The organism is Acidovorax sp. MR-S7, from assembly GCF_000400995.2.
Lineage (GTDB): Bacteria > Pseudomonadota > Gammaproteobacteria > Burkholderiales > Burkholderiaceae_C > MR-S7.
In genome coordinates this window covers 1-46,875 of the sequence record NZ_DF238931.1, presented here as the reverse complement: position 1 = coordinate 46,875, position 46,875 = coordinate 1, and the positions used below count along the sequence as shown (strand labels likewise).

At 68.2% G+C, this 46,875-nt stretch carries 43 protein-coding genes; 23 read left to right on the top strand and 20 right to left on the bottom strand.

Annotated features, from left to right (window positions below):
* Window positions 1-79: 79 nt before the first annotated feature.
* The 4 genes from AVS7_RS13240 (at window position 80) to AVS7_RS13225 (ending at window position 3,921) form a co-directional block, all read left to right on the top strand.
* The gene (locus AVS7_RS13240; protein WP_020228885.1) at window positions 80-1,717 is read left to right on the top strand and encodes a 7TM diverse intracellular signaling domain-containing protein; all 1,638 of its coding nucleotides are present in this window, start codon (window positions 80-82) and stop codon (window positions 1,715-1,717) included.
* A gap of 127 nt (window positions 1,718-1,844) precedes the next feature.
* Window positions 1,845-2,135 (top strand): hypothetical protein, encoded by a 291-nt coding sequence (locus AVS7_RS13235; RefSeq protein WP_024001535.1) that lies wholly within the window; start codon window positions 1,845-1,847, stop codon window positions 2,133-2,135.
* Window positions 2,136-2,212: 77 nt separating this feature from the next.
* Entirely contained in the window at window positions 2,213-2,887 is a 675-nt protein-coding gene (locus tag AVS7_RS13230; RefSeq protein WP_020228883.1) for a hypothetical protein, read from the top strand.
* Window positions 2,884-3,921, top strand: a complete 1,038-nt coding sequence (locus AVS7_RS13225; RefSeq protein ID WP_020228882.1) for a serine/threonine protein kinase — start codon at window positions 2,884-2,886, stop codon at window positions 3,919-3,921. The genes AVS7_RS13230 and AVS7_RS13225 overlap by 4 nt, the downstream gene beginning before the upstream one ends.
* A gap of 29 nt (window positions 3,922-3,950) precedes the next feature.
* Here AVS7_RS13225 and AVS7_RS13220 read toward each other — a convergent pair whose 3' ends face one another.
* The 10 genes from AVS7_RS13220 to AVS7_RS13175 all read right to left on the bottom strand — a co-directional run bounded on the left by AVS7_RS13220 (window position 3,951) and on the right by AVS7_RS13175 (window position 15,387).
* Window positions 3,951-4,646, bottom strand: a complete 696-nt coding sequence (locus AVS7_RS13220) for an ankyrin repeat domain-containing protein (RefSeq protein ID WP_234450018.1) — start codon at window positions 4,644-4,646, stop codon at window positions 3,951-3,953.
* Window positions 4,639-5,337 (bottom strand): exosortase H-associated membrane protein, encoded by a 699-nt coding sequence (locus tag AVS7_RS13215; RefSeq protein ID WP_020228880.1) that lies wholly within the window; start codon window positions 5,335-5,337, stop codon window positions 4,639-4,641. Before AVS7_RS13215 ends, AVS7_RS13220 begins: the two co-directional genes overlap by 8 nt.
* Window positions 5,334-5,879: an exosortase H gene (gene xrtH / locus AVS7_RS13210; RefSeq protein WP_020228879.1), complete on the bottom strand. Its 546-nt coding sequence runs from the start codon at window positions 5,877-5,879 to the stop codon at window positions 5,334-5,336. The genes AVS7_RS13215 and xrtH overlap by 4 nt, the downstream gene beginning before the upstream one ends.
* 42 nt (window positions 5,880-5,921) lie before the next feature.
* On the bottom strand, window positions 5,922-7,886 hold the full coding sequence (gene htpG, locus AVS7_RS13205; protein ID WP_020228878.1) for a molecular chaperone HtpG: 1,965 nt from the start codon (window positions 7,884-7,886) through the stop codon (window positions 5,922-5,924).
* 153 nt (window positions 7,887-8,039) lie between these two features.
* The gene (locus tag AVS7_RS13200; protein WP_020228877.1) at window positions 8,040-9,563 is read right to left on the bottom strand and encodes an AMP-binding protein; all 1,524 of its coding nucleotides are present in this window, start codon (window positions 9,561-9,563) and stop codon (window positions 8,040-8,042) included.
* Window positions 9,563-11,311, bottom strand: a complete 1,749-nt coding sequence (locus tag AVS7_RS13195) for an ABC transporter permease subunit (protein ID WP_024001533.1) — start codon at window positions 11,309-11,311, stop codon at window positions 9,563-9,565. Before AVS7_RS13195 ends, AVS7_RS13200 begins: the two co-directional genes overlap by 1 nt.
* 20 nt (window positions 11,312-11,331) lie before the next feature.
* The gene (locus AVS7_RS13190) at window positions 11,332-12,387 is read right to left on the bottom strand and encodes an ABC transporter ATP-binding protein (RefSeq protein WP_020228875.1); all 1,056 of its coding nucleotides are present in this window, start codon (window positions 12,385-12,387) and stop codon (window positions 11,332-11,334) included.
* A gap of 15 nt (window positions 12,388-12,402) precedes the next feature.
* Entirely contained in the window at window positions 12,403-13,464 is a 1,062-nt protein-coding gene (locus AVS7_RS13185) for an ABC transporter substrate-binding protein (RefSeq protein WP_024001532.1), read from the bottom strand.
* A gap of 49 nt (window positions 13,465-13,513) precedes the next feature.
* Window positions 13,514-14,287: an enoyl-CoA hydratase/isomerase family protein gene (locus AVS7_RS13180; protein WP_020228873.1), complete on the bottom strand. Its 774-nt coding sequence runs from the start codon at window positions 14,285-14,287 to the stop codon at window positions 13,514-13,516.
* A 287-nt stretch (window positions 14,288-14,574) separates the two neighbouring features.
* Complete coding sequence (locus AVS7_RS13175) at window positions 14,575-15,387, bottom strand: IclR family transcriptional regulator (RefSeq protein WP_020228872.1); 813 nt, start codon at window positions 15,385-15,387, stop codon at window positions 14,575-14,577.
* A gap of 165 nt (window positions 15,388-15,552) precedes the next feature.
* Between AVS7_RS13175 and AVS7_RS13170 the strand changes: the two genes are divergently transcribed.
* From AVS7_RS13170 to AVS7_RS13155, 4 genes are all read left to right on the top strand, one after another.
* Window positions 15,553-16,860 carry an amidase gene (locus tag AVS7_RS13170; RefSeq protein ID WP_020228871.1) on the top strand — a complete coding sequence of 436 codons (1,308 nt, stop codon included), beginning with the start codon at window positions 15,553-15,555 and terminating at the stop codon, window positions 16,858-16,860.
* 211 nt (window positions 16,861-17,071) lie between these two features.
* Complete coding sequence (locus AVS7_RS13165; protein ID WP_024001530.1) at window positions 17,072-19,333, top strand: TonB-dependent siderophore receptor; 2,262 nt, start codon at window positions 17,072-17,074, stop codon at window positions 19,331-19,333.
* Between the two features lie 100 nt (window positions 19,334-19,433).
* Window positions 19,434-20,114 carry a Fe2+-dependent dioxygenase gene (locus AVS7_RS13160; RefSeq protein ID WP_020228869.1) on the top strand — a complete coding sequence of 227 codons (681 nt, stop codon included), beginning with the start codon at window positions 19,434-19,436 and terminating at the stop codon, window positions 20,112-20,114.
* 172 nt (window positions 20,115-20,286) lie between these two features.
* On the top strand, window positions 20,287-21,444 hold the full coding sequence (locus AVS7_RS13155) for an alpha-hydroxy acid oxidase (protein WP_034690908.1): 1,158 nt from the start codon (window positions 20,287-20,289) through the stop codon (window positions 21,442-21,444).
* An 88-nt stretch (window positions 21,445-21,532) separates the two neighbouring features.
* On the opposite strand, the gene AVS7_RS13150 is transcribed toward AVS7_RS13155, so the two are convergent.
* On the bottom strand, window positions 21,533-22,288 hold the full coding sequence (locus tag AVS7_RS13150) for a hypothetical protein (RefSeq protein ID WP_020228867.1): 756 nt from the start codon (window positions 22,286-22,288) through the stop codon (window positions 21,533-21,535).
* A 138-nt stretch (window positions 22,289-22,426) separates the two neighbouring features.
* On the opposite strand from AVS7_RS13150, the gene AVS7_RS13145 reads away from it, so the two are divergent.
* Both AVS7_RS13145 and AVS7_RS13140 read left to right on the top strand, forming a co-directional pair.
* Window positions 22,427-22,762 carry a hypothetical protein gene (locus tag AVS7_RS13145; protein ID WP_020228866.1) on the top strand — a complete coding sequence of 112 codons (336 nt, stop codon included), beginning with the start codon at window positions 22,427-22,429 and terminating at the stop codon, window positions 22,760-22,762.
* Window positions 22,763-22,843: 81 nt separating this feature from the next.
* Window positions 22,844-23,320 (top strand): transcriptional repressor, encoded by a 477-nt coding sequence (locus AVS7_RS13140; protein ID WP_144425104.1) that lies wholly within the window; start codon window positions 22,844-22,846, stop codon window positions 23,318-23,320.
* 4 nt (window positions 23,321-23,324) lie between these two features.
* Here AVS7_RS13140 and AVS7_RS13135 read toward each other — a convergent pair whose 3' ends face one another.
* The 6 genes from AVS7_RS13135 to AVS7_RS13110 all read right to left on the bottom strand — a co-directional run bounded on the left by AVS7_RS13135 (window position 23,325) and on the right by AVS7_RS13110 (window position 29,141).
* Window positions 23,325-24,065 carry a pseudouridine synthase gene (locus AVS7_RS13135; RefSeq protein ID WP_020228864.1) on the bottom strand — a complete coding sequence of 247 codons (741 nt, stop codon included), beginning with the start codon at window positions 24,063-24,065 and terminating at the stop codon, window positions 23,325-23,327.
* 143 nt (window positions 24,066-24,208) lie between these two features.
* Window positions 24,209-24,937, bottom strand: coding sequence for a Crp/Fnr family transcriptional regulator (locus AVS7_RS13130; RefSeq protein ID WP_020228863.1), 729 nt, complete (start codon window positions 24,935-24,937; stop codon window positions 24,209-24,211).
* Between the two features lie 78 nt (window positions 24,938-25,015).
* Window positions 25,016-25,693, bottom strand: a complete 678-nt coding sequence (locus AVS7_RS13125) for a general secretion pathway protein GspB (protein WP_020228862.1) — start codon at window positions 25,691-25,693, stop codon at window positions 25,016-25,018.
* Between the two features lie 14 nt (window positions 25,694-25,707).
* On the bottom strand, window positions 25,708-27,333 hold the full coding sequence (locus AVS7_RS13120; RefSeq protein WP_020228861.1) for an ExeA family protein: 1,626 nt from the start codon (window positions 27,331-27,333) through the stop codon (window positions 25,708-25,710).
* 68 nt (window positions 27,334-27,401) lie between these two features.
* Window positions 27,402-28,148, bottom strand: a complete 747-nt coding sequence (locus AVS7_RS13115; RefSeq protein ID WP_024001529.1) for a glycosyltransferase family A protein — start codon at window positions 28,146-28,148, stop codon at window positions 27,402-27,404.
* Window positions 28,149-28,187: 39 nt separating this feature from the next.
* Window positions 28,188-29,141 (bottom strand): UDP-glucuronic acid decarboxylase family protein, encoded by a 954-nt coding sequence (locus AVS7_RS13110; RefSeq protein ID WP_020228859.1) that lies wholly within the window; start codon window positions 29,139-29,141, stop codon window positions 28,188-28,190.
* A 283-nt stretch (window positions 29,142-29,424) separates the two neighbouring features.
* On the opposite strand from AVS7_RS13110, the gene AVS7_RS13105 reads away from it, so the two are divergent.
* The 9 genes from AVS7_RS13105 to AVS7_RS13065 all read left to right on the top strand — a co-directional run bounded on the left by AVS7_RS13105 (window position 29,425) and on the right by AVS7_RS13065 (window position 40,188).
* Window positions 29,425-31,350, top strand: a complete 1,926-nt coding sequence (locus AVS7_RS13105) for a long-chain fatty acid--CoA ligase (protein ID WP_020228858.1) — start codon at window positions 29,425-29,427, stop codon at window positions 31,348-31,350.
* 25 nt (window positions 31,351-31,375) lie between these two features.
* The gene (locus tag AVS7_RS13100; protein ID WP_020228857.1) at window positions 31,376-32,161 is read left to right on the top strand and encodes an ABC transporter ATP-binding protein; all 786 of its coding nucleotides are present in this window, start codon (window positions 31,376-31,378) and stop codon (window positions 32,159-32,161) included.
* 15 nt (window positions 32,162-32,176) lie between these two features.
* Entirely contained in the window at window positions 32,177-33,106 is a 930-nt protein-coding gene (locus AVS7_RS13095; protein WP_020228856.1) for a branched-chain amino acid ABC transporter permease, read from the top strand.
* A gap of 14 nt (window positions 33,107-33,120) precedes the next feature.
* Complete coding sequence (locus tag AVS7_RS13090; protein WP_020228855.1) at window positions 33,121-34,197, top strand: branched-chain amino acid ABC transporter permease; 1,077 nt, start codon at window positions 33,121-33,123, stop codon at window positions 34,195-34,197.
* A 55-nt stretch (window positions 34,198-34,252) separates the two neighbouring features.
* On the top strand, window positions 34,253-35,581 hold the full coding sequence (locus AVS7_RS13085) for an ABC transporter substrate-binding protein (protein WP_024001528.1): 1,329 nt from the start codon (window positions 34,253-34,255) through the stop codon (window positions 35,579-35,581).
* A gap of 201 nt (window positions 35,582-35,782) precedes the next feature.
* Window positions 35,783-36,592: an ABC transporter ATP-binding protein gene (locus AVS7_RS13080; protein WP_020228853.1), complete on the top strand. Its 810-nt coding sequence runs from the start codon at window positions 35,783-35,785 to the stop codon at window positions 36,590-36,592.
* A gap of 77 nt (window positions 36,593-36,669) precedes the next feature.
* Entirely contained in the window at window positions 36,670-37,917 is a 1,248-nt protein-coding gene (locus AVS7_RS13075; protein ID WP_020228852.1) for a phenylacetate--CoA ligase family protein, read from the top strand.
* Window positions 37,918-38,040: 123 nt separating this feature from the next.
* Complete coding sequence (locus AVS7_RS13070) at window positions 38,041-39,027, top strand: tripartite tricarboxylate transporter substrate-binding protein (protein ID WP_020228851.1); 987 nt, start codon at window positions 38,041-38,043, stop codon at window positions 39,025-39,027.
* Between the two features lie 153 nt (window positions 39,028-39,180).
* Window positions 39,181-40,188 carry a tripartite tricarboxylate transporter substrate binding protein gene (locus AVS7_RS13065; protein WP_020228850.1) on the top strand — a complete coding sequence of 336 codons (1,008 nt, stop codon included), beginning with the start codon at window positions 39,181-39,183 and terminating at the stop codon, window positions 40,186-40,188.
* A gap of 3 nt (window positions 40,189-40,191) precedes the next feature.
* On the opposite strand, the gene AVS7_RS13060 is transcribed toward AVS7_RS13065, so the two are convergent.
* On the bottom strand, window positions 40,192-40,515 hold the full coding sequence (locus tag AVS7_RS13060) for a DUF1840 domain-containing protein (RefSeq protein ID WP_020228849.1): 324 nt from the start codon (window positions 40,513-40,515) through the stop codon (window positions 40,192-40,194).
* Between the two features lie 20 nt (window positions 40,516-40,535).
* Window positions 40,536-41,828 carry a class I SAM-dependent methyltransferase gene (locus AVS7_RS13055; protein WP_020228848.1) on the bottom strand — a complete coding sequence of 431 codons (1,293 nt, stop codon included), beginning with the start codon at window positions 41,826-41,828 and terminating at the stop codon, window positions 40,536-40,538.
* A gap of 185 nt (window positions 41,829-42,013) precedes the next feature.
* Here AVS7_RS13055 and AVS7_RS24905 point away from each other — a divergent pair, with 185 nt between their 5' ends.
* Window positions 42,014-42,175, top strand: a complete 162-nt coding sequence (locus AVS7_RS24905) for a hypothetical protein (RefSeq protein WP_020228847.1) — start codon at window positions 42,014-42,016, stop codon at window positions 42,173-42,175.
* A gap of 48 nt (window positions 42,176-42,223) precedes the next feature.
* Here AVS7_RS24905 and AVS7_RS13050 read toward each other — a convergent pair whose 3' ends face one another.
* Entirely contained in the window at window positions 42,224-43,267 is a 1,044-nt protein-coding gene (locus AVS7_RS13050) for a LacI family DNA-binding transcriptional regulator (protein WP_020228846.1), read from the bottom strand.
* Window positions 43,268-43,417: 150 nt separating this feature from the next.
* Here AVS7_RS13050 and AVS7_RS13045 point away from each other — a divergent pair, with 150 nt between their 5' ends.
* The 3 genes from AVS7_RS13045 to AVS7_RS13035 are packed head-to-tail and all read left to right on the top strand — an operon-like array spanning window position 43,418 to window position 46,660.
* Window positions 43,418-44,398, top strand: a complete 981-nt coding sequence (locus AVS7_RS13045; protein ID WP_020228845.1) for a tripartite tricarboxylate transporter substrate binding protein — start codon at window positions 43,418-43,420, stop codon at window positions 44,396-44,398.
* Window positions 44,395-45,225, top strand: coding sequence for an HpcH/HpaI aldolase/citrate lyase family protein (locus AVS7_RS13040; protein WP_020228844.1), 831 nt, complete (start codon window positions 44,395-44,397; stop codon window positions 45,223-45,225). Before AVS7_RS13045 ends, AVS7_RS13040 begins: the two co-directional genes overlap by 4 nt.
* A gap of 10 nt (window positions 45,226-45,235) precedes the next feature.
* On the top strand, window positions 45,236-46,660 hold the full coding sequence (locus AVS7_RS13035) for an FAD-binding oxidoreductase (protein WP_020228843.1): 1,425 nt from the start codon (window positions 45,236-45,238) through the stop codon (window positions 46,658-46,660).
* The last annotated feature ends 215 nt before the right edge of the window (window positions 46,661-46,875 follow it).

Below are 46,875 nucleotides of genomic sequence, written 5' to 3'. Positions count from 1 at the left end.
CTTCGTGATCCTCATGTTGCCCAAGGCTGCGCCTGTCCTGGGCTCCGGAATAAGTTCATAACACGCTCTAGGCAATGCGGTGCTGGACGACGTGCGCATATACGTGCAAGTGCCCGGTGCCAGCGGCTGGAAGCCCCTCGGCGCCAGCGGCGAGGAGGTTCCCCGCCACCAGTGGCCCGTGGACTTCCGCAGCCCCGCCATGCAGTTCGACCCGGCCCAGGCAGGCGACTACACCGTGCTGGTGCGCCTGACCACGCGCAACGCGCTCAAGACCCGCATCGACGTCTGGCAACGCCTGGCCTTCGACAACCACACCCGCCGCGAGGGCCTGTTCTTCGGCCTGTACTTCGGCTTCTATCTGCTGCTGATCTGCCTGCACGGCCTGTTCTGGCGCGCCACGCGCGCGCCCATGAGCGGGCTGCTCCTGGCCTACATCGGCACCTGCGTGCTCAACGAGGTGCTGTCGCTCGGGCTGGTGCAGCAGATTACCGGCCTGCCCGCCGCATGGAGCGACCGGCTGCTGGGCGTCGGCATCGCCAGCGCCCTGCCCATCGCCGTGCGCATGTCCTGCGGCCAGTTGAAGCTGGCGCAGCGGTTGCCGCGCACGGCGCGCGTACTCACGCACGCCAGCACGGCCCTCGGCGCGCTGTGCGTGCTGGCCGTCCTGCTGGGCCGCTACAGCATGGGCGTCGTGCCCGTGCAGGTCGCGTCGCTGCTGCTCATCGCCGTCTTCACCAGCCTGGCGCTGTGGCTGCTGCGGCGCGGCCACCGGCCCGCGCGCTTCTTCCTGCCCGCCTTCGGCATCTTCTACGCCAGCGTGCTCATCGCCTTCGTGCGCAACCTGGGCTGGCTGCCCGTCAATGCATTCACCGAGAACATCTCGGCCCTGGGCACCATGGTGCACATGGTGCTGCTGAGCCTGTGGATCGTGGGCAGCCACGAACGCCAGCGCCGCGCGCGCGAGCGCCAACAGATGCAGCTCGAAGCCGAACTCGCCCAACGCCAGCGCCGCGAGAGCGAGCTGCTGCAATCGCTGGAACTGGAGCGGCGCGTGCGCCAGGAGCAGCGCGACTTCGTCGCCATGGTGTCGCACGAATTCCGCACGCCGCTGGCCATCATAACCACCAGCGCGCAGCAGCTCGGACGCAACCTTCAGGCCCCGCCCAAGAAGACCCTGGCGCGCAGCCACAACATCCGCACCGCGGCCCAGCGCCTGCTGGCCCTGGTGGACGACTGCCTGGCCGACGACCGCATGGCCGAACCCCACGGCGCGCCGCAGCTTTCCCCTTGCGATCTGCACGCCCTCATCGACAAACTGCGCCAGGACTTCACCCCCGGCCGCATCGCCTGCGCGCACGGTGAAGGCACGCGCCACCTCGCCACCGACGCCGCGCTGCTGCGCATCGCCCTGCGCAACCTGCTGGCCAACGCCGACCGCCACGCACCCGAGGGCGCCGTTGTGCAGGTGCGCACCCGCCGCAACGGCGAGCGCCTGCGCATCGAGGTCAGCCACCCTGCCTCCGCCATACCGCCCGACGAGCAAGCCCGCCTGTTCGAGCGCTACTGGCGCGGCCAGGGCGCGCAGCATCGTCCCGGCGCCGGGCTGGGGCTGTACCTAGTGCGGCGCATCGCCGAAAAACTGGGCGGCAGCGTGGCCCTGGCCGCAGCGGGCGGCACCGAACCGGTGTGCTTCACGCTGGAGCTTTCGCTCCTATAAAGATAGCTGGCAGCGCTTATCCATAAAGCGCTGGAAGCCATTTTTGCCAAAAATCACCCAGAGGTGCTGCGCTCAGACTTGCTCAGATTCACGCCAGGTACAGCCACTAGATTTCCGTTACGGCCCTTTGCATCGGCACGCCAGCCAACAGCACGGCCCGATCGCCACCTTCACGGAAATCACAATGCCCGCCTATTCCTCATTCTTCCCACATGCAGCCGAGCTTCTGGCGCTCGCATCCGCTGCCAGCCACGCCGGCATGACGCACGGCGGCAACGCATACACGCTGGACTGTTCCGACGGCCAGCCATCCTCGAAGTCCCTCATAGCGACGCAGACCAAAAGCGATGGGGGCTTGGCACTCCTGTCGCTGCTGGCGGCGGCCTGCGGCCTGCGCGCGGCGCGGCGAAGGGCGTGAAGCCTTTTAGCCCTCTAACGCTTTCCACACAAGCGCTGGAAGCTATCAAAACCATTGCACTCCCAAAGAAGGACACCATGAAAATGCATCTTCCGATCGCCAGCCTGCTGGCGCTGGGCGCGCTGTCGCTGCCCGCGTCGGCGCAGGTCACCACGTACCAGTTGGCGTCGCAGGCGGCCTACTCCAGCTTCATCCCCTGCATGCCGGCGGGCAGTACCGCTTGCGAGGCCTACACCAGCGCCATGACCGTGGCCGGGCAGTTCACCCTGAGTGCGCCGCTGGCGGCCAGCCTGTCGGCTACCACGCTGGCGCCCACGGCGTTTTCGTTTTCTGACGGGGTCAACACCTACACCGAAGCTGGGGCCTGGGTGCACCGGCTCATGGTATGGACAGATGCTTCGGGCGCGCTCACGCAGTTCAACCTCGAAGTCCGCAAGTGGCTGACCGGAACGCCGCCGCACGCGGTGGGGGACCGCCTGTCCACCCTCTATATCGACCAGTCGCTGTTTTCGGCCACCCACAATGCCGAATGCTTCTTCATCCCCGTCGGCCAGTCGGCCGACAACTGCACGCTGCTGACCGACTGGCAATTCACCCACAATGCGAGCGGTGCTCTCTCAGGCACTTTTGCCGCGGCGTCCGCGCCCATGGGGCCTCAGCCCATCCCTTCCCTGTCGGTCCACGGGCTGGCTGCTGGCGGCGGCGGCGGGCCTGCGGCGGCGCCACAGGCGCGGGCGACAATGCGGGCATGACGCCGCACGCCCCTGACGACACCCTCCACTCCTACGCCACACTCACTCCCGACCTGGTGCTGGATGCCCTCTCCAGCATCGGCCTGCACGGCGATGGGCGGCTGATGGCCCTGGGCTCGTACGAGAACCGCGTCTATCAGGCGGTGCTGGAGGACGGCGGGCGCGTGGTCGCCAAGTTCTACCGCCCCGGCCGCTGGAGCAAGGCGCAGATCCTAGAGGAACACGCCTTCGCCCTGGAGCTGGCCGAGGCCGAGGTGCCCATGATCGCCCCCTTGCTGCTGGACGGCCGCACCATGCATCACCACGCAGGCTTCGCGTTCTCGGTCAGTCCATGGCGCGGCGGGCGGGCGCCGGAGCTGGATGATGGCGAGGTGCTGGAGTGGGTCGGCCGCTTCCTGGCCCGCCTGCACAACGTGGGCGCGGCGCGGCCGTTCGCGCACCGGCCCGCGCTCGATGCGCGCGCATTCGGGCAGGAGCCGCGCGACTGGCTGCTGGCGCAGCAGATCATCCCCCTGGACCAGCAATCCGCCTGGCGCGCGGCCTGCGATGAAGCTCTCGATTTAATAGCTGCCAGCGCTTTCCAGACAAGCACTGGAGGCACTTTTGGCTTGAAAGACGCCACCACGCTGCGCCTGCACGGCGACTGCCATCCCGGCAACGTGCTGTGGACGCCCGTGGATAAGCACGGCGGCGGCCCGCACTTCGTGGACCTGGACGACGCACGCACGGGCCCGGCGGTGCAGGATCTGTGGATGCTGCTCTCGGGCGAGCGCCGCCAGCGCACGCAGCAGCTCCGCGCACTGCTGGACGGCTACGAACAGCTGCGCCCCTTCGACCGACGCGAACTGGCGCTGATCGAGCCGCTGCGTACGCTGCGCCTGATCCACTACAGCGCATGGCTGGCGCGGCGCTGGAACGATCCGATCTTCCCGATCAACTTCCCGTGGTTCGGCAGCAGCGACTACTGGCGCGGACAAGTGGACATGCTGCACGAACAGATCGAGGCGATGCAGGAGGAGCCCTTGTACGCTTGAGCCCGTGTCATGCCGTGGCTTGCGCCTGATCAGCGTCCGCCAGCGGCAGTCAGGATACGTTCCATCTCCGTCTGTCCGCGCCGGCGCGCGTGCGCCAACGGGGTGACGCCATCGCGGTCGGCAAGGTTCACGTCGGCGCCTGCGGCCAGCACCTGGCGCACGATGTCCTGGTGCGGGGGGCCGCCGTCGCTCAGCACGATGGCTTCCAGCAGGCAGGTCCAGCCCAGGCGGTTGACATGGTCCACGGCCACGCCGGCCGCGATCAGCGTGCGCACCGTTTCCGCGTGTCCGCGCTCGCAGGCGGGGATGAGGGCGGTGCCGCCGTAGCGGTTGGTGCTCTTCAGGTCGGCGCCGTAGGACAGCGTCATGCGCAGGATTTCCAGGCGGCCCCGCGCTCCGGCGAGCAGGTAGGGACTGTCACGCTGGTCGTTCTGCCGATTCACGTCGGCGCCCGCCAGTACCAGCGAACGCGCCACTTCCACATGGTTGCCCGCCGTGGCCAGCAGCAGCGGCGTGCTGCCATGCGCATCGAGCGCATCCACGGGTGCGCCTTGCGCCAGCAGGCGGCGCACGGCGGCCGCGTCGCCCTCCCGGGCTGCATGCAGCAGCGCAGTGCCGGCATCGGTAGCTGGCAGCTGCGCATGCGGCGCTGCCGTGCAGGCCAAAGCCAGACCGGCGGCAAAGGCGATGCGCCACGCGACATGGCACATTTGCCTGTCAGCCATTCGCACCTTCGCGGGCGCCAGACTGCTTCTTGGCTTCGAGCGACTGCTTCCAACCATGCACAATCACGTCGTTGAAGAACTTGCGGTCGAGCCACAGCCAAATCAGCACGGGCATGAGAGCGGGCAGGACCAGCGTGGCGACCTGGGAGCCGAAAACGATGGCTTCGATCTGCCAAGGGTCCACTCGCAGTGCGCGGGTGTCGTATTGCGCGCCCGCAGCCAGATTCATGAGGACGAACATCACCAGGCTGAAAGTTTGGGTCGGCAACAGCAACACGTACCCAACCAGTGCCCGCTGGACAAGGCCCGGTCTGCGCATGATGGCCCAGGACGCCAGTAGCAGCGCCAGCAGAATGGGAAACCCGTAGGCTAGGCGACCAGGGTCCGCCGGAAGGATGGCTGCGGCCTTGCGCCCGCCGCTATTGGGAATAACCACTTCTACGGCCGTCTTCACCAGCATCTGGCCCGGCTGCACCTCCACCGACCGCACCCACATGGGCGCCGTCTGGTTGAGAACGATGTCGGAGAGTACCGCCACGGGATAGCTCAGCCATGGAGACACCTGTGTCCACAGCGCCATCAGCGCGATGGTGGTGGCCACGGAAAACACCATGAAGCGCGTCAGCACGGCCCGGCCGTGGCTCGACGCGCCCTTGGAAGCGGGCTGCGCCTGAACCGGCCCCGTGCTCATGCAACCGCCCCTTGCAGCGAGGGCGGCGGTGGCTCGTCAGGCGGGGTGCCACTGTCTTGCGGCGAACCTTTGGCAACCGCGCGCACCCAGAGCAGCCAGACGATGAGCACATCCAGCATGATCAAGCCCTGCCAGAGGTATTCGTGCGCGAAGTCGAAGAGCGGCTTGCTCCACTGCCCGATATAGAACAGGCTGATCACACGCACCACGTTGAGCGCCTGCACGGCGGCGAATCCAGCGACCAGCCCCACCAGCTTATGGCGCCATCCCGCGGGGAATGCCATCACAGCGGCAAAAAGCACGATACATGCCTCAATGCCGTTGCAGCCTGCCTCGATGGAGACTCCGAAGCCCGTCACCGTGTTCCAAAGCACCTTGCCCTGCGCGGCGGCGGTGCTGTCGAACCACATCACCAGGGTGGCACACACCTTTGCGAGCAGAGTCGTCCACGGCACCACGAAGTGCTGCTGCACCCAGTTCAGCATATTGAGGCCGAACAGGGTGAACTGGAGGGTGAGGAAAAGCAGAAAGAAGCGCAGCATGGCCAGAATTATCTACAAACACGCCTGCTGCGCCTTCTCTAGTTACACCAGCAGCGCGTTCACGCGCTTCACGTAGGCCGCCGGATCGTCGGGCAGGCCGCCTTCGGCCAGCAGTGCCTGGTCGAACAGGATGTGCGCCAGGTCGTGGAAATGCATGCTGCCATCGAGCTGCTTGACCAGCGGATGCTCGGGGTTCACTTCGAGCACGGGCTTGGAATCCGGCGCGCTCTGGCCTGCCTGCTTCAGGAGGCGGGCGAGCTGCGTGCTCATGCCGCCGTCCTGCACCACCAGGCATGCGGGCGAATCGACCAGGCGCGTGGTCACGCGCACGTCCTCGGCCTTGTCCTTGAGGGCCTCTTTCAGCTTGGCGAGCACGGGCTTGAAGGTTTCTGCGGCTTCCTCGGCCGCCTTCTTCTCAGCCTCGTCCTGCAGCTTGCCCAGGTCCACCGCACCCTTGGCGACGGACTGCAGCGGCGTGCCGTCGAAGTCCTGCAGGTAGCCCAGCGCCCACTCGTCCACGCGATCGGCCATGAGCAGCACCTCGATGCCCTTCTTCTTGAAGACTTCGAGCTGCGGGCTGTTCCTGGCCGCCGCCAGCGTATCGGCGGTGATGTAGTAGATGGCGTCCTGGCCTTCCTTCATGCGGGCCTTGTAGTCGGCCAGGCCGACACTCGGCGTATCGCTCTGCGTGGAGGCGAAGCGCAGCAGCTTGGCGATGCGCTCGCGGTTGGCGAAGTCCTCGCCCAGGCCCTCTTTCAACACGGCGCCGAACTCGTTGTAGAACTGCGTGTACTTGCCTTCCTTGGCCTTGTCTTCCTCGCTCACCACGTCGGTCACGCCGTCGGCATCGGTGGCCGATTCATGCTTGTCGTGCTTGGCCAGGTCTTCCAGCATGCCGAGCACGCGCTTGACCGAGCCATCGCGGATCAGCCGCACGTCGCGGCTTTCCTGCAGCAGCTCGCGACTCACGTTGAGCGGCAGGTCGTTGGAGTCGATCACGCCCTTGACGAAGCGCAGGTAGCTGGGCATCAGCGCCTCGGCGTCGTCCATGATGAAAACGCGCTTCACGTAGAGCTTCACACCCGCCTTCTTGTCGCGGTTCCACAGGTCGAACGGCGCCTTGGCGGGGATGTACAGGAGCTGCGTGTACTCGGTGTTGCCCTCGACGCGGTTGTGGCTCCAGCTCAAAGGGTTCTCGAAGTCGTGGCTGATCGACTTGTAGAAGTCCTGGTACTGCTCGGGCGTGATGTCCTTCTTGGGGCGCGTCCACAGGGCGCTGGCCTTGTTGACGGTCTCCCACTCGCCGGTCTTGGCCATCTCGCCGGGCTCGCCTTCCTTCTCGCCCTCTTTCCATTCCTCTTTTTCCATGAGGATGGGCAGGCTGATGTGGTCGGAGTACTTGCCGATGATCTGCTTGAGCTTCCAGGCGTTCAGGTACTCCTCGGCGTCCTCGCGCAGGTGCAGGATCACGCTGGTGCCACGCGCCGCGCGCTCGATCTGCTCCACGTCGAAGTCGCCCGCGCCGCCGCTCGTCCAGCGCACGCCCTCAGCAGCCGGCAGGCCCGCGCGGCGGCTCTCCACGGTGATCTTGTCGGCCACGATGAAGCCCGAATAGAAGCCCACGCCGAACTGGCCGATGAGTTGCCCCTGCTCGCTGGCCGTGGCCTTCTGGTCGCCCGTCAGGCGGCTCATGAAGTCCTTGGTGCCGCTCTTGGCGATGGTGCCCAGGTGGTCGATGGCCTCCTGCTGGCTCATGCCGATGCCGTTGTCGGTGATGGTCAGGGTGCGCGCCGCCTTGTCGAAGGCGATGCGCACTTCGAGGTTGGGCTGGTCTTCGTAGAGGGCGCTGTCGTTCAGCGCCTCGAAGCGCAGCTTGTCGCAGGCGTCGGAGGCGTTGGAGACCAGCTCGCGCAGGAAGATCTCCTTGTTGGAATACAGCGAGTGCGTGACGAGGTGCAGCAGCTGCGCGACCTCGGCCTGGAAGGAATGGTGTTGCTTGTTGCTCATGCGTGTGCGGGCAAAAACGGAGGGTTGAAACGGATGGCCGGCCGCCTGCGGCCGGTTCGCCGCTGCACTTGGGGGCGCAGCGGCGCGATTCAAGAGCCTGCGATTATTGCCTGCACGGGGCGCCCGCAGGAGGCACCTGCAGGGGGACGGCGGTCAGGCCCTGGCCCACGCCTGCCCGACATCCGGGCTCAGCTTGTGCTTCTGGATGCGTTGGCTGGGCGTGAGGTCGAAGCGCTCGATGGCCGCGTAGTAGCGCGGCAGCTGGAACGCGGCCAGCCTGGGCCTGGCCCACTGCACGAGTTCGCTCCAGTCCACCGCCTGGCCCGCGTTGAACTTGACGTACAGGAAGATCTCCTGCTCGCCCACCGCGCCTTTGACGCCCATGGCGGCCGAGGCCTCGATGCACGGGTGTTCGGCGAACACGCGCTCCACCTCCCAGGCCGAGACGTTCTCGCCGCGCACGCGCATGCTGTCCGAGGAGCGGCCGATGAAGTACAGGTCACCGTCGGCATCCTGGCGCGCCATGTCGCCGGTGTACAGGCGCCCATGGCGTAGCGCCTTGGCCGTGGCCTCGGGGTTGTCCAGGTAGCCGGGCAGGAAGGCGCCCTCCAGGTCGCTCTCCAGCACGATCTGGCCCGCGGCGCCCACGGACACGGGTTGGTCGTTCTCGTCCAGCAATTGCAGGCGGATCCACGGCAGCGCCTTGCCGATGGAGCCAGGCTTGCCGCTGCCGTTGAGCGTGGCGAAGCTGGAGCATTCGGTCATGCCGTAGCACTCGCGCAGCTCGCAGCCCAGGCGCTCGCGGATGGGCTGCCAGTTGCTCGCGGCCACGCCCGCGCCCCAGGCGACGGAAATGCGGGCGCCCAGCGGGTTGCTGCCTTCGGGCATCTGCATGAGGATGTCGAGCACGCCGCCCAGGTAGTGCAGGTGCGTGGCGCGGTTGTCCTGCCACTGCTGCCAGAACTGGCTGGCCGAGAACCGGTCGACCACCAGCAGCGTGGCCTTGGCGAGGAAAGGCACCAGCAGCATCTGCGCGCCGCCGATATGGCACAGCGGCTCCCAGAGAAAGGCGCGGTCGCCGTCGCGGATGTTGGCCACGAGCAGCGCTGCCTCGGTGGCGATGCGCATCATGCGGTGCGTGAAGACCACGCCCTTGGGGGCGCCCGTGGTGCCCGAGGTGTAGATCAGGCACAGCATGTCACCGCCCTGGCTGGGCACGTGCTCCAGCGGGCCGGCTGCCGAGAGGTCGATCTGCGCCAGGTTGGCGATGGCGACGCCGGGCAGCGGCTGCTCGCGCACCAGCGGCTCGAATTCGTCGTCTACCACCGCCAGCCGGGGCTTGGCGTGTTCGAAGATATAGCGCAGGCCCGCGCCGCGCAGCCGCGTGTTGATGGGCACCCAGGTCAGGCCCGAAAGCACGAGGGCGTAGATCAGCGCGATGTGCTGCACGGAGTTGTTCAGCATGACCGCCACGCGGTCGCCCTGCACCAGCCCCTGGGCACGCAGCCACTGCTGGAAGGCCGCCACGTCGGCACGCAGCTGCGCGCGCGAAAGCGGCTGACCCTCGTATTCGATGGGCGCATGCGGGTCGTTCCCCACCAGGCCGGCGTACAGCAGCGGCGCCACGTCGAGCTGGTCGTTCTCGACGCGCTGGGGAAGGTATGGAGAGCGGGACATTAGCGGCTACCTTTGGTCTTGAGGTACGAAGAGGCGAAGATGATCACGGTGATGAGCAGCACCAGGAAGGTGGAGACTGCCGCCAGCGTGGGCGTGACCGCGAGCTGGATGCTGTCCCACATCTGCTTGGGCAGGGTGGTGTTCACGCCGCCGCTCACGAAGATGGCGATGGACAGGTCGTCGAACGACACGATGAACGCGAACAGCAGCGCCGAGGTGATGCTGCCGGCCAGCAGCGGCAGCAGCACCGTGCGCAGGCGGCCGAACATCGACGCGCCCAGGATGCGCGCCGCATCGTCCAGCCGCCAGTCGAACTGGCGGAAGCCCGCCGACAGCGTGACCACTACGTAGGGAATGGCGAGGATGGTGTGGCCGATGACCAGGCCCAGGTCGCTGCCCGTCATACCGAAGCTGGCGAACAGATACAGCAGGCCGATGGCCACCACGATGCGCGGCACGATCAGCGGCGCGACGAACAGCGCGAACAGCGGCTTGACCCAGCGCCCCGATACCTTGGTGAGCGTGTAGGTGGCGCCGAAGCCCAGCACCACGGCCAGCACCGCTGTGGCAGCGCCCACGGCGAGCGATCGCACCATCGCGGCCTGCCACACAGGCGACTCGATGAACTCGGCGAACCAGCGCAGGCTGAAGAGCTGCGGCGGGAACGCCACCACGGCCGTCCGGGTGAAGGCGATGGGAATGACGATCAGGATGGGCAGCAACAGGAAACCCACGGCCGCCATGCAGTAGCCGGCCAGCACGCCGGCGCGGCGCGCGCGCAGGCTGCCCGCGGCGAACACCTTGTCGAGCACGCCGCCCAGCACGTAGAGCAGCCGCATGGCCCAGCCGGGGCCGCCGGTGTTGCGCTGGCTGGCCTCGCCCGCCAGCGAGGTCAGCCCCACCAGCCGGTCGTAGACGTAGAACACCACGATGGAGCACAGCAGGATCACGATGGACAGCGCTCCGGCGAAGCGCATGTCCACCAGCTCCAGCACCGACGAGATGACGAGCTGCGCGATCATCGATTCGCGCGGCGTTCCCAGCAGCGCGGGCACGATGAAAAAGCCCAGGCAGGTGATGAACACCAGCAGCCCGGCTGCGGCCACGCCCGGCAGCGACAGCGGGAAGAACACGGTGAGGAAGTTGGTCGCGCGGCCCGCGCCGAGGATTTCCGCGGCGCTGGAGAGCTGCCGGTTGATGCCCTGCATGGTCGGCAGGATGGTGAGCACGGCCAGCGGCAGCATGGCATGCACCATGCCCACCAGCACGCCCAGCAGCGAGGGCGCGAGCGCGCCGCTCTCGCCCGTCAGGCCCAGCAGCGAGGCCACCGTGGTGAGCAGCCCGGTGCGCGAGAGCAGCAGCATCCAGGCATAGGTCTTGACGAGGTAGCTCGTCCAGAACGGCAGCATGATCCACAGCACCCAGCGCCCGCGCGAGCGCTCGGTCATCATGCCGAGCCAGTACGCCAGCGGGTAGCCCAGCGCCACCGACAGCACGGCGGTGGCCAGCGAGATGCCGAAGGTCGTCCACAGCACCTTGACGTACACGGGTGCGGTGATCAGCCGCTGGAATTGCGAGGCGTCCCAGGTGCCCGCCTCGGTGAAGAACCCGCCCTGCAGGATCTGCAGGACCGGCACCACGAAGAACACCGCCAGGAAGGCGATGGCGGGCAAGGCGGGCGCCCAGAGAACGGCGAGGCGCCTTGCGGCGGAGGCGGGCCGGGCCGGAGCGGAACGGGCGAGCTGCATGGGAATGTCTCCTGGCCGGTTCAGCAGTGCAGCACGCGCGAGCGTGCCAGCTCCCAGCGCAGGCCGACGCGGTCGCCCACGCGGGGCTGGCGCTCGCGGCCGCAGCGCGCGATGAAGGTTTCGGTGTGGCCCGCGCCCTCGGGCAGCGCGACGAGCACGCGCACCTCGTTGCCCAGGAACACCACCTCCGAGATCTCGCCCTGCAGCAGCCCCTGCTCGGGCGCGGTCAGCTCCACGGCCTCGGGGCGCACCAGCAGCGAGACGGCCCCTTCGGGCGCGGCCGCGCCCTGCTCCGCCGGCACCGGGATCAGGTGCTGGCCCGCGCGGAAGCTGCCGGCCTGCTCCAGCGCGCCCGCCAGCAGGTTGGACTGGCCGATGAAGCCCGCCGCGAAGCGCGTGGCCGGCTCGTCGTACAGCTCCACGGGCGTGCCGATCTGCTCGATGCGCGCGTGGTTCATCAGGCAGATGCGGTCGCTCATGGTGAGCGCCTCTTCCTGGTCGTGGGTCACGTAGATGAAGGTGGCGCCCAGCTCCTGGTGCAGCCGGCGGATCTCGAGCTGCATGTGCTCGCGCAGCTTCTTGTCCAGCGCGCCCAGCGGCTCGTCCAGCAGGATGACCGAGGGGCTGTAGGCGAAGCAGCGCGCCAGCGCCACGCGCTGCTGCTGGCCGCCCGACAGCTCCTTGGGGTAGCGGTGGGCGTATTCGCGCATCTTCACCATGTCGAGCGCGTTGTCCACCAGGCGGGCCATGTCCTGTGAACCGGTTCTGCGCATGCGCAGGCCATAGGCCACGTTGTCGTGCACCGTCATGTGCGGGAACAGCGCGTAGCTCTGAAACACCATCCCGATACCGCGCTGGCCGGGGGGCGCGTAGGTGGCGTCCTTGCCGTCGATGAAGAGCTGCCCGCCGGTGGGCGCGACCAGCCCCGCGATCATCATCAGCAGCGTGGTCTTGCCCGAGCCCGAGGGGCCGAGCAAGGTCAGGAATTCCCCCGCGCGCACCTGCAGGTCGGTGGGCAGCAGGGCATCGGTTTCGCCGTAGCGCTTGGCCAGGCCGGCGGTCTCCAGCTTGAACATGGTGCCTCGCGTGCGTCAGGAGATGATGAAGTTGTTAAAGCGCTCGGTCACCGCCTGGCGGTTCTTGGCCCACCACTCGGGGCTGGGCAGCGCCATGTTGCGGATGTTGGCCGGGGCGCTGGGCAGGATCTCGGCGCGCTTGGGATCGATGGAGTCGAACGAGCGGCGGTTGGTCGGGCCGTAGGCCAGGTCGGCGGTGATGGCGGCCTGGCGTTTGGCGTCGGCGCAAAAGCGCACGAACTGCTTGGCCAGCTCGGCGCGCGGCGTGCCGCGTGGAATGCCCCAGCCTTCGATGGAATACAGCCCCTGGTCCCAGACGATCTTGACCGGCGCGCCGTTCTCGATCGCGGTCTGCGCGCGGCCGTTCCAGGTGGAGATCATGTCCACGTCGCCGTTCTGGATCGCCTGCATGGCCTGCGCGCCCGAAGTCCACCAGATGCTGATGTGCTTCTTGATCTTCTCCAGGCTCTTGAACGCGCGCTCAATGTCCAGCGGGTAGAGCTTGTCCACGGGCACGCCGTCGGCCATCAGCGCCTGCTCCAGCGTGTCGATGGGGCTGCGGCGCAGGCTGCGGCGGCCGGGGAATTTCTCCACGTTCCAGAAGTCCGCCCAGTTCTTCGGGCCCGCGTCCTTGAACTTGTCGGTGCGGTAGGCCAGCACGGTGGAATAGATGTCCACGCCGAGCCAGTTGGCGGTGATGGCCTCCGGCATCACGTCGGGGAAGTCGGCGGCCTTGAGCCCGATGGGCTCCAGCAGGTTCTGCGACTCCAGGTACGGGATGTCGGCCGAGAGCGTGAGCGTGGTCACGTCCCAGATGTAGTTCTTGGACTTGACGATGGCGCTGATCTGGGCGACCGGCTGCGCCTCGCGCGCCACGTTGATCACCTTGATGCCCGTGGCCTTCTCGAACGGGTCGTAGAACGCGCGGCGGTACGCGGCGGTGTAGGGGCCGCCCGGGTCGGACACCACGATCTTCTTGTCCTGCGCCAGGGCCAGCGGGGCCGCGCCGGCCAGCGCAAGGCCGCCGGCGGCCTGCAGCAGTTCACGGCGGCGCATGGGGTTCAGGGGTTTGCTCATGATTCGCTCCAATCGGTGCCAGGAAAAGGGGGGACGTGCGGGATGGGTGTCAGTGCTTTTTGCGCTGCTCGAAGAACGCTTCCATCATGCGTTGCGGCTCGCCGGTGGCGTAGGACTCGGCGTGCAGGCGGATGGCGGCGTCGATGGTTTCGCGGAAGCTGGCCTCCGTCATCTCGCGGAAGCGCTGCTTGTCCAGGCGCATGGCGACGGGCGGCTTGGCGCCCAGCTCGCGTGCGATCTCCAGCGAGCGCGGCAGCACCTGGTCCTCGGGCACCACGTGGTGCAGCACGCCGATGTGCTGGCATTCCTGCGCCTCCATCAGGCGGCCGGTCAGCGTCAGCTCGATGGTGCGCGACATGCCCAGCATCATGTTCATGATCCACGGCCCCGTCACGCTGGCGATGCCCGAATTGATCTCGGGCTGGCCCATGCGCACGCCCGGGTGGCCCACGCGCACGTCGCCCAGCAGCACCGTCTGGAAGGCCGAGCCCGCGGCCGTGCCGTTGAGCGCGAAGACCAGCGGCTTGCCCAGGCTGCGGATCACGTCATAGAAGGTTTCCCAGGTACGGATCCACGCCTTGGAGCCCTCGACGTCGAAGTCGTGCGCCTCCGACAGGTCCTGCCCCGCGCAGAAGGCGCGGTTGCCCGCGCCCGTCATGACGATGGCGCGCGTGCCCTCGGCCGCGTCGAAGGCCTTGAGCGCCTGCATGATTTCCTCGCGCATCGCCCCTGTCCAGGCGTTGAGCTTTTCCGGCCGGTTGAGGCGGATCAGCCCGACCACGTCGTGCTGCTCCACCTCGATGAACTTGAATTGCTGGGACATCTTGCGCACTCCTTTGATAAAAAACTATTGCGATGAAATATAAAAATATTCTTTGCAATGAAATATAGGTGTAAACCCGATAGGGTGCAAGCTGGAGGTCCCCGCGCGCCACGAAGGGCAACGGGGCCATGGAAGGCATTTGCTATTGGATTGCTAGCTGCTCGCGCTTTCTGGATAAGCGCTGGAGGCCGATTTGGCTCGAACAGCGTCGAGCGGGCACAAAAAAGCCAGGGTGGCGCTGCGCCACCCTGGCTGGGAAGAGAGCGGGCGCCGCGCGGCGCTGCCGGCTACTGGCGGCTAGAGATGGCCCGCCCTGCGGCGATCAGCAGCGAGGAGATCCGCTCCTTGTCCGCCTCGCCCTTCCATTGCGGCCGGGCCACGCCGATGTTGATGGCCCCGACGGCGCGCTTGTCCGAGTTCGTGATCGCCACGCCGATGGCGATGTCGCCCAGGTACATCTCGTCCTCGACGTGGGCATAGCCCAGCTCGCGGATGGTGTCCAGGCGCGCCAGGATCTGGCCGCGCTCGGTGACCGTGTGGCGCGTGTACTTGACCAGCTCCGAGCGGTCCAGGATGTCCTCGGCCTCCTCGGGCGGCAGCGCCGCCAGCATCGCCAGCCCCGACGAGGTGCAGTACGCCGGCAGGCGCGTGCCCACGATGAGCTCGGGCGAGAGCACGTAGCGGCTCACGATGCGCTGCAGGTAGACGATCTGCGTGCCGTCGAGGATGCTGAGGTTCACCGCCGCCTCCGTCTCCATCGCCAGGTGCTGCAGGAACGGCATGGCCTGGCTCACCAGGTCGTTGGCGGAGATGTACTGGTGCCCGAAGTCCAGCATGCGCGGCGACAGCTCGTACAGCTTGGTGTTCGCATCCTTGCGCAGCAGGTTCAGGGCCACCAGCGTATAGGTGAAGCGCTGGACGGTGCTCATGTCCATGCCCGAATGCGCGGCGATCTGCGTGAGCGTGAGCTGCTTGCGCTGCGGCCCGAACGCCGCCATGACCTGCAGCGCCTTCTCCACCGAATTCACGTAGAGCGTCGACTCCCTGGCATCGGCCAGGACGGCGCCGCCCTCTGCGGCTGGCGCCGCTTTTCTGGACACGGTACGGGGGGATTTCCGGGGTACAGCGCTCATGGCAGGCATCAATTATTTTAATAAGATATTTTATTATCTCATTCAAATAACACAAGAGCCATATCCAGCGTACAGGCGCCGGGAATACTTGCGCTGCAGCTATCTTACCGGCACCGCCTTACAGTTCCGCCCATGACCTCTTCCAGCACCCAACGCACCCGGCAGGCCCTGGCCGCCATCGAAGCGGCCGGCGACGAAGGCCGCCGCATCTTCACCCGCGTCTATGCCGACGCCGCGCTGCAGGCCGCCGAGGCGGCCGACGCCCGCGCCGCCCGGGGCATCGCCCTGGGCCCGCTGGACGGGCGCATCGTCTCCGTCAAGGACCTGTTCGACGTGGCCGGCGAGCCCACCACGGCAGGTTCCGCCCTGCTGCGCAGCGCCCCGCCGGCGGAGCAGGATGCCCTGGCCGTGCGGCGCCTGCGCGCCGCGGGCGCGGTGGTCATCGGCAAGACCAACATGACCGAGTTCGCGTTCTCCGGCATCGGCATCAATCCGCACTACGGCACGCCGGGCAACGCACGCGACGGCGCGCGCATTCCCGGCGGGTCGTCCTGCGGCGCGGGCGTGAGCGTGGCGCGCGGCATGGCCGAGATCGCCATCGGCTCGGACACGGGCGGCTCCATCCGCATCCCCGCCGCGCTCAACGGCGTCACGGGCTTCAAGCCCACGCAGGCGCGCGTGCCGCGCACGGGCGCCTACCCTCTGTCGTTCACGCTGGACACCGTGGGCCCGCTGGCCGCCAGCGTGCAGGACTGCGCGCAGGCCGATGCCGTGCTCTCGGGCTGCGAATGGACGCCGCTGCCCGCGCGCAGCGTGGGCGGGCTGCGCCTGGGCGTGCCGCGCGGCCTGCTGTTCGCGCAGACCGAAGACGCCGTGCAGCAGGCCTTCGACTCCGCGCTGTCCGCCATCTCGGCCGCCGGCGCCCGTGTGCGCGACATGGCGCTGGACGAGTGGCTGGTCGCGCCCGCGCAGGTGCAGGAGCGCGGCACGATCACCGCCGCCGAGGCCGCGCACATCCACCGTGCGGTGCTGGCGCAGGCGCCCGAGGCCATCGACCCGCTGGTGCTGGGCCGCATCCGCGGCGGCGAAGCCATTGCCGCCGCGCACTACGTGGGCATGCTGCAGGCCCGCGCCGCGCTGCTGCCGGCACTGGACGCGCAGCTGGAGGACGTGGACGCCCTCGTCCTGCCCACCGTGCCCTTCGTCGCGCCCGCCATCGAGGCGCTGCGCGACGACGCCGCGTTCATCCGGACCAACCTGCTGGCGCTGCGCAACCCCTCGGTGTTCAACTTCTACGACCTGCCCGCGCTGTCGCTGCCGATCGCGCAGCCTGCCAGCGCCCTGCCCGCAGGGCTGATGGTCGTGGGCCGGCGCGGGCGCGACCGCGACCTTCTGGCCATCGGCGCGGCGCTGCAGGGGCTGCCAGCACTGGCCGCCTGACCGCCAGCCATCAAAAAGAGGAGCTGCTTGCGCTTGCTCACATTGGATTTCAGATCGAAATGGATCTGAAATCCTTGACTGACAAGCGCAAGCAGCTCTCTTTTTTGATATTTCGTAGTACCACCACAACACTACTGCAGTTTTTCGACCACCAGAACACAATCGATTCTGATTTGCAACAACAATTCGCACCGTCTTCAACGGAGCGAATATGCAAGAGATCCAACACAGCCTCCCTCCAGCGAAGCTGACCCGCGTGGCATGGGCCGCCGGGTTGTGCTTTGCCGCTACTACTGCCTTCGCGCAGCAAAACGCCACGCTGGGCACGGTGACGGTGACCGACACGGCCGACCTGCCCGTCAAGGTGGACCAGGCGCCCTCCTCCAAATTCACCGCGCCGCTGCTCGATACGCCCAAGACGGTGCAGGTCATCAACGAGGAGGTGATCCGCCAGACCGGCTCCACCAGCCTGACCGAGGCGTTGCGCACCACGCCCGGCATCACCTTCGGCGCGGGCGAGGGCGGCAACCCCGTGGGCGACCGGCCCTTCCTGCGCGGCAGCGACTCGCAGAGCAGCCTGTTTGTGGACGGCATGCGCGACATCGGCGCGCGTTCGCGCGAGGTGTTCAACATCGAGGCCATCGAGGTCGTCAAGGGCTCCGACTCGGCCTACGCGGGCCGCGGCGGCGCGGGCGGCAGCATCAACATGCAGACCAAGCGCGCGAAGAACGAGAACTTCATCAGCGGCGACGTGGGCCTGGGCACCGACAGCTACAAGCGCGCCACGGTCGACCTGAACCGCAAGCTGGGCGACACCGTGGGCTTTCGCCTGAACGCGATGGCGCACGACGCCGACGTGCCCGGCCGCAACGGCCCGGACAACCAGCGCTGGGGCATCGCGCCCACGGTGACCTTCGGCATGGGAACGGCCACCGAGATCACGCTGGCCTACGAGCACATGACCAGCGACGACATGCCCGACACCGGCGTGCCGTACGCGATGGGCAACGTGAGCGGGCTGACCTCGCCCACCTTCGTCAAGCCCACCTACGGCGGCAACCGCGACAACTGGTACGGCCTGAAGGCGCGCGACTTCCGCAAGGAAAAGAGCGACATGTTCACCGCCGCCATCGAGCACAAGTTCAGCGACACCAACAAGATCCGCAACGCCACGCGCTGGAGCAAGGGCACGCAGGACTATGTCTGGACGCAGCCCGACGACAGCCAGAGCAACGTGGCCAATGGCAAGGTGTGGCGCCGCATGAATTCGCGCTACGCCGAGAACAAGACGCTGCAGAACCTGACCGAGTTCACCGGCCAGGCCTTCAGCGGCGACGTGAAGCACCAGTTCGCCGTGGGCCTGGAACTCTCGCGCGAGGAGTCCGACCTCGACAGCTACAAGATGGTCGGCGCCGACGGCAAGGACATCGCCAACACCAACCAGTGCGTGACGGGCCTGTCGCCCTACATGTGCACGAGCCTGTACAGCCCCAGCGGCAGCGACCCGTGGACGGGCCACATGGTGCGCAACAACGCCGTCACGCAGTACAAGGCGAACACCGCCGCGCTGTACGCCTTCGACACGATCACGCTGACGCCGCAGTGGCTCGTCAACGCCGGCCTGCGCTACGACCACTACCGCACCAAGCAGTGGAATGCGACCAGCGCCTACGAGTACGACGACAACCTGCTCAACTACCAGCTCGGCGTGGTCTACAAGCTGCAGCCCAACGCGAGCCTGTACGCCAGCATGGGCACCTCGTCCAAGCCCGGCGGCGGCGCCGTGGGCCAGGGTAGCGAGGACCAGGCCATCAGCGTCATCAACGCCGATGCGCTCAAGCCCGAGAAGACCCGCTCCTTCGAGCTGGGCACGAAGTGGGACGTGATGGACCGGCAGCTGTCGCTGACGGCCGCCCTCTTCCGCAACGAGACCACCAACGCCCGCATCACCGACGCCCTCGGCCAGGTGCTGATGGCCGGCGAGAAGGTCGTCAACGGCCTGGAGCTGGGCTTCGCCGGCCGCGTAACCAAGCTGTGGGACGTGTTCGGCGGCTACACCTACATGGACAGCGAGCAGAAGAACTCCGGCACCTCCTGCCCCCGCGGCGGCGGCGCCTGCACGCCCAGCGCGGCCAACGGCCAGGCCTTCCCCAACACGCCCAAGCACAGCTTCAGCCTGTGGACGAGCTACAAGGTCACGCCCCAGCTCACCCTCGGCGTGGGCGCCTTCGGCCAGAGCGAGGTGGTGGGCGGCTATTCGTTCAGCAGCAACCGCTCGCTCATCCGCAAGGGCACGCCCGGCTACGTGCGCTACGACGCCATGGCCAGCTACGCCTTCAACAGGAACCTGTCGCTGCAGGTCAACCTGTACAACCTGACCGACAAGGTCTACTACAACACCGCCTACGCGGCCCACTACGCGGGCATGGGCGCGGGCCGCTCGGCGGTCGCGTCGCTCAAGTTCACGTATTGATCTGACCGCGATCAAACTCCAAGGGTGACCAAGCCCCGCCGCAGGCCCTGCGGCGGGGCTTCGTTCTGATACCTTCCCCATTTTTCGTGCCAGGAAACCCATGCTGCTGCGCATCCCCGCCCTGCTCACCCGCGACGAAGTGCGCGCCTGCCGCCAGGCGCTGGAGCAGGCCGAATGGCAGGACGGCCGCGCCACCGTCGGCCACCTGGCCGCCGGCGTCAAGGCCAATCTGCAGCTGCCCATCGACAGCCCGCTGGCCGCGCAGCTGGGCGACCTGATCCTCGACAAGCTCGGCGCCAGCCCGCTCTTCATGGCCGCAGCGCTACCGCTCAAGGTGCTGCCGCCGCGCTTCAACCGCTACGAGGGCGGTGGCACCTACGGCAACCACATCGACAACGCCTTCTTCACCATCCCCGGCACGGCCATCAAGGTGCGCACCGACGTATCGACCACCGTGTTCTTCAGCGACCCCGATGAATACGAGGGCGGCGAGCTGATCGTGGAGGACACCTACGGCCAGCAGAGCGTGAAGCTGCCCGCGGGCGACGCCATCGTCTACCCCGGCACCAGCCTGCACCGCGTCAACCCGGTCACGCGCGGCACGCGCTTCGCGTCATTCTTCTGGACGCACAGCCTGGTGGCCTCGGCCGAGCAGCGCCGGCTGCTGTTCGACCTGGACCAGCAGATCCAGCAACTCACCGCGCGCCACCCGGGCGACCTGGCGCTGGCCGCGCTCTCGGGCACGTACCACAACCTGCTGCGCATGTGGTCGCAGGCATGAAAAATGAAACACCCCCTGAGTCGCTTCGCGCCTTCCCCCTCTCTCTTCGCGCTGCGCGCTACGGGAGGGGGACGCCACCAGCGCGGCGGGACGGCCCTTGCGCGGCGGCCCGCGCATGGGGCGCGCCAGTTTCATGCGATGCAGGCAGCACGCAGCGCTATGGATAACTGAGATGACAACCGATTCACCCAGTCTCAATATTCATGGAGCGCCCGTGCGCCCGGCGCACACGCGCATTCCCGCCGACATCGGCTGTGCGCTGGACTACGAACGCCACGCCGCGCACCACATCGAGGCCATGGCCTGGCGCCACATCCAAGGCGGCGCCGACCAGAACCTGACGCTGGCCCACAACCGCGCCGCGCTGGACGCGCTGCGCCTGCTGCCGCGCCCGCTGGCCAGCCTGCGCAGCGGGCACACGCGGCTCACGCTGCTGGGCCAGGCTTTCGAGCACCCGCTGCTGCTCGCGCCCGTGGCCTACCAGGGCCTCGCGCACCCCGAGGGCGAGATCGCCAGCGTGCGCGCTGCGATGGCGCTGCGCGCGGGCTACATCGCCAGCACGCTCTCCAGCCACACGCTGGAAGACATCGCCGCCGCCGCGCAGGCCGCCGCGCGCGAGCTGGGCTACGGCGCGCCGCTGTGGTTCCAGCTCTACTCCCAGCCCGCGCGCGAGCACACGCTGGCGCTGCTGCGCCGCGCCGAGGCCGCGGGCTACCAGGCCATCGTGTGGACGGTGGACGCGTCCATCAAGCGCTCCGGCTTCGCGCTGCCGCCTAGCGTGGAGGCCGCCAACCTGCGCGGCTACCCGGCCATGCAGCACACGCCGCAGGCCATCGGCGGCGCCGTGCTGCTGGGCACACCGCTGGCCGACGCGGCGCCCGCGCTCGAAGACCTGGAATGGCTGCGCGCGCAGACGCGCCTGCCGCTGATCGTGAAAGGCGTGCTCTCGCCCCGCGTGGCCGCCGAGGCCGTGGCGCGCGGCGCGGATGCGCTCGTCGTCTCCAACCACGGCGGGCGCGTGATGGACGGCGTGCCCGCGCCCATCGAGGTGCTGCCCGCCATCCGCGCCGCCGTGCCCGCCGCGCCGCTGCTGCTCGACAGCGGCATCCGCTGGGGCACCGACGCGGCCAAGGCCCTGGCCCTGGGCGCGAGCGCCGTGCTCATCGGCCGCCCGCAGCTGCACGCACTGGCCGTGGCCGGCGTGCAGGGCGTGGCCCATCTGCTGCTGACGCTGCGCTCCGAGCTGGAGCTGGCCCTGGCGCAACTGGGCTGTGCGCGGCTGGAGCAGCTCACGCCCGAGGCGGTGTGGGACGAGTCTTCAAAAAAGTGAGCTGGTCGCGCTTTTCAGATAAGGGTTTCAGCATCATCGACCCCTGAAGCACTCGTCAATCAAGCGCAACAAGCTATCGAAAAAGAAGCTACACCCTCGGCGCCGACTCCCGCCACCAGCACCGCAGGATGTACGCCACGGGCGGCACCATCAGCACCGCGCAGAACGCGCCGAACCACCGCCCCTGCGGCAGCACGGGCGCGGCCAGCGCCTCCAGGTGGCGCGCCCAGGCGGACGTGGGCGCGGCCAGCGCCAGGTATTCGGCCAGCGCGCCCAGCATCATCTGGATGGCCAGCAGCGACAGCAGCGCCGCCGACAGACGGAACGCCGCCAGCATGCCCACACGCGTGCCCAGCCCGCGCCACGCGACGGCCAGGCAGGCCGCGCCCGCCAAGCCCAGCACGGCACCTTCCAGCACGCCCGCGCCGCCCGTGCGCAGCCACAGCCCGCGCAGGAACAGGCCCGCCTCCAGCGTCTCGCGCAGGCTGGCCACGCAGCTGAACGCCAGCAGCCACAGCGGTGCGGAGGGACGTTCGAGCCATTTCTCCACCAGCGCCTGCACGTGCGCGCGGATCGCCCCCTGGGCCGCCAGCAAGGTGCTCACCAGCACCAGCACGCCCAGCGCCAGCACGAACGTCAGGCCCGCCGCCCAGCGCGGGTCGATGTGCGCAGAAACCAGCCAGAGCGTGAATCCCGCCCCCGCCGCGCAACCCGCCACCGCGCCTGCGGCCACCCACGGCAGCCAGCGCGCGCCCTGCGCCGAGCGCAGGCTGGCGACGAGCGCGCCCAGGATCAGGAGCAGCTCCGCCGACTCGCGAAGCACCACGGAAAACGCATCGAACACGGCAGGAAGAAGAGGCAGGGCTGCAAAGCGCCTGATTGTCATTCAAAGACCTACTGCTGCGCCCGCGGCATCCGTGCGACACTGGCGCCTTTACCGCGCCTTTACTTTGCTTCACACACCGGCACCGCCCCGACTTTCATGAACGACAAGGATCTTCTGTCCATCATCGATCGCGCCGTCGATGAGTTCAACGGCGACCTCGACGAGCTGGAAAGCGCCATCGGCATGCTGATCCTGGGCCGGCACTACGGCTGGCGCGTGATGCTGCTCATCCACAGCCCCACCACCGTGCGCAAGTACCTCAAGACGCTGGGCCTCAAGAGCCTGCGCGACGTGCTGCCCGAAGTAGGCGTGCTGGCCCACCGCTCCAACGCCTGGCGGCTGGTGGATGGCACCAAGAACTTCTGGAAAGTGGTGCGCGGCCAGATCAGCGGCGTGCGCACCGCGCGCGTGGACAAGACCCCGGCCGACTGACCCGCGCAGGCGGCGCGGGCGCATTCGCGCGGCCCGATGAGTAGCATTTGACAATACTATTCACCCACTCATAATCCGGGCATGAGTCAGCGTCATCCGTCCGCCGCGCCTACCCCACCCTCGCCCCTGCAGCCTCAAGACCCGCTCATGGAGCAGTCCCGCGTGCTGGAGCGCCTGAACGCTGCGAACCTGCGCCCCACCATGGCCCGCATCAGCGTGTACCAGGCCATCGCCACCATGGGCAGCCAGGGCGTCACCGCCCACGACGCCTTTCAGATCGTGATCCAGCGCGGCACCCGCATCTCGTTCAGCAGCATCTCGCGCATCATGCGCGAGATGTGCGAGCAGGACCTGCTCTCGATGACGCTCAACCGCAGCGGCACGGCGGTGTTCTTCCTGCGCAGCAACTCGGCGGCCAGCAAGGAAATCCGCTTCGAATGCGCCAGCACCGACCGCTGCGCCGTGGTCGAGAACGCCGACCTGCACGCGCGCCTGCTGGCGGCGGCGCGGCAGTCGGGGCTGGAACTCGACGGCCAGTGCGTGGTGGTGCGCGGGTAGCTTCTCAGAAACGTTCGCCAGGGCCCAGATAGCGCCACTGTCCCACGGGCAGGCTGCCCAGCGTGACGCGGCCGATGCGGATGCGCTTGAGGCCCACCACCTTCAGCCCCACCAGTTCGCACATGCGGCGGATCTGGCGCTTCTTGCCCTCCTGCAGCACGAAGCGCAGTTGCTCGGGGTTCTGCCACTCCACCTGCGCGGGCTTGAGCGCCTGCCCGTCCAGGCTCAGGCCGTGGCGCAGCCGCGCCAGCCCCTCGCGCGGAAAGGCGGCCTGCACGTCGGCGGCCACGACGCCGCCTGCTGTCGGGTACTCCACGCGCACGAGGTATTCCTTGTCCACCGTGGAGTCCTCGCCGATGAGCTGGCGCGCCACGCGGCCGTCCTGCGTGAGCACGAGCAGACCCACGGAGTCGATGTCCAGCCGCCCGCACGGCGCCAGGCCCTTGAGCTGCGCGGGCGAGAAGCGCGTGCGGCTGGCGTCGCCCTTCCAGTGCGTGCGCTGGCTGACGAGCGCCACGGCGGGCGTGTGCCCGTCCTCGGCCTGCCCGCTCACGTAGCCCATGGGCTTGTGCATCAGGATGGTCACCTGCTGCTGTTGCTGGCCCTGGGCGGCGCGGTCCACGTCGATGCGGTCCTGCGGCAGCACCTGCAGGCCCATGGCCGCCACCTGCCCGTTGACGCGTACCCAACCCCGGGCGATCCACTCGTCGGCCTCGCGGCGCGAGCACAGGCCCAGCTCGGCCATGCGCTTGTTCAGGCGCGAGCGGTCGCCGCCGCCGGGCGGAGCGGCACCAGGGCGCGGAGAGGGAGCAGCGGCGGGCTTGGGCGGAGCGGTTTTTTTCGGGGCCAGCGACAGGCGCGGGCGCGGTGGAGGAACTGGCATGGCCGCTATTGTCTCGCCACCGCGCGCGGAAAGTCGCCCGAGCGCAGCGCGTTCAGGTCGAGCACCCGCAGGCCGCCGTATTCCACGCGGATCACGCCCTGCTCCTGCAGGCAGGCCAGCGCCTCGTTCACGCGCTGGCGCGACAGGCCCACCAGGTAGGCCATCTCCTGCTGCGTGATGCGCAGCACCTCGCCCACGCCGGGGTAGAGCACGGGGTTGAACAGCGCCGCCAGGCTGCGCGCCACGCGCGCGTCGGGGCTGCCCATGCGGTCGATCTCGCGCGCGGAAATGAACTGCCCCAGCCGCTCGTTGAGCTGGTTCATCACGAAGCGGTTGAAGCCGATGGAGTGGTCGAGCAGCCAGTGGAAGGTGTCGATCGGCAGGCCCGCCACCACGCTCTTGCGCAGCGCCTGGATGTTGTAGCGGTAAGGCTCGCGCTTCATGGCCGTGCCCTCGCCGAACCAGCCGCCCGGCGGCACGCCGGTGAAGGTCATGGTCAGGCCGTCGGCGTTGTCGGCGCTCATCTTGAGCAGCCCTTCGACGAGGCCGAACCAGTAGGTGACGGAGCGCCCCACGCGGCACACGTAGTCGCCCGCCTGCGCATCGCCCACCACCAGCGCCGCCACCGCGCGCTCGCGCTCGGCGCTGTGCAGCAGGCCCAGCCATGGAATGCCCTGCAGCTCGGCTGCCGTGGGCGGCCTGCGCCGCAGGTAGAGAGGCGCGTCCTGGCTCATGCGCCAGCGGCTCCCGATTTCATAGCTGCTCGCGCTTGCCTGCAGCCAGTTTGAAGCCAATTCGGCATGAAACCTCCTTCACTGCGACGGCAGGGCGTAGCGGTAGCCCCGGAACGCCCATACCGTGCGGCCCGGCTCGATGCGCTCCAGCACCAGGCCCGGCGCGGCGGCATCGCCTTCGTGCAGCACCTGGCCGTTGACGATGACCATGCGGTGCAGCGGATTGGCGGAATAGGTGACGCCCGCCAGCTGCAGCGTGGGCAGCTGCTCGCGCACCGACGGCGGCAGGTCGCCCTGCGCGAACACCGGGGTGGCCGCCGCAGCGGAGGCCGCCGGCTTGGGCGCTTCCTTCGGCGCCTCCTTGGGAGTGGCCGGAGGCGCCGCCGCGCGCTCCGGTGCGGCGCGCCGCGCGGGACGCGCGTCCCGCGCCGCCGCAGGCGCCGGCGCAGGCGCGGGGACCGCCGCCGGGACCGGCGCGGCCTGCGGCGCAGGCGGTGCCGGCACGGCAGGCGCCACGGATGCGGCCACCACCACGGCGGCGGGGGGCGGTGCGCGCCACAGCCACCAGACGGCAGCAGCCAGGCCCGCGCCCAGAGCGAGCGCGACCCACAACAAGGCGCCGCCCCGGGGACCGCGGGCTGCGGCCGCCGCAGTGGGCAGTGCGCCCACGGGAGAGGCCGGGGTGTGCAGGCCCGGCACGCTGCCCCGGCCGCGCTCGGCCTGGGCGCGCCGCAGCGCATCAAGGATGTAGGACATGGTGTGGAACGGGTTCAGCCGCCCGCGTGCAGGCGCGGTTCCTGCACGCCGGCGGCGCGGTTGAGCAACATCAGGGTCAAGGGGCCGGCCTTACCGTCGGGCGTGAGGCCCTGGGCCAGCTGGAACTGCAGGATGCGCGCGCGCCGTGTCGCGGCGGGCGCCGTGCGAGCGGGCGCCGTGCCAGCGGGCGCCACGCCGGCGCGGGCCAGCTGCTGGTCGATCCATGCGCCCCCGGCAGCGGTGTCGCCGACTTCGGGCAGCTCCGGCGGCATCTTCCACAGCGTGGCGATCTCCCCGCGCCACAGCGGCGCGAGCTGGGCCAGCGGCACCTGCAGCGCCTCGCCCTGGGCGCCCTGCAGCGTGGCGCTCTCGCCTTCCAGGCGTTGCAGCAGCACGGCCACGAGGCGGTCGCCCTCGGAGGCCTGCAGCGTGAGCAGCACGGGACGGTCGATCTGGCGCAGCAGGCTCAGGCTGGCGCGGCGGTTGCGGTAGCAGCGCAGCCCGTCGGCCGGCAGCGCGGCGCAGGGCTGCGCGCCCGCGGGCACCTGCGCCTGCCAGGCCTGCGCCAGGGCCTGCCAGGCCGCCGCGTCGTCCGCAGGCTGGCGCGCCAGGAAGGCGGGCAGTGGCGCCGTGGCCTCTGCGCCGGGCGATGCGGGCGATATGGGCGCGGAGGCTGGCGACGGCGCAGCAGCGGTGGCGGCGGCCGGCGGCCGCTGGTACAGCGCCCAGCCCAGCCCGGCGACGATGGCTGCGCCCGCCAGCGCCCCGGCGGCGGCCCATGCCGCGGCGGCGCGCCCGCGCGTGGCCGGTGCCGCCGGCGCGGCGTCGAACACCTCGCTCGCGGCCTGGCGCACCATGGCGTCGCTGACCTCGCGCACGTTCGCGGCGTAGGCACCCAGCAGCGCGCGGTCGCACAGCAGGTTGATGCGCCGGGGCACGCCGCCGCTCAATGCGTGGACGCGCTCCAGCGCGCGGCGCGCGAAGGGCGGCGGGCCCTGCCAGCCCGCCACCGCCAGGCGGTGGGCGATGTAGTGCCGGGTTTCCTCGGCCGTGAGCGTGCCCAGGTGGTAGCGCGCGATCACGCGCTGCGCGAGCTGCTCCAGCGCGGGGCTGGCCACCATGGCGCGCAGTTCGGGCTGGCCGATCAGGATGATCTGCAGCAGCTTGCGCTCGCTGGTTTCCAGGTTGGTGAGCAGGCGCAGCTGCTCCAGCACGTCGGGCGCGAGGTTCTGCGCCTCGTCGATGATGAGCACGTTGTTGCGCCCCGCGGCGTGCTGCGCGAGCAGGAAGGCGTTGAGCGGGTCGATGCAGTCCTTCACCGTCTCCGCGCCATCCACGGAAGGCGCGTGCGCCACGCCGAACTCCTCGCAGATGGAGCGCAGCAGCTCGGGCACGGTGAGCTTGGGGTTGAAGATGTAGGCCACGTTGCAGTGCGGCGGGATCTGCTCCAGGAAGCAGCGGCACACGGTGGTCTTGCCCGTGCCGATCTCGCCCGTGAGCAGCACGAAGCCGCCGCCCGCATCCAGGCCGTAGAGCAGGTGCGCCAGCGCCTCGCGGTGGCGCTCGCTCATGAAGAGGTAGCGCGGATCGGGGGCGATGGAGAACGGCGGATGTTCGAGTCCGAAGAACGGGGCGTACATGGCAGCGAGGATACCGCCCCACCCTTTTGCCCCGGAATGGCCAAGCCCCCCGGAGATAATTTCAGCGCTCAAACACGCGGAGCAACGCGGATTCGCAGCCGAGCCAGCGCCTCTTCGGGCGGGAGCTGCACCTGATCCAAGGTGCCGTCATGCAACTTTTCATTGGCCGGCAATGGAAGCCCCGCCTGGATGTAGTGCGGGCGCCAATTGGACTCGTACAGCACCGTGAAGCGGTCTGTCCATGCAACCCGCAGGCCATGCGCGCGCATCAAGTCGAACATCACCCGGTCACATATCGGTGTCGCGGCCTTGGGAATCAGGCCCCACTGCGGCCACATGAACGCCGCCGAGCGGTGCAGAGAGATGCAGCTGGTATCGACGTGAGTGCGCTTCGTGTCTTCATCACTGACCAGGCGCACATGTTCATGGCCCGGCAGAAAAAGGTACCGCGAGGCGAAGACGGCATGGAGAACCTGACCTTGGGCGCTGGCGGCACGGTAGGTGGATACCAGGCTTTCGAGATGCTCTGGCTCGAACAGGTTGTCCGCATCGAGAAAGCACACCACGTCCGCCCCTTCGTTCATGGCAAGCAGGGCCCCCACGCCTCGTGGGGTACAGCCATAGTCCGCATGCGCGGAAGGCAGGTTCACGGCCACCACACGCTCGTAGCCGGCCAGTACTTCGGGCCGGGGGTGGCCGTCAGCCACCATGTAGTGGACAAAATCGCCATGGGTCTGCCGTTGCACGCTGTCCATGCCTCGGCGCAATACAGTCTCCGACTCCTGGTAATACGGTGTGATGACAGCAACTTTCATGGACCCTCCCTCTGGGGGCGGCAGACGCCGCCCACGGATTTACGCAGCCAGCAAATGCTGGCGAAAATAGGCTACGGTTTTTTCTAGTCCGACAGACAAGGGGACGGAAGGCGCCCAACCCAGCAGTTCCCTGGCCCGCGCAATGTCCGGCCTCCGCTGACGAGGGTCATCTTGAGGCAGGGGCCGAAAATCCACGGTCACCGAGGCCCCCGTCAGCATCAGCACACGGTCAGCCAGCTCCCGGATGGTGATCTCGGCTGGGTTCCCCAAGTTGACTGGCCCGGTCACAGAGGAAGGGCCCGCCATCAGCGCAACCAACCCCTCGATCAGGTCATCCACATAGCAAAAGGATCGGGTTTGCAAGCCATCCCCATAAACGGTGATCGGCTCGCCGCGCAGGGCCTGCACAATGAAATTGCTGACCACGCGCCCATCGTCCGCTTGCATGCGAGGGCCGTAGGTATTGAAGATCCGCGCCACCCTGATCTCCACGCCATGGCGGCGGTGGAAATCGAAAAACAGGGTTTCAGCGCAACGTTTGCCTTCGTCGTAACAGGCCCTCAGCCCCACGGGGTTCACGTGTCCCCAGTACTCTTCGGCCTGGGGACTCACTTCAGGATCTCCATATACCTCGCTGGTCGATGCCTGCAGAATGCGCGCGCCGCACTGCTGGGCCAACTCCAGCAGATGGATGGCCCCGTATACACAGGTCTTGACGGTATGCACCGGATCGGCTTGGTAGTGTGGGGGAGACGCCGGACAAGCCAGGTTGTAGATTTCATCGATCACCATTCCCGCTGGCAGAGGCTGCGTGATGTCGTGAACCACCAAGGCAAAGTTCGGATGCGTCAAGAACGGCTGCACATTGGCGCGCGATCCCGTCACAAGGGAGTCCAGACACACTACGCAGTGACCGGAATCCAGCAACCGCTCACACAAATGCGCCCCCAGAAAACCAGCCCCGCCACTGACAAGAATGCGTTTGGAAGCCATGAAAAGTCTGCTGGAGCTGCCTCGCCCCCAAAAATCGCAAATTATCAGCGACCCTCGCCCGCAGCCCATGAGGCAATACACCATCCCAGCGCTGGCGGGCTTGAGAGCTTTGCGACCCGCGCCCCAAAGCACTTCCGGGTTCCCCCTCCGAGGAATAACCCGCAAATTGTCGTCACGAAGACAAATTGGCGTCAAAGTCATTCCTACCATTGGTTGCAGTCTGGCAGCGAAGGGCGTCCACGCCTCCTGTCGCCGCCATCCACAGAACCCGTTAGGAACCGGAATGAAGACCACGTTCCCCCACCTGCTGCTGCAGCACGCCGCCCAGCGCCCCGAGGCGACGGCCCTGCGCGAGAAAGAATTCGGCATCTGGCAGACCTGGAGCTGGAAGGCCGCCGCCACGGAAGTGCGCCACATGGCCTGCGGCCTGCTGTCGCTGGGTTTCGCCAAGGGCCAGAACCTGGCGCTGATCAGCGACAACCGTCCGCACCTGTACATGGGCTTCCTGGCCGTGCAGAGCGTGGGTGGCGTGCCCATTCCGCTGTACCAGGACGCCGTGGCCGCGGAGATGACCTTCGTGATGAAGGACGCAGAGATCGCCTTCGCCTTCGCCGAGAACCAGGAACAGGTGGACAAGCTGCTGGAGGTGCGCGAGACCGTGCCCAGCATCCGCACCATCATCTACGACGACCCGCGCGGCCTGCGCAACTACGACCAGCCGGGCCTCATCAGCACGGCCGAGCTCGTGGCTAAGGGCGCCGAATGGGACAAGGCCCACCCGGGCGCCTGGGATGCGCTGGTGGAGCAGATCGAGCCCGGCGACGTCTCCGTGATCCTCTACACCTCCGGCACCACCGGCCAGCCCAAGGGCGTGTGCCAGACGCACGCGGCCTTCGTGGCGTCCGCGCAGGGCGGGGTGGAAGTGGACCGCCTGGGCCCACAGGACAACGTGATCTCCTACCTGCCGCCGGCCTGGGTGGGCGACCACCTGTTCTCGCTGGCGCAGTGGATCGTGGCGGGCTTCACCATCAACTGCCCCGAGTCGGCCAGCACGGTGTCCATCGACCTGCGCGAGATCGGCCCCACCTACTACTTCGCGCCGCCGCGCATCTTCGAGGGCATGCTGACCTCCGTCTCCATCCGCATGGAAGACGCCGCGGCGCCCAAGCGCTGGCTCTACGAGAAGTGCATGCAGCTGGCGCGCCGCGTGGGCTCGGACATCCTGGACGGCAAGCCGGTCGGCGCGCTGGACCGCTTCAAGTACAAGCTGGCGGACCTGGCCATCTACGGCCCGCTGCGCAACGTGATGGGCCTGTCGCGCATCCGCGTGGCCTACACCGCGGGCGCGGCCATCGGGCCCGACCTGTTCCGCTTCTTCCGCTCCATCGGCATCAACCTCAAGCAGCTCTACGGCCAGACCGAGACCTGCGCCTACGTGTGCATCCAGCGCGACAGGCAGGTGGAGCTGTCGAGCGTGGGCCAGGCGGCGCCGGGCATCGAGCTGAAGATCGCCGACAGCGGCGAGGTGCTGGTCAAGGGCGTGTCGGTGCTCAAGGAGTACTACAAGCGCCCCGACGCCACGGCCGAGGTCATCGACGAGCAGGGCTACTTCCACACCGGCGACGCCGGCGTGATCGATGCCAACGGCCAGCTGCGCATCATCGACCGCGCCAAGGACGTGGGCAAGATGCGCACGGGCGCCATGTTCGCGCCCAACTACATCGAGAACAAGCTCAAGTTCTTCCCGCACATCAAGGAAGCCGTGTGCTTCGGCAACCAGCGCGAGACTGTCTGCGCGTTCATCAACATCGACTACGAGGCCGTGGGCAACTGGGCCGAGCGCCAGGGCATCCCCTACGGCGGCTACGTGGACCTGGCCTCCAAGCCCCAGGTGATCGCGCTGGTGGCCGAGTGCATCGGCCAGGTCAACGCCGACCTGGCCACCGAGCCCGGCATGGCCGACACCCAGGTGGCGCGCTTCCTGGTGCTGCACAAGGAGCTGGACCCGGACGACGACGAGCTGACCCGCACGCGCAAGGTGCGCCGCAACTTCATCGCCGACAAGTACGGCGTGCTGGTGGATGCGCTGTACGAGGGCAAGGCGGAGCAGTTCATCGAGACCCAGGTGAAGTTCGAGGACGGGCGCAAAGGCAGCGTGAGCGCCACGCTGAAGATCACCGATGCCAAGACCCACCCCGCCGCCGCCTGACACGCAAACCGAGGCAAGCACATCCATGACCAGCAAGAAGATCGGCGACGTCATCCTCGACGTCAAGAACATCAGCCTGCGCTTCGGTGGCGTGAAGGCGCTCACGGACATCTCGTTCAACGTGCGCGAGCACGAGATCCGCTCCATCATCGGCCCCAACGGCGCAGGCAAGAGCTCCATGCTCAACTGCATCAACGGCGTCTACACGCCTTCGGAAGGATCGATCACCTTCCGCGGCAAGACTTTCGACCACATGAACAGCCGCCAGGTGGCCGAGATGGGCGTGGCCCGCACGTTCCAGAACCTGGCGCTGTTCAAGGGCATGAGCGTGATCGACAACATCATGACCGGGCGCAACCTCAAGATCAAAAGCAACATCCTGATGCAGGCGCTGCGCATCGGCCCGGCGGAGAAGGAAGAAATCCGCCACCGCGAGTTCGTCGAGCACATCATCGACTTCCTCGAGATCCAGGCGCACCGCAAGACTCCCGTGGGCCAGTTGCCCTACGGCCTGCAAAAGCGCGTGGACCTGGGCCGGGCCCTGGCCATGGAGCCGCAGGTGCTGCTGCTGGACGAACCCATGGCCGGCATGAACGTCGAGGAAAAGCAGGACATGTGCCGCTTCATCCTCGACGTGAACGACGAGTTCGGCACCACCATCGTGCTCATCGAGCACGACATGGGCGTGGTGATGGACATCAGCGACCGCGTGGTGGTGCTGGACTACGGCAAGAAGATCGGCGACGGCGCGCCCGATGAAGTGCGCAACAACGAAGACGTGATCCGCGCCTACCTGGGCACGAGCCACTGACAGCGGAGACAGGCAATGGCATTCTTTCTCGAAACCCTGATTGGCGGCCTGATGGCCGGCATGCTGTACGCACTGGTCGCGCTCGGCTTCGTGCTGATCTACAAGGCCTCGGGCGTGTTCAACTTCGCGCAGGGGGCCATGGTGCTGTTCGCCGCCCTGGCGATGGCGCGCTTTGCGGAATGGATTCCGAAGTGGACCGGCCTCGACAACATGATCGTGGCCAACCTGGCGGCCTTCCTGATCGCCGGCGCCATCATGTTCGCGGTGGCCTGGTTCATCGAGCGGCTGGCGCTGCGCCACCTCGTGAACCAGGAAGGCGCGACGCTGCTGATGGCCACGCTGGGCATCACCTACTTCCTGGAAGGCCTGGGCCAGACGCTGTTCGGCAGCGACATCTACAAGATCGACGTGGGCATGCCCAAGGACCCGATGTTCCTGCTCGAATCGGTGTTCGAGGGCGGCGTGCTGGTGAACAAGGAAGACGTGATCGCCGCCGTGATCGCCGCCGCGCTGGTGCTGCTGCTGACGCTGTTCTTCCAGAAGACCACCACGGGCCGCGCGCTGCGCGCCGTGGCCGACGACCACCAGGCCGCCCAGTCCATCGGCATCCCGCTCAACCGCATCTGGGTCATCGTCTGGTGCGTGGCCGGCGTGGTGGCCCTGGTGGCCGGGATGATCTGGGGCTCCAAGCTCGGCGTGCAGTTCTCGCTGACCACCGTGGCGCTGCGCGCGCTGCCGGTGGTGATCCTGGGCGGGCTCACCTCCGTGCCCGGCGCCATCATCGGCGGCCTGATCATCGGCGTGGGCGAGAAGCTCTCCGAGGTGTACCTGGGCCCGTTCGTGGGCGGCGGCATCGAGATCTGGTTCGCCTACGTGCTGGCCCTCGTGTTCCTGCTGTTCCGCCCGCAGGGGCTGTTCGGCGAAAAAATCATTGACCGCGTGTAAGGGAGGGACTGACCATGTTCTACAGAGAAAACGGCCAGTTCAAGACGAGCTACCGCGCCGACCAGCAGATCTTCCCCATCGCGCAGGACCGCATCGTCATCCTCGCGTTCCTGGCCGCAGCCTTCGTGCTCGTGCCCATGCTGGCCAGCGACTATTTCTACCGCGCCATCCTGATCCCGCTGGTCATCATGTCGATGGCCGCGCTGGGCGTGAACATTCTCGTGGGCTACTGCGGGCAGATATCGCTGGGCTCGGGCGCGTTCATGGCCGTGGGCGCCTACGGTGCGTTCAACTTCTTCGTGCGCTTCCCGGGCATGCCGCTGATCCCGGCGCTGATCCTGGGCGGCCTGTGCGCCACCTTCTTCGGCATCCTGTTCGGCCTGCCGAGCCTGCGCGTCAAGGGCCTGTACCTGGCCGTGGCCACGCTGGCCGCGCAGTTCTTCAGCGACTGGATGTTCCTGCGCATCAAGTGGTTCACGAACGATTCCGACTCGGGCTCGGTGTCGGTGAGCCACCTGCAGGTGCTGGGCATGCCCATCGAGAGCGCGATGAGCAAGTACCTGTTCTGCCTGGCCCTGCTCGTGGTCGTGGCGCTGCTGGCCAAGAACCTGGTGCGCGGCGCGATCGGCCGCGAGTGGATGGCCATCCGCGACATGGACGTGGCCGCCAGCGTGATCGGCATCCGCCCGATGTACGCCAAGCTCTCGGCCTTCGCCGTGAGTTCCTTCATCGTGGGCATGGCCGGCGCACTGTGGGCCTTCGTGCACCTGGGCTCGTGGGAGCCGGCGGCCTTCTCGGTGGAGGTGTCGTTCCGCCTGCTGTTCATGGTCATCATCGGCGGGCTGGGCTCCATCATGGGCGCGTTCTTCGGCGCAGCCTTCATCGTGGTGCTGCCCATCTTCCTCAACCAGTTCCTCCCGGCCCTGCTGGGCATGTTCGGCCTGGAGATCTCCACGGCCGGCGTGTCGCACGCCGAGCTGATGATCTTCGGCGCGCTCATCGTCTGGTTCCTGATCGTCGAGCCGCACGGCCTGGCCAAGCTCTGGTCCACCGCCAAGCAGAAGCTGCGCGTGTGGCCCTTCCCGCACTGATCCCGTGTCCGTTTTCCCCGTGCTTCAACCACCACTCATTCACAAGGAGACAACCATGAAGCTATCGAAAGTCATGATCGCAGCCGCCATGGTGGCCGCAGGCGCCTCGGCGGTGACCACCAGCGCCTTCGCGCAGGCCAAGGAGCAGTTCTTCCCGCTGCTGTCTTACCGCACCGGCCCCTACGCGCCCAACGGCGTGCCATGGGCCAACGGCAAGCAGGACTACATCAAGCTCATCAACGCGCGCGACGGCGGCGTCAACGGCGTGAAGCTCACGTTCGAGGAATGCGAGACGGGCTACGCCACCGACCGCGGCGTGGAGTGCTACGAGCGCCTCAAGAGCCGTCCGGGCGTGTCCCTGTTCGACCCCCAGGCCACCGGCATCACCTTCGCGCTGACCGAGAAGGCGCCCGTGGACAAGATCCCGCTGATGACGCTGGGCTACGGCCTGTCTGTCGCGCAGGACGGCATGGCGTTCAAGTGGAACTTCCCCTACATGGGCAGCTACTGGACCGGCGCCGACATCCTGATCCAGCACATCGGCAAGAACGCCGGCGGCCTGGACAAGCTCAAGGGCAAGAAGATCGCGCTGGTCTACCACGACAGCCCGTTCGGCAAGGAACCCATCCCGCTGCTGCAGGAGCGCGCCAAGATGCACGGCTTCGACCTGCAGATGCTGCCCGTGACGGCGCCCGGCGTGGAGCAGAAGGCCACCTGGCTGCAGGTGCGCCAGAGCCGTCCCGACTACGTGCTGCTGTGGGGCTGGGGCGTGATGAACTCCACCGCCCTCAAGGAAGCCCAGGCCACGGGCTTCCCGCGCGACAAGATGTACGGCGTGTGGTGGGCCGGTGCCGAACCCGACGTGCGCGACGTGGGCGACGGCGCCAAGGGCTACCACGCACTGGCGCTCAACGGCTATGGCACGCAGTCCAAGGTCATCCAGGACATCCTCAAGCACGTGCACGAGAAGGGCCAGGGCACCGGGCCCAAGGACGAAGTCGGCTCCGTGCTCTACACGCGCGGCGTGATCATCCAGATGCTGGCCGTGGAGGCCGTGCGCCGCGCACAGGAGCGCTTCGGCAAGGGCAAGGTCATGACCGGCGAGCAGGTGCGCTGGGGCATGGAGAACCTGGCCCTGGACCAGAAGAAGCTCGACGCGCTGGGCTTCAAGGACCTGATGCGCCCGCTGTCCACGAGCTGCAACGACCACATGGGCTCGACCTGGGCGCGCGTGCACTCCTGGGACGGCAAGAAGTGGAACTTCTCGTCCGACTGGTACCAGGCCGACGAGCAGATCCTCAAGCCGATGGTCAAGAGCGGCGCGGACAAGTACCTGGCCGACAAGAAGATGAGCCGCCGCGACGCGGCTGACTGCCAGTCTTGAGCTCATCCCCCTGAGGCGCTGCGCGCCTTCCCCCTTTTCTCGGCTGCGCCGGGAAGGGGGACGACGCCGGTGGCCGGGCAAAGCCCCCTCCACGGCGTCCGCTGGTGCGGGGGGTGCTGGTTTCAACGGCTGCTCAAGCAGCCGCCAGCCGAGAGGGCTGCGCTTCGCAGCCCTGCCGATTGGTACGACGAGAGCAACGCTATGGACTCCACAAACATCGTTCTGCAGGTCAACGGCATCGAGGTCATCTACAACCACGTGATCCTCGTGCTCAAGGGCGTGTCGCTGCAGCTGCCCGAAAAAGGCATCGTCGCGCTGCTGGGCGGCAACGGCGCGGGCAAGACCACCACGCTGCGCGCCATCTCCAACCTGCTCAAGGGCGAGCGCGGCGAGGTCACCAAGGGCAGCATCGAGCTGCGCGGCGAGCGCATCGAGAACCTCTCGCCCGCCGATCTCGTCAAGCGCGGCGTGGTGCAGGTCATGGAAGGCCGCCACTGCTTCGCCCACCTGAGCATCGAGGAGAACCTGCTGACGGGCGCCTACACCCGCAGCGACCGCGGCGAGATCGCCGCCAACCTCGAAAAGGTCTACACCTACTTCCCGCGCCTGAAGACGCGCCGCACCTCGCAGGCCGCCTACACCTCGGGGGGCGAGCAGCAGATGTGCGCCATCGGCCGCGCCATCATGTGCAACCCCTCCATCGTGCTGCTGGACGAGCCCTCCATGGGCCTGGCGCCGCAGATCGTGGAGGAGGTGTTCAACATCGTGAAGGACCTCAACGCCAAGGAAGGCACCACCTTCCTGCTGGCCGAGCAGAACACCAACATGGCGCTGAAGTACGCCGACTACGGCTACATCATGGAAAGCGGCCGCATCGTGATGGACGGCCCCGCGCAGGAGCTGGCCAACAACGAGGACGTCAAGGAGTTCTACCTGGGCGTGGGTGGCGGCGAGCGCAAGAGCTTCAAGGACGTCAAGAGCTACAAGCGCCGCAAGCGCTGGCTCGCCTGACACTCCCGTTTTCATAGCTGCCAGCGCTTAACCAGTCTGCGCTGGAGGCTTATTTCGCCTCAAACCGGAATACCCCCATGAGCACGTTCTACGACGCCCTGGAAACCCGCTCCCCCGCGGAGCGCGAAGCGGCACTGATGGCCGCGCTACCGCGCCAGGTGGCCCATGCGCAGCAGGCGTCGCCCGCCTTCGCCACGCTGCTGGCGGGCGTGGACGCCGCGTCCGTCACCAGCCGCACCGCGCTGGCCCGCCTGCCGGTGACGCGCAAGTACGAGCTGCTGGAGCGCCAGCAGGCCCAGCGCGCGCAAGACGCCTTCGGCGGCTTCAGCGCGCTGGCCTTCGGCCCGGACATGCCGCGCGTCTTCGCCAGCCCCGGCACCATCTACGAGCCCGAGGGCACGCGCCGCGACTACTGGCGCATGGCCCGCGCCATGCACGCCGCGGGCTTCCGCCCGGGCGAGCTGATCCACAACTGCTTTTCCTACCACTTCGTGCCCGCCGGCTCCATGATGGAAACAGGCGCCCATGCACTGGGCTGCACCGTGTTCGCGGGCGGCACCGGCCAGACCGAGCAGCAGGTGCAGGCCATGGCCGAGCTGCGGCCCGCGGGCTACATCGGCACGCCGAGCTTCCTGAAGATCATCCTGGACAAGGCGGCCGAGATGGGCGTGCCGCTGCCCAGCGTGACCAAGGCGCTGGTGTCGGGCGAGGCCTTTCCCCCGTCGCTGCGCGACTGGTTCGCCGAGCGCGGCGTGGCCGGCTACCAGTGCTATGCCACGGCCGACCTGGGGCTGATCGCCTACGAGACCAGCGCCCGCCAGGGCCTGGTGCTGGGCGAGGACGTGATCGTGGAGATCGTGCGCCCCGGCACCGGCGACCCCGTGCCCGAGGGCGAGGTCGGCGAGCTGGTGGTGACCACGCTCAACCCCGACTACCCGCTGATCCGCTTCGGCACCGGCGACCTGTCGGCCGTGCTGCCCGGTCCCTGCCCTACCGGTCGCACCAACACGCGCATCAAGGGCTGGATGGGCCGGGCCGACCAGACCACCAAGGTGCGCGGCATGTTCGTGCACCCGGGCCAGGTGGCCGCCGTGGCCAAGCGCTTCCCGCAGGTGCTGCGCGCGCGCCTGGTCGTCAGCGGCGAGATGGCCAACGACCAGATGGTGCTGCAGGTGGAGACGCTGGAGACCGCCGCGGGCCTCGCCCAGCAGATCGCCGACAGCCTGCGCGAGGCCACCAAGCTGCGCGGCGACGTGCAGATGGTGCCTCCCGGCACCCTACCCAACGACGGCAAGGTGATCGAGGACGCGCGCAGCTACCGCTGAGCGCAGCCCGTTCTCCTTGCGCCAGCGCATCCTTCTGCTGCGGAGCGGGTGATTACCACATTGCCCTGCCGCCGAGGGGCCGATACCATCGCCTCCTTTTTGTTTCCAACCCAGAGGATCTACATGAAAACCCTGTTCAAGCTCACGCTGGCCGCCACGGCCGCCGCCCTGGCCTTTGGCGCAGCCGCCCAGGATTTCCCCGGCAAGAAGAGCATCACCATCGTCGTGCCCTTCGCCGCAGGCGGCCCCACCGACCGCGTGGCGCGCGACCTGGCCGAAGCCATGCGCAAGCCGCTGGACGGCGCCACCATCGTGATCGACAACGTGGGCGGCGCGGGCAGCACCATCGGCACCGCCAAGGTGGCGCGCGCCCCCGCCGACGGCTACACGCTGCTGGTCACGCACATCGGCATGGCCACCATCCCGTCGCTCTACCGCAAGCTGTCGTTCGACGTGCTGAACGACTTCGAATACCTAGGCATCGTCAACGACGTGCCCATGACCATCATCTCGCGCCCCACGCTGGAGGCCAACAACTGGGCCGAACTCAGCGCCTGGATCGCCAAGCAGGGCCGCAGCGTGAACCTGGGCCATTCGGGCCAGGGCTCCGCCGGCCACCTGTGCGGCCTGATGTTCCAGAGCGCCCTCAAGTCCGAAATGACGCCCGTGCCCTACAAGGGCGCGGCCCCCGCCATCGCCGACCTGATGGGCAACCAGATCGACCTGATGTGCGACCAGACGACCAACACGTCCACGCAGATCGAGGCCAAGAAGGTCAAGGGCTTCGCCGTGACCACGCTCAAGCGCCTGGACACGCCCGCGCTCAAGCACCTGCCCACGCTGGACGAATCGGGCCTCAAGGGCTTCAACGTGACCGTGTGGCACGGCATGTACGCGCCCAAGGGCACGCCGCAAGCCGTGCTGGCCAAGCTCAACGAGGCCCTCAAGGTCGCGGTGAAAGACCCCGAATTCGTCAAGAAGCAGCAAGGCCTGGGCGCCGTGGTCGTGGCCGACAAGCGCGTCGAGCCCGCCGAGCACAAGAAGTTCGTGCAGGCCGAGATCGCCTCCTGGGGCAAGGTCATCAAGGCTGCCGAGGCCTACGCGGACTGATTCCCACTGGCCCGCGCCTGCGCATGACGCCCGGCCCGCGCCGGGCGTTTTTCATTGTCACGCGCATCACAGCGGCTACGGGTAATCCTGCTGCCGGCAACAGCCATCACCAGCCTACAACCGGGGTTCTTTCAACATCACCGGGGAACCTCAATGAACTCGTTCGCTCCACGCCGCCACGCGCTGCTCCTGGGGGCCGCGCTGGCGCTGGGCCTGGGTGCCGCCCAGGCGCAGACCGCTGCCTGGCCGACCAAGCCCGTGCGCATCGTCGTGCCCTTCGCCGCCGGCGGCACCACCGACATCGTGGCACGCGCCATCGCGCCGGACCTGGGCAAGGCCTTCGGCCAGCAGTTCGTGGTGGACAACCGGGGCGGCGCGGGCGGCAACATCGGTGCGGAGCTGGTCGCCAAGTCGCCGGGCGACGGCTACACGCTGCTCATGGGCACGGTGGGCACGCACGGCATCAACCGCGCGCTGTACGCCAAGCTGCCCTACGACCCGATCAAGGACTTCGTGCCCATCACGCTGGTGGCCGCCGTGCCCAACGTGATGGAGATGAACGCAGAGAAGGCGAAGGCGCTGGGCATCCACAACGTGCAGGACTTCATCCGCTACGCCAAGGCCAACCCCGGCAAGCTGAACATGGCCTCCAGCGGCAACGGCACCTCGATCCACCTGGCAGGCGAGCTGTTCAAGACCATGACCGGCACCTACATGCTGCACATGCCCTACCGCGGCTCTGCACCGGCGCTGCTCGACATGGTGGGCGGCAACATGGACGTGATGTTCGACAACCTGCCCTCGTCCATGGCACACATCAAGGCCGGCAAGCTCAAGGCGCTGGCGGTGACCAGCGCGCGCCGCTCGGACGCACTGCCCGACGTGCCCACCGTCGAGGAAGCCGGCGGCCCCGAGCTCAAGGGGTTCGAGGCCAGTTCCTGGTTCGGCCTGCTCGCCCCCGCGGGCACTCCGCCCGAGATCGTCCAGCGCATTCAGCAGGAAGTGGCCAAGGCGCTGGCCACGCCCGCGGTCAAGGAACGCCTGGTCGCCCAGGGCGCCATTCCCGGCGGCAACACGCCCGCCGAGTTCACGGCCCTGATCGACAGCGAGCACCGCAAGTGGGCACAGGTGGTCAAGGCCTCCGGCGCGAAGGTCGACTGACCGCTACCAGACCACGTCGTGGCCTTCGGCAGCGCTGCGGCGCAGCATGTCGATGAAGGGCGTTGCGCGCTGGCGCAGGCGCACGGCGTCCGAGCGGGGCTCCTGCCCGCCCTCGTCCGCTTCGTCGCCCTCGTCGGCGTGCGCCTGCTGGGCCGCTTCTTCGGCGGCGATGGCGTCCTGCAGCGCCTGGATGGCGGCCGGGATCTGCGCCGCCGTCACGATGCCATGCGGGTCGGGCGATTTGCCGATGATTTCCAGCAGTTGCCGGCCGTTGGGCTCCAGCATGATGAGATCGGCAGTGGAGCGGGATTTGAATTTGAAAAGCATCCGGGTTCCAGCAAGAGAGGTCAAGGGGCCGCGGTCGCGGCGGCATCGCCGTACATGTACGCGCGGTTGAAAGGATAGTCCGAACGCGCGCCCTTCATGGGCCCGGCAGCGTCCATGCGGTCGTCCGGGCGCGTCGCCAGTATCTGGTGCAGCGCCACCCATCCGCGCTCGAATGCCAGGGCGCAGCCCGCAAGGTACAGCCGGTAGGCCCTCAGGGCCTTTTCGCCGCGGTCGGCGCCGTGCTGCGCGACGAGGACGCGGCGCGCTTCCTCCAGGCGGGTCTCCAGCCCGTCGGACCAGGCCCAGAGCGTGCGCGCATAGTGCGGCCGCAGGTTCTCGGTGTCCACCATCTCCAGCTCCGCGCGGGCCATGTCGTGCAGCGCCACGCTCACGTGCAGCAGTTCGCCGCCGGGAAAGATGTAGCGCTCGATGAATTCGCCCAGGCCCGCGCCCAGACCCGCGTTGTCCAGGCCGCCGGCGGTGATGCCATGGTTCAGCACCAGTCCGCCGGGGCGCAGCAGTCCGCGCACGGTGGCGAAATAGCGCTCCATCTGCGCGCGGCCCACGTGCTCGAACATGCCCACGGAGGCGACCTTGTCGAACGGCTGCTCCACCTGCAGCGCACGGTAGTCCAGCAGCAGCATGCGCACGCGGCCCTGCAGGCCGCGCTCCTCGATGAGCCGCTGCACGTGCGCATGCTGGTTGCGCGACAGCGTGATGTCCGTGGCATCCACGCCGTAGTGCTCGGCAGCCCACAGCAGCAGGCCGCCCCAGCCGGCGCCGATGTCCAGGAAACGCTCGCCGGGCCGCAGCATGAGCTTGCGGCAGATGTGGTCGAGCTTGGCTTCCTGCGCCTGCGCCAGCATCATGCCGGGGCTGCGGTAGTAGGCGCACGAGTAGACCCGCCGCGGATCGAGCCAGAGAGCGTAGAAGTCGTCCGAGAGGTCGTAGTGGAATTCGATGTTGCGCGCGTCGTGGGCCAGCGTGTGCGCCGCCATGGAGCGCGCCCGCAGCAGCACGCGCTGCCACCAGCCCGCATGCTCGCCCTGCGCCGGATCGCTCTTGAGCAGCGCCGCCGCAGCCGCCATGAGCTGGCGCATGCTGCCCTCCAGCGCCACGCGGCCTTCGACGATGGCCGCCCCCACGCTGCCGATCTCGCCCATGGCCAGGGCAACGACCGCCATGCGGTCCCGCAGGCGCAGGCGCAGGTCGGCGTTGGCGTCGCCCAGGCGCACGCCATCGGGAAGCTCCACGGCCACGCCCACGGGAGACGCGGCCAGGCTGGCCTCCAGGGCGTTGAGCAGATGTTTCACGGCGCCAACCTTCCTTTCGCGACAGCTCTGATTCTTGGTGCCATGGCGCCGCCCCGTCAATGGCTCCCGGCTGACAGGCGTACGCGGCCTTGGCTGACAGCCAAGGCCTGCCGCGGGCAGGCCCGTGCGCAGCTATGGCCTAATATCGGGTTTTTCAACCAATCCGTTCATTCTCAGGAGCCACCATGGGCAACAAAATCGTCACCGAAGCCGACCGCAAGCGCAGCCCCCGTCCCACGCCCCTGCCTGGCATGCCCCTGGCCACGCATGGCCGCGGCCAGCGCGTGAGCCTGGAGCGCGGCACGGCCACGCGCAGCAAGAAGAACCCCGGCAAGCGCCACGGCTGAGCATCCCCCAGCCATGCCGACAAGCCCTCTGCGGAGGGCTTTTTCGTTTCAGCGCCCGGCCTCGGCCTGTGCGGGCGTGCGCGTGCTGGCCCGGGCCACGACCTCGAAGCCGACCTCCTGCGCGGCGGGCGTGACGCCTGCGCCGCGCATGCGCGTCACCAGCGCCTGCGCGCCCAGGCGGCCGATGCAGGCGCCGTCCACCCGCACGGTCGAGAGCGCGGGAATGGTGTCGGCGGCCAGGGCCTGGTCGCCGAAACCCAGCACGCCGAACCGCGGCACCTGCAGCCCTAGCGCGTGTGCATGGGCCAGCACGCCCTGGGCCAGGGCATCCGAGCTGCAGAACACCGCATCTGCCTCCGGGGCCTGGGCGCGCAGCGCGTTGAGCGCCTCGCGCCCGCGGCCAGCCTGGGGACTGCGCTCGGAAAAGACGATCTGCGCCGGCTCGGAGGCCCCTGCCTCGGCGGCGGCGCGCATGAAGCCCTGCGCGCGCCGATGGGCGCGGCTGTCGTCGGCCCGCAAGACGGCGGGGCTCCGATAGCCGCAGGCTGCGAGATGGCGGAACGCGGCCCGGCCCGCGTCCTCGTGCGAAAAGCCGATGGCCACGTCCAGCGGGTGGGGCGTGTAGTCCCATAGCTCGACCACGGGAATGTCGGCGTTGAGCAGCAGGCGCCGCGTGCGCGCCGTGTGCTCGGTGCCCGTCAGCACCACGCCCTCGGGCCTGCGGCCGAGCATGGCCGCCAGCCAGGTTTCCTCATGCTCCGGGTCGTAGCTGGAGATGCCGAGCGTCGTTTCATAGCGCTCTTGCGCCAGCGTGGTGATGAGCGCGTCCAGCATGTCCGAGAACAGCGAATGCCCCACGGACGGCACGATGGCCGCCACCAGCCGGGTCTGGCGCGACGTGAGGCCGCCCGCCAGCGAGTTGGGCACGTACCCCGACTGCTCCACCGCCTGCGCCACCCGCGCGCGCGTGGCCTCGGCCACCAACTCGGGCCGGTGCAGCGCGCGCGAGGCCGTGATGGGCGACACGCCCGCCAAGCGGGCCAGGTCTTTCAGCGTGGGAGCGGAGAAGCTGCGGGGAGCGCGTTGCGTCATGGCGGCCGGCCGGATTGATGGTAGATGATTGCGTTGTCATGATAGCGGCGATCTGTATCATCTGCATCAGATTTTCCCTTGGTGTACTTCCCGATGGATGGAGTGCTCCAGCCACGGAATGATTGCGCAATCATCCACAGGAGACCATCCATGCACCGATCCCTGCGACGTACTGCCCTGGCCGGCCTGCTGGCCGTGGCGCTGGCCCCGCTGGCCGCCCCCGCACAGACGGCCTATCCCAGCAAGCCCATCACGCTGGTCATCCCCTTCCCGCCCGGCGGGCAGACGGACGTGGTGGGCCGCCTGATCGGCGAGCGCCTGTCCCAGCGGCTGGGGCAGCCGGTGGTGGTGGAGAACAAGCCGGGCGTCAACGGCTCGCTGGCGTCCGACGCCGTGGCCCGCGCCAAGCCCGACGGGTACACGCTGGTAGTCGGCGGCCCCGGCACGCATGCCATCAACCAGCTCGTCAATCCGAACGTCAAGTACGACACCCGCAAGGACTTCACCCACATCGCCATGCTGGGCCGCGTACCCATGCTGCTGCTGGCCTCGCCCACGCTGAAGGCGAACACGGTGGCGGACGTGGTGGCCCTGGCCAAGGCCAAACCCGACTCCGTCAACATGGCGCTGACGGGCATCGGCTCGTCGAGCCACATGACCACCGAGCTATTCAAGCAGGCAGCCGGCATCACCTTCAACAACGTGCCCTACAAGGGTGACGTGCCCGCGATGACGGACGTGATCGGCGGGCAGGCGGACCTGCTGTTCGTGCCTGCGACGTCGGCCATCACCTTCGCGCAGGCCGGCAAGCTGCGCGCGCTGGCCGTCACCGGCGACAAGCGGCTGGCCGCGCTGCCCAACGTGCCCACCATGCCCGAGGCCGGGCAGGCCAGCGTCATCAACTATTCATGGACCAGCCTGGCCGGCCCGGCGGGCATGCCGGCGGACATCGTGCAAAAGCTCAACCAGGCATGCCAGGCCATCCTGGCCGAACCCGAGGTGGTCGCCCGGCTGGCCGCGATGAGCAACGAGACCACGCCCGGCACGCCGGCGCAGGCCGCCAGCTTCATCGCCGCCGAAGTGGCACGCTGGTCCGACGTGGTGAAAAAGGGAAACATCCAGGTCCAATGAGCATGCTGCCCACGAACCACTTCAAGCATGCCCTGCGCGCGGGCCACGCCCAGATCGGGATATGGTCCACCATCCCCTCGCCCTTCGTCTGCGAGCTCATCGGCGGCGCGGGCTACGACTGGGTGCTGCTGGACACCGAGCACACGCCGACCGACGTGCCGCTGATGCTGCACCAGCTGCAGGCCGTGGCCGCCGCGCAGCCCCGGCCCGGCGGCTCGCCCACGCACGCGGTCGTACGGCCGGCATGGAACGACCCGGTGCTCATCAAGCGCTACCTGGACATCGGCGCGCAGACGCTGCTGCTGCCCTTCGTGCAGAACGCCGAGGAGGCGCAGGCCGCCGTGCGCGCCATCCGATACGCGCCGCAGGGCATCCGCGGCATGGGCGGCTCCACCCGCGCCGCCAACTTCGGCCGCACGGCCGATTACGTGGCCCGCGCCGCCGACGAGCTGTGCCTGCTGGTGCAGGTGGAGACTGCCGAGGCGCTGGAGCAGATCGAGGCCATCGCGGCCGTCGACGGGATCGACGGCATCTTCATCGGCCCGGCGGACCTGTCGGCCAGCCTGGGCTACCCGGGTCAGGCGCGCCACCCCGCCGTCAACGGCATCATCGACGACGCCATCCGCCGCATCCGCGCCTGCGGCAAGGCGCCGGGCATCCTGATGGTGGACGAGCCGCGCGCGCGCGAATGCCTAGCGCTGGGCGCGCAGTTCGTCGCGGTGGCGCTGGACACGATCCTGCTGCGCGACGGCCTGGACGCAGCCGCCGCACGCTTTCGCGGCCAGGCTCCGGCCGCCACCCGGCTGGCGACCGCCGGAAGCTATTGAGGAGCGCCCCATGTCCTTCGACTCCCAAGCCTGGCTGGCCGAGGCGCGCGCGCTGATCGGGGAGGCCCACGTCCTGTCGGCCGACTGCGGCGACGACCTGTCCGCCTACACCCGCGACTGGCGCAACAAGTTCGAGGGCCCGGCACTGGCCGTGCTGCGCCCTGCCGACACCGGCGAAGTGCAGGCCATCGTGCGGCTGGCCGCGCGCACCGACGTGGCACTGGTGCCGCAGGGCGGCAACACCGGCATGTGCGGCGCGTCGGTGCCCACGGCCGGCGGGCGGCAGGCCGTGCTGCAGCTCGGGCGGCTCAACCGCATCCTGGAGCTTGACCCCGAGAACAACACCGCCACCGTGGAGGCCGGCTGCATACTGCAGACCCTGCAGGAGCAGGCCGCCGCGGCGGGGCGGCTCTTCCCCCTGTCGCTGGGTGCCGAGGGCTCCTGCCAGATCGGCGGCAACATCGCCACAAACGCCGGCGGCGTACAGGTGCTGCGCTACGGCAACATGCGCGACCTGGTGCTGGGCCTCGAGGTGGTGCTGCCGGACGGCGAGCGCCTGGACCTGCTGCGCGGACTGCGCAAGGACAACACCGGCTACGACCTCAAGCAGCTGTTCATCGGCGCCGAAGGCACGCTGGGCATCATCACGGCGGCCACGGTCAAGCTGTTCCCCGCACCCGGCGCCGAAGCCGTCGCCTTCGCGGGCGTGTCCTCCATCGCCCAGGCCGTGCAGTTGCTGGGCGCCATGCGCGGCCGGCTGGGCGAGCGCATCACCGCATTCGAGGTGATCTCCGGCGCGGCGGTAGACCTGGTGCGCCACTACTTCCCCGACACCCCTCCCCTGCTGGAAGGCGCCTGCCCCTGGTACGTGCTTATGGAAGCCTCCGACGGCGGCAGCGACGAGGCGCTGCACGAGGCCATGCAGACTGCCCTGATGGCCTGCCTGGAAGACGGCTGTCTGCAGGACGTGGTCCTGGCCGGCAACCTGGCCCAGGGGCAGGCCCTGTGGATGCTGCGCGAGAACATCACGCACGCCCAGCAGATGGACGGCGGCAACATCAAGCACGACATCTCGCTGCCGATCTCGCGCATCCCCGCCTTCGTGGAACAGATGCTGCCGCGGCTGCAACAGGCGTTTCCCGGAGTCCGGCCCATCGTCTACGGGCACCTGGGCGACGGCAACCTGCACTTCAACGTCAGCGCCCCGCGGGGCGTCGCCCCTGCGGCGTGGCAGCGCGAGACCGATGCGGTCAACACGCTGCTGCACGACGTGGTGGTCGCGATGCGCGGCAGCATCAGCGCGGAGCACGGCATCGGCCAGCTCAAGCGCCACGAGCTGGCGCTCTACAAGACGCCTGCCGAGCTGGACGTGATGCGCCGCATCAAGCAGGCGCTCGACCCGCAAGGCGTGATGAACCCGGGCAAGGTGCTGTAGCACCCTACAAGCTCCTCTTTTCATAGCTTTCTGCGCTTACTGCATAAGCGCTGGAGCCACTTTTTATTCATAACCATGACACACGAAGAACCCACCACCGTCGGCCACCTGATAGACGGCCAGCTCGTGGCCGACACCGAACGCACCCAGCCGGTGTTCAACCCCGCCACCGGCCAGTCCTCGCTGAACGTGGCCCTGGCCAGCCAGGCCACCGT

Coding starts and splice junctions, on each gene's coding strand:
- AVS7_RS13230 (WP_020228883.1), top strand. CDS start 2,213: ATGAAAATGCATCTTCCGATCGCCAGCCTGCTGGCGCTGGGCGCGCTG.
- AVS7_RS13225 (WP_020228882.1), top strand. CDS start 2,884: ATGACGCCGCACGCCCCTGACGACACCCTCCACTCCTACGCCACACTC.
- AVS7_RS13220 (WP_234450018.1), bottom strand. CDS start 4,646: ATGGCTGACAGGCAAATGTGCCATGTCGCGTGGCGCATCGCCTTTGCC.
- AVS7_RS13215 (WP_020228880.1), bottom strand. CDS start 5,337: ATGAGCACGGGGCCGGTTCAGGCGCAGCCCGCTTCCAAGGGCGCGTCG.
- xrtH (WP_020228879.1), bottom strand. CDS start 5,879: ATGCTGCGCTTCTTTCTGCTTTTCCTCACCCTCCAGTTCACCCTGTTC.
- htpG (WP_020228878.1), bottom strand. CDS start 7,886: ATGAGCAACAAGCAACACCATTCCTTCCAGGCCGAGGTCGCGCAGCTG.
- AVS7_RS13200 (WP_020228877.1), bottom strand. CDS start 9,563: ATGTCCCGCTCTCCATACCTTCCCCAGCGCGTCGAGAACGACCAGCTC.
- AVS7_RS13195 (WP_024001533.1), bottom strand. CDS start 11,311: ATGCAGCTCGCCCGTTCCGCTCCGGCCCGGCCCGCCTCCGCCGCAAGG.
- AVS7_RS13190 (WP_020228875.1), bottom strand. CDS start 12,387: ATGTTCAAGCTGGAGACCGCCGGCCTGGCCAAGCGCTACGGCGAAACC.
- AVS7_RS13185 (WP_024001532.1), bottom strand. CDS start 13,464: ATGAGCAAACCCCTGAACCCCATGCGCCGCCGTGAACTGCTGCAGGCC.
- AVS7_RS13180 (WP_020228873.1), bottom strand. CDS start 14,287: ATGTCCCAGCAATTCAAGTTCATCGAGGTGGAGCAGCACGACGTGGTC.
- AVS7_RS13170 (WP_020228871.1), top strand. CDS start 15,553: ATGACCTCTTCCAGCACCCAACGCACCCGGCAGGCCCTGGCCGCCATC.
- AVS7_RS13165 (WP_024001530.1), top strand. CDS start 17,072: ATGCAAGAGATCCAACACAGCCTCCCTCCAGCGAAGCTGACCCGCGTG.
- AVS7_RS13160 (WP_020228869.1), top strand. CDS start 19,434: ATGCTGCTGCGCATCCCCGCCCTGCTCACCCGCGACGAAGTGCGCGCC.
- AVS7_RS13155 (WP_034690908.1), top strand. CDS start 20,287: ATGACAACCGATTCACCCAGTCTCAATATTCATGGAGCGCCCGTGCGC.
- AVS7_RS13145 (WP_020228866.1), top strand. CDS start 22,427: ATGAACGACAAGGATCTTCTGTCCATCATCGATCGCGCCGTCGATGAG.
- AVS7_RS13140 (WP_144425104.1), top strand. CDS start 22,844: ATGAGTCAGCGTCATCCGTCCGCCGCGCCTACCCCACCCTCGCCCCTG.
- AVS7_RS13135 (WP_020228864.1), bottom strand. CDS start 24,065: ATGGCCGAGCTGGGCCTGTGCTCGCGCCGCGAGGCCGACGAGTGGATC.
- AVS7_RS13130 (WP_020228863.1), bottom strand. CDS start 24,937: ATGAGCCAGGACGCGCCTCTCTACCTGCGGCGCAGGCCGCCCACGGCA.
- AVS7_RS13125 (WP_020228862.1), bottom strand. CDS start 25,693: ATGTCCTACATCCTTGATGCGCTGCGGCGCGCCCAGGCCGAGCGCGGC.
- AVS7_RS13120 (WP_020228861.1), bottom strand. CDS start 27,333: ATGTACGCCCCGTTCTTCGGACTCGAACATCCGCCGTTCTCCATCGCC.
- AVS7_RS13115 (WP_024001529.1), bottom strand. CDS start 28,148: ATGAAAGTTGCTGTCATCACACCGTATTACCAGGAGTCGGAGACTGTA.
- AVS7_RS13110 (WP_020228859.1), bottom strand. CDS start 29,141: ATGGCTTCCAAACGCATTCTTGTCAGTGGCGGGGCTGGTTTTCTGGGG.
- AVS7_RS13105 (WP_020228858.1), top strand. CDS start 29,425: ATGAAGACCACGTTCCCCCACCTGCTGCTGCAGCACGCCGCCCAGCGC.
- AVS7_RS13100 (WP_020228857.1), top strand. CDS start 31,376: ATGACCAGCAAGAAGATCGGCGACGTCATCCTCGACGTCAAGAACATC.
- AVS7_RS13095 (WP_020228856.1), top strand. CDS start 32,177: ATGGCATTCTTTCTCGAAACCCTGATTGGCGGCCTGATGGCCGGCATG.
- AVS7_RS13090 (WP_020228855.1), top strand. CDS start 33,121: ATGTTCTACAGAGAAAACGGCCAGTTCAAGACGAGCTACCGCGCCGAC.
- AVS7_RS13085 (WP_024001528.1), top strand. CDS start 34,253: ATGAAGCTATCGAAAGTCATGATCGCAGCCGCCATGGTGGCCGCAGGC.
- AVS7_RS13080 (WP_020228853.1), top strand. CDS start 35,783: ATGGACTCCACAAACATCGTTCTGCAGGTCAACGGCATCGAGGTCATC.
- AVS7_RS13075 (WP_020228852.1), top strand. CDS start 36,670: ATGAGCACGTTCTACGACGCCCTGGAAACCCGCTCCCCCGCGGAGCGC.
- AVS7_RS13070 (WP_020228851.1), top strand. CDS start 38,041: ATGAAAACCCTGTTCAAGCTCACGCTGGCCGCCACGGCCGCCGCCCTG.
- AVS7_RS13065 (WP_020228850.1), top strand. CDS start 39,181: ATGAACTCGTTCGCTCCACGCCGCCACGCGCTGCTCCTGGGGGCCGCG.
- AVS7_RS13060 (WP_020228849.1), bottom strand. CDS start 40,515: ATGCTTTTCAAATTCAAATCCCGCTCCACTGCCGATCTCATCATGCTG.
- AVS7_RS24905 (WP_020228847.1), top strand. CDS start 42,014: ATGGGCAACAAAATCGTCACCGAAGCCGACCGCAAGCGCAGCCCCCGT.
- AVS7_RS13050 (WP_020228846.1), bottom strand. CDS start 43,267: ATGACGCAACGCGCTCCCCGCAGCTTCTCCGCTCCCACGCTGAAAGAC.
- AVS7_RS13045 (WP_020228845.1), top strand. CDS start 43,418: ATGCACCGATCCCTGCGACGTACTGCCCTGGCCGGCCTGCTGGCCGTG.
- AVS7_RS13040 (WP_020228844.1), top strand. CDS start 44,395: ATGAGCATGCTGCCCACGAACCACTTCAAGCATGCCCTGCGCGCGGGC.
- AVS7_RS13035 (WP_020228843.1), top strand. CDS start 45,236: ATGTCCTTCGACTCCCAAGCCTGGCTGGCCGAGGCGCGCGCGCTGATC.